At 44.4% G+C, this 57,671-nt stretch carries 51 protein-coding genes (1 of these 51 running past the window's edge); 40 read left to right on the top strand and 11 right to left on the bottom strand.

The genetic code is table 11. From position 1 onward, the window contains the following. From GPK88_RS04860 to GPK88_RS04850, 3 genes are all read left to right on the top strand, one after another. Window positions 1–6,070 carry the 3' portion of a Cna B-type domain-containing protein gene (locus GPK88_RS04860; RefSeq protein WP_215707572.1) on the top strand. Its footprint begins 479 nt before the window's first position, so 6,070 of the gene's 6,549 nt are visible here — the last part of the coding sequence; its start codon lies beyond the left edge, outside the window; the stop codon is at window positions 6,068–6,070. A 64-nt stretch (window positions 6,071–6,134) separates the two neighbouring features. Further along, window positions 6,135–7,817 carry a hypothetical protein gene (locus GPK88_RS04855; protein ID WP_215707571.1) on the top strand — a complete coding sequence of 561 codons (1,683 nt, stop codon included), beginning with the start codon at window positions 6,135–6,137 and terminating at the stop codon, window positions 7,815–7,817. A 100-nt stretch (window positions 7,818–7,917) separates the two neighbouring features. After that, window positions 7,918–8,901 carry an AraC family transcriptional regulator gene (locus GPK88_RS04850; RefSeq protein WP_173761843.1) on the top strand — a complete coding sequence of 328 codons (984 nt, stop codon included), beginning with the start codon at window positions 7,918–7,920 and terminating at the stop codon, window positions 8,899–8,901. A gap of 17 nt (window positions 8,902–8,918) precedes the next feature. On the opposite strand, the gene GPK88_RS04845 is transcribed toward GPK88_RS04850, so the two are convergent. After that, window positions 8,919–9,596 (bottom strand): GTP pyrophosphokinase, encoded by a 678-nt coding sequence (locus GPK88_RS04845; RefSeq protein WP_215707570.1) that lies wholly within the window; start codon window positions 9,594–9,596, stop codon window positions 8,919–8,921. Between the two features lie 562 nt (window positions 9,597–10,158). Between GPK88_RS04845 and trpE the strand changes: the two genes are divergently transcribed. From trpE to GPK88_RS04805, 8 genes are all read left to right on the top strand, one after another. Next, complete coding sequence (trpE, locus tag GPK88_RS04840; RefSeq protein WP_215707569.1) at window positions 10,159–11,646, top strand: anthranilate synthase component I; 1,488 nt, start codon at window positions 10,159–10,161, stop codon at window positions 11,644–11,646. After that, on the top strand, window positions 11,643–12,221 hold the full coding sequence (locus tag GPK88_RS04835; protein WP_173761846.1) for an anthranilate synthase component II: 579 nt from the start codon (window positions 11,643–11,645) through the stop codon (window positions 12,219–12,221). Before trpE ends, GPK88_RS04835 begins: the two co-directional genes overlap by 4 nt. Before the next feature lie 13 nt (window positions 12,222–12,234). After that, window positions 12,235–13,248, top strand: coding sequence for an anthranilate phosphoribosyltransferase (gene trpD, locus GPK88_RS04830; RefSeq protein ID WP_173761847.1), 1,014 nt, complete (start codon window positions 12,235–12,237; stop codon window positions 13,246–13,248). Beyond that, a complete protein-coding gene (gene trpC, locus GPK88_RS04825; protein ID WP_173761848.1) occupies window positions 13,245–14,039 on the top strand; it encodes an indole-3-glycerol phosphate synthase TrpC in 795 nt (264 codons plus the stop codon). The genes trpD and trpC overlap by 4 nt, the downstream gene beginning before the upstream one ends. Continuing rightward, window positions 14,036–14,674, top strand: coding sequence for a phosphoribosylanthranilate isomerase (locus GPK88_RS04820; protein WP_173761849.1), 639 nt, complete (start codon window positions 14,036–14,038; stop codon window positions 14,672–14,674). The genes trpC and GPK88_RS04820 overlap by 4 nt, the downstream gene beginning before the upstream one ends. A gap of 1 nt (window position 14,675) precedes the next feature. Continuing rightward, window positions 14,676–15,860 (top strand): tryptophan synthase subunit beta, encoded by a 1,185-nt coding sequence (gene trpB / locus GPK88_RS04815; protein ID WP_148444925.1) that lies wholly within the window; start codon window positions 14,676–14,678, stop codon window positions 15,858–15,860. Beyond that, window positions 15,853–16,623 (top strand): tryptophan synthase subunit alpha, encoded by a 771-nt coding sequence (trpA, locus tag GPK88_RS04810; RefSeq protein ID WP_173761850.1) that lies wholly within the window; start codon window positions 15,853–15,855, stop codon window positions 16,621–16,623. The genes trpB and trpA overlap by 8 nt, the downstream gene beginning before the upstream one ends. 199 nt (window positions 16,624–16,822) lie before the next feature. Beyond that, window positions 16,823–18,910 (top strand): hypothetical protein, encoded by a 2,088-nt coding sequence (locus GPK88_RS04805; protein WP_173761851.1) that lies wholly within the window; start codon window positions 16,823–16,825, stop codon window positions 18,908–18,910. Window positions 18,911–19,000: 90 nt separating this feature from the next. Here the strand turns inward: GPK88_RS04805 and GPK88_RS04800 are convergent, their stop codons facing one another. After that, window positions 19,001–20,461 carry a helix-turn-helix domain-containing protein gene (locus GPK88_RS04800; protein ID WP_173761852.1) on the bottom strand — a complete coding sequence of 487 codons (1,461 nt, stop codon included), beginning with the start codon at window positions 20,459–20,461 and terminating at the stop codon, window positions 19,001–19,003. A gap of 214 nt (window positions 20,462–20,675) precedes the next feature. Here GPK88_RS04800 and GPK88_RS04795 point away from each other — a divergent pair, with 214 nt between their 5' ends. From GPK88_RS04795 to GPK88_RS04770, 6 genes are all read left to right on the top strand, one after another. Then, window positions 20,676–21,416, top strand: coding sequence for an acyltransferase family protein (locus GPK88_RS04795; protein ID WP_148444921.1), 741 nt, complete (start codon window positions 20,676–20,678; stop codon window positions 21,414–21,416). A 73-nt stretch (window positions 21,417–21,489) separates the two neighbouring features. Beyond that, window positions 21,490–21,894 carry a hypothetical protein gene (locus GPK88_RS04790; RefSeq protein WP_215707568.1) on the top strand — a complete coding sequence of 135 codons (405 nt, stop codon included), beginning with the start codon at window positions 21,490–21,492 and terminating at the stop codon, window positions 21,892–21,894. A 127-nt stretch (window positions 21,895–22,021) separates the two neighbouring features. Next, the gene (locus GPK88_RS04785) at window positions 22,022–23,035 is read left to right on the top strand and encodes an SH3 domain-containing protein (protein WP_215707567.1); all 1,014 of its coding nucleotides are present in this window, start codon (window positions 22,022–22,024) and stop codon (window positions 23,033–23,035) included. Window positions 23,036–23,121: 86 nt separating this feature from the next. After that, on the top strand, window positions 23,122–23,742 hold the full coding sequence (locus tag GPK88_RS04780; RefSeq protein ID WP_173761855.1) for a hypothetical protein: 621 nt from the start codon (window positions 23,122–23,124) through the stop codon (window positions 23,740–23,742). Between the two features lie 63 nt (window positions 23,743–23,805). Further along, entirely contained in the window at window positions 23,806–24,882 is a 1,077-nt protein-coding gene (locus GPK88_RS04775) for a M14 family zinc carboxypeptidase (protein ID WP_148444917.1), read from the top strand. 200 nt (window positions 24,883–25,082) lie between these two features. Beyond that, window positions 25,083–25,823 carry a hypothetical protein gene (locus tag GPK88_RS04770; protein WP_148444916.1) on the top strand — a complete coding sequence of 247 codons (741 nt, stop codon included), beginning with the start codon at window positions 25,083–25,085 and terminating at the stop codon, window positions 25,821–25,823. Between the two features lie 117 nt (window positions 25,824–25,940). Here GPK88_RS04770 and GPK88_RS04765 read toward each other — a convergent pair whose 3' ends face one another. Together GPK88_RS04765 and GPK88_RS04760 are read right to left on the bottom strand one after the other, a co-directional pair. Continuing rightward, entirely contained in the window at window positions 25,941–27,320 is a 1,380-nt protein-coding gene (locus GPK88_RS04765; protein ID WP_215707566.1) for an aldehyde dehydrogenase, read from the bottom strand. A gap of 34 nt (window positions 27,321–27,354) precedes the next feature. Continuing rightward, a complete protein-coding gene (locus GPK88_RS04760; RefSeq protein ID WP_148444914.1) occupies window positions 27,355–28,569 on the bottom strand; it encodes an iron-containing alcohol dehydrogenase in 1,215 nt (404 codons plus the stop codon). Window positions 28,570–28,774: 205 nt separating this feature from the next. Here GPK88_RS04760 and GPK88_RS04755 point away from each other — a divergent pair, with 205 nt between their 5' ends. After that, entirely contained in the window at window positions 28,775–29,695 is a 921-nt protein-coding gene (locus GPK88_RS04755; protein WP_148444913.1) for an AraC family transcriptional regulator, read from the top strand. A gap of 138 nt (window positions 29,696–29,833) precedes the next feature. Continuing rightward, window positions 29,834–32,101, top strand: coding sequence for a glycogen/starch/alpha-glucan family phosphorylase (glgP, locus tag GPK88_RS04750; RefSeq protein ID WP_215707565.1), 2,268 nt, complete (start codon window positions 29,834–29,836; stop codon window positions 32,099–32,101). Window positions 32,102–32,221: 120 nt separating this feature from the next. Here glgP and nudC read toward each other — a convergent pair whose 3' ends face one another. After that, window positions 32,222–33,058, bottom strand: a complete 837-nt coding sequence (gene nudC, locus GPK88_RS04745; protein ID WP_173761860.1) for an NAD(+) diphosphatase — start codon at window positions 33,056–33,058, stop codon at window positions 32,222–32,224. A 237-nt stretch (window positions 33,059–33,295) separates the two neighbouring features. On the opposite strand from nudC, the gene GPK88_RS04740 reads away from it, so the two are divergent. The 5 genes from GPK88_RS04740 to GPK88_RS04720 all read left to right on the top strand — a co-directional run bounded on the left by GPK88_RS04740 (window position 33,296) and on the right by GPK88_RS04720 (window position 37,756). Beyond that, a complete protein-coding gene (locus tag GPK88_RS04740; protein WP_244092718.1) occupies window positions 33,296–34,021 on the top strand; it encodes a TraX family protein in 726 nt (241 codons plus the stop codon). A 234-nt stretch (window positions 34,022–34,255) separates the two neighbouring features. After that, window positions 34,256–35,494, top strand: coding sequence for an ammonium transporter (locus GPK88_RS04735; RefSeq protein WP_148444910.1), 1,239 nt, complete (start codon window positions 34,256–34,258; stop codon window positions 35,492–35,494). 54 nt (window positions 35,495–35,548) lie between these two features. After that, the gene (locus GPK88_RS04730; RefSeq protein WP_015527276.1) at window positions 35,549–35,908 is read left to right on the top strand and encodes a P-II family nitrogen regulator; all 360 of its coding nucleotides are present in this window, start codon (window positions 35,549–35,551) and stop codon (window positions 35,906–35,908) included. A 205-nt stretch (window positions 35,909–36,113) separates the two neighbouring features. After that, complete coding sequence (locus tag GPK88_RS04725) at window positions 36,114–36,926, top strand: GTP pyrophosphokinase (RefSeq protein ID WP_244092719.1); 813 nt, start codon at window positions 36,114–36,116, stop codon at window positions 36,924–36,926. 47 nt (window positions 36,927–36,973) lie between these two features. Further along, window positions 36,974–37,756 (top strand): HAD-IIA family hydrolase, encoded by a 783-nt coding sequence (locus GPK88_RS04720; RefSeq protein WP_021976642.1) that lies wholly within the window; start codon window positions 36,974–36,976, stop codon window positions 37,754–37,756. Between the two features lie 131 nt (window positions 37,757–37,887). On the opposite strand, the gene sdaAA is transcribed toward GPK88_RS04720, so the two are convergent. From sdaAA to GPK88_RS04705, 3 genes are read right to left on the bottom strand one after another with little or no spacing between them, the layout of a single operon-like run. Beyond that, window positions 37,888–38,757: an L-serine ammonia-lyase, iron-sulfur-dependent, subunit alpha gene (sdaAA, locus tag GPK88_RS04715; RefSeq protein WP_215707564.1), complete on the bottom strand. Its 870-nt coding sequence runs from the start codon at window positions 38,755–38,757 to the stop codon at window positions 37,888–37,890. 20 nt (window positions 38,758–38,777) lie between these two features. Further along, on the bottom strand, window positions 38,778–39,446 hold the full coding sequence (gene sdaAB / locus GPK88_RS04710; protein ID WP_173761863.1) for an L-serine ammonia-lyase, iron-sulfur-dependent subunit beta: 669 nt from the start codon (window positions 39,444–39,446) through the stop codon (window positions 38,778–38,780). Window positions 39,447–39,451: 5 nt separating this feature from the next. Further along, window positions 39,452–40,672, bottom strand: coding sequence for a dicarboxylate/amino acid:cation symporter (locus GPK88_RS04705; RefSeq protein ID WP_173761864.1), 1,221 nt, complete (start codon window positions 40,670–40,672; stop codon window positions 39,452–39,454). Window positions 40,673–40,859: 187 nt separating this feature from the next. Between GPK88_RS04705 and GPK88_RS04700 the strand changes: the two genes are divergently transcribed. From GPK88_RS04700 to GPK88_RS04685, 4 genes are all read left to right on the top strand, one after another. Then, window positions 40,860–41,732, top strand: a complete 873-nt coding sequence (locus GPK88_RS04700; RefSeq protein WP_173761865.1) for a LysR family transcriptional regulator — start codon at window positions 40,860–40,862, stop codon at window positions 41,730–41,732. Next, complete coding sequence (locus tag GPK88_RS04695; protein ID WP_195565634.1) at window positions 41,729–41,926, top strand: hypothetical protein; 198 nt, start codon at window positions 41,729–41,731, stop codon at window positions 41,924–41,926. Before GPK88_RS04700 ends, GPK88_RS04695 begins: the two co-directional genes overlap by 4 nt. A 49-nt stretch (window positions 41,927–41,975) precedes the next feature. Continuing rightward, on the top strand, window positions 41,976–42,443 hold the full coding sequence (locus tag GPK88_RS04690; protein WP_148444903.1) for a DUF2284 domain-containing protein: 468 nt from the start codon (window positions 41,976–41,978) through the stop codon (window positions 42,441–42,443). 97 nt (window positions 42,444–42,540) lie between these two features. After that, window positions 42,541–43,665: a DUF362 domain-containing protein gene (locus GPK88_RS04685; protein ID WP_173761866.1), complete on the top strand. Its 1,125-nt coding sequence runs from the start codon at window positions 42,541–42,543 to the stop codon at window positions 43,663–43,665. A 73-nt stretch (window positions 43,666–43,738) separates the two neighbouring features. On the opposite strand, the gene pdxT is transcribed toward GPK88_RS04685, so the two are convergent. Then, entirely contained in the window at window positions 43,739–44,314 is a 576-nt protein-coding gene (gene pdxT, locus GPK88_RS04680) for a pyridoxal 5'-phosphate synthase glutaminase subunit PdxT (protein ID WP_173761867.1), read from the bottom strand. Beyond that, window positions 44,314–45,195 carry a pyridoxal 5'-phosphate synthase lyase subunit PdxS gene (gene pdxS, locus GPK88_RS04675; protein WP_173761868.1) on the bottom strand — a complete coding sequence of 294 codons (882 nt, stop codon included), beginning with the start codon at window positions 45,193–45,195 and terminating at the stop codon, window positions 44,314–44,316. The genes pdxT and pdxS overlap by 1 nt, the downstream gene beginning before the upstream one ends. Window positions 45,196–45,672: 477 nt before the next feature. Here pdxS and GPK88_RS04670 point away from each other — a divergent pair, with 477 nt between their 5' ends. The 8 genes from GPK88_RS04670 to GPK88_RS04635 all read left to right on the top strand — a co-directional run bounded on the left by GPK88_RS04670 (window position 45,673) and on the right by GPK88_RS04635 (window position 54,037). Continuing rightward, window positions 45,673–46,947, top strand: coding sequence for an MFS transporter (locus GPK88_RS04670; protein ID WP_173761869.1), 1,275 nt, complete (start codon window positions 45,673–45,675; stop codon window positions 46,945–46,947). Between the two features lie 172 nt (window positions 46,948–47,119). Then, a complete protein-coding gene (locus GPK88_RS04665) occupies window positions 47,120–48,316 on the top strand; it encodes a PucR family transcriptional regulator (protein ID WP_148444900.1) in 1,197 nt (398 codons plus the stop codon). 242 nt (window positions 48,317–48,558) lie between these two features. Beyond that, on the top strand, window positions 48,559–49,431 hold the full coding sequence (locus tag GPK88_RS04660) for a transporter substrate-binding domain-containing protein (protein WP_173761870.1): 873 nt from the start codon (window positions 48,559–48,561) through the stop codon (window positions 49,429–49,431). Between the two features lie 18 nt (window positions 49,432–49,449). Continuing rightward, window positions 49,450–50,214: an amino acid ABC transporter permease gene (locus tag GPK88_RS04655; protein WP_243119184.1), complete on the top strand. Its 765-nt coding sequence runs from the start codon at window positions 49,450–49,452 to the stop codon at window positions 50,212–50,214. A 10-nt stretch (window positions 50,215–50,224) separates the two neighbouring features. After that, the gene (locus tag GPK88_RS04650; protein ID WP_270484394.1) at window positions 50,225–50,968 is read left to right on the top strand and encodes an amino acid ABC transporter ATP-binding protein; all 744 of its coding nucleotides are present in this window, start codon (window positions 50,225–50,227) and stop codon (window positions 50,966–50,968) included. An 11-nt stretch (window positions 50,969–50,979) separates the two neighbouring features. Then, entirely contained in the window at window positions 50,980–51,660 is a 681-nt protein-coding gene (locus tag GPK88_RS04645) for a cytidylate kinase-like family protein (protein WP_173761871.1), read from the top strand. After that, window positions 51,657–52,874 (top strand): aspartate aminotransferase family protein, encoded by a 1,218-nt coding sequence (locus GPK88_RS04640; RefSeq protein WP_173761872.1) that lies wholly within the window; start codon window positions 51,657–51,659, stop codon window positions 52,872–52,874. The genes GPK88_RS04645 and GPK88_RS04640 overlap by 4 nt, the downstream gene beginning before the upstream one ends. 14 nt (window positions 52,875–52,888) lie before the next feature. After that, window positions 52,889–54,037 (top strand): iron-containing alcohol dehydrogenase, encoded by a 1,149-nt coding sequence (locus tag GPK88_RS04635; RefSeq protein ID WP_173761873.1) that lies wholly within the window; start codon window positions 52,889–52,891, stop codon window positions 54,035–54,037. Window positions 54,038–54,087: 50 nt separating this feature from the next. Here GPK88_RS04635 and GPK88_RS04630 read toward each other — a convergent pair whose 3' ends face one another. After that, window positions 54,088–54,930 (bottom strand): MerR family transcriptional regulator, encoded by an 843-nt coding sequence (locus tag GPK88_RS04630; protein ID WP_173761874.1) that lies wholly within the window; start codon window positions 54,928–54,930, stop codon window positions 54,088–54,090. 157 nt (window positions 54,931–55,087) lie between these two features. Between GPK88_RS04630 and GPK88_RS04625 the strand changes: the two genes are divergently transcribed. From GPK88_RS04625 to GPK88_RS04610, 4 genes are all read left to right on the top strand, one after another. After that, the gene (locus GPK88_RS04625; protein WP_173761875.1) at window positions 55,088–56,266 is read left to right on the top strand and encodes a pyridoxal phosphate-dependent aminotransferase; all 1,179 of its coding nucleotides are present in this window, start codon (window positions 55,088–55,090) and stop codon (window positions 56,264–56,266) included. After that, complete coding sequence (locus tag GPK88_RS04620) at window positions 56,263–56,718, top strand: iron-containing alcohol dehydrogenase (RefSeq protein WP_173761876.1); 456 nt, start codon at window positions 56,263–56,265, stop codon at window positions 56,716–56,718. Before GPK88_RS04625 ends, GPK88_RS04620 begins: the two co-directional genes overlap by 4 nt. Beyond that, window positions 56,718–57,092: a hypothetical protein gene (locus tag GPK88_RS04615; protein ID WP_215707563.1), complete on the top strand. Its 375-nt coding sequence runs from the start codon at window positions 56,718–56,720 to the stop codon at window positions 57,090–57,092. Before GPK88_RS04620 ends, GPK88_RS04615 begins: the two co-directional genes overlap by 1 nt. Window positions 57,093–57,314: 222 nt before the next feature. After that, the coding region (locus tag GPK88_RS04610) for a helix-turn-helix domain-containing protein (protein ID WP_215707562.1) at window positions 57,315–57,671 on the top strand (357 nt) is incomplete at its 3' end.

Below are 57,671 nucleotides of genomic sequence, written 5' to 3'. Positions count from 1 at the left end.
GGAGGCGGATTTCGCCAGGGATGAGAATGGAAACGCTAAAGTTACAGGTGCAGGATTCCAGAAAGCTTCTCTGAAGTATGTCAAATGGCGTTCAGAGGGAACTATCCTCCATCGTTATATCATAGACTTCGATGAGATGGCCAATGATCTGACTAATCCAGAAAACAAGAAAAATAAGAAACCGGGTGATTATACTTCTATATTCAGAATTGAGTCAGATACAGAGTCCTTATACCAGCCGATGGTATCTCCGGCAGACGGCATTTATCTCAGAGGTGATGTCGGAGCTGACACGGATGTAGAAATGATCGATGGCAATGTAGTATTTAAGAGGGTTATGCCGAACTCTTCTATTTACGTATATGCTTATGGCGTAAAAGACGGACAGAAGATTAAAGTTAAAGATATTACCTGGGAATCTAGTGATCCATCTGTCGTAAGAGTATATAATACTAATTCAGATATTCAGATTCAGTTAAGAAGTGACAAGGTTGGCGGAGCTGTTATTACAGGTACTTATCAGCCAAAAGATGGAGAGGGAAATCCGGTCGGTGATCCGCTGACTATGAGTTTCCGTGTTTTTGTTAAAGGTTTCTATATTACAGAGCCGGTCGGAAGTGACGGAACAACAAAAACTATTGAATTATCTCTGGATGAAGAAGACAAGAAGCAATCAAAAGCAATTGATTTCAAAGTAATTGATGGTCATGGTGAAACCGGTGAGGCAGTTGATACAGCGGGAGTCTCCTGGAGTACCGACAAGCCAACGGTTGCAGTTGTAGATTCCGATGGCAAGGTAACAGCGAGAGCAGCTGGAGAAGCTACCATAACAGCATCATATGGAAGCTCTGAGGATACAGTCAAGGTCATTGTTAAAGGATCAGGAAGCCTTGCTTTTGATGCTGCAGAATATAACATTAAGAAAAACGGAACTGCTACGATCAAAGCGACTGCAAAATCCAACGATTCTACTGTAAGAAATCCTGAAATCACATGGTCAGTTGACGATGACAAGATTGCAACTGTAAATGGCGGTAAGATTACAGGTGTCAGTGAAGGTACAACAACAGTAAGAGCATCCTGGACAGCTGCCAATGGCAAGACCTATAAACAGAGTGCAACAGTAAACGTTGTATACGATGGTCTGTATTTATCTGACAGACAGAATGAAGTAACTCTGGCACAGGGAAGTACACAGGAAATCGTATGGCAGCTCCTGAATATGGGCGAATATTCTAAGGGATCCACCGGAGAGGGATATAATGAGTCTTCAGATGTAACCTGGAAGTCAGCTGACGAAGCTGTTGCAACAGTAGATTCTGTTGGTGTTATCACTGCGAAGGATCTTCCAGAAGGTCAGACAACAGCGAGCACAACTGTTACAGTAAGCTACAACGGAACAAAAGTAAAAGATATTAAAGTAAATGTAACCGAAAACCAGAAAGTTGTTGTAAAAGGTGAAGCTGTAGAAATTACCGGAACTAAGGGTGAAACCAAAACCAACAATGCCGGTGAAGATATTACAGATACCTGGAAGATCGGTTATTTTGAAAACGGTCATGGAAGTCTGAATGCCCAGTTTTATGGTAACGGTATTTATAATATTGATATTGTAAAGCAGGCAGGAGAAAAAGTAAGCGTTACAGGAAAGACTCCATACAGTGGATATATTTATTTGAGCCATAAATATTATGTACCGATGGAAACTGGACAGCTTTATGGTGTATGGCAGAGTATCGCCATTAAGGTTAATGGTGAAGCAGGACTGTATCTGAACCAAAACTCCTTATCTATGAAGATGGGAGAATCCGGTACAGCAACAATCCTGGGTACCTTTATTAAGGAAGATGGAACAGAACTGGAACGAAAGTTCTGGGCAGATAAGAGTAATCCGAAGCTTTCAAAACTTGAGATGGTTGAAGGCGATACAAATATCGTTACAGCAAAAGCAGATCCGGAAGATGGAAGAATGCTGCATCTTACAGCTGTTTCTCCTGGAAAGACTACGATCACAATCAAATGTTATCCGTTTGATCCTACAGCTACCTGTGAGGTAGAAGTAACATCTGACGCAAGACTGGTTCTTACTCCGGCAGATAAGCTGAGAGTAGTACAGGGCGATACAAATACAATTGAAGCGAAAGCATGGGATGGAACTCAGTATGTTGAGAATCCGGAAATCACATGGGAGAGCTACAATACTGGCATTGCAACTGTAGATAAAGGTGTAGTTACAGGTGTTAAAAAAGGTAACGTCGGTGTAGTTGCAAAATGGAATAATGTTACATCCGACCCGGTACAGGTTACCGTAGTTCCAAGTAGAACACTTAATGTAACAACTACATGGGATGATGACAACAACCGTGATAACAAACGTCCGGAAAAAACAACACTTCAGCTGACAACAACAGATGGAGAAAAAGTTGGTGATCCGGTAGAACTCAACGCAGAGAATGAGTGGAAATATACATGGAAGAATCTGGCATCCGAGGATGAAGACGGACAGCATATTTCCTATCTCGTAACAGCTGTTGAAGATGACACACTGACAGCAAACAACTATACAGCAGAAGTAACAAGAAGCTCTTCTGATGATGAATTTGTTGTTACTTACAAACACGAAATCGAAAAAACAGGTATCACCGCAAACGTAACATGGGATGATGCAGACAACCAGGATGGAATCCGTCCGAAGGAAGTAACCTTACAGCTCAAAGCTGACGGCGAAGCAGTTGGAGATGCCATCACTGTAAAAGCAGACAGCAATGGTAACTGGACAAAGACCTGGTCAAACCTTCCGGTAAATAAAGCTGGTGCAGTTGGTCAGGCAATTGTGTACACTGTAGAAGAATCCGGACTTCCGGACGGATACGCATCTGCAGTAGTAACTGATGAAGAAACAGGAGCTATCACAGTTAAGAACTCCCACACACCGGCAGTAAAAGATCTCACAGTATCCGCAAAATGGGATGACGCAGAGAACCAGGATGGTGTTCGTCCGGCATCTGTTGACGCAGTTCTTTACGCAGGTGACACAGCAACAGACAAGACAGTAACTCTTACAGCAGAAGAGAACTGGACAGCAACCATCAAAGACATGCCTGTATACGCAGCAGGTAAAGTCGGCGAGGCAGTGAACTATTCTCTGAAAGCTGCAAAAGAAGTAGAAGATTATACAAGCGCAACAGACGGACTTACTCTTACATTTACCCATAAGGCAGCCGTTACAGCAGTAACCGCAACCATCACATGGGATGATGCAGAGAACCAGGATGGAATCCGTCCGGATTCTGTAACACTTCAGCTGAAAGCAGACGGTGAGGCAGTTGGATCCAGAATCACAGTTGATGGAACAAACGACAAGTGGACCAAGACATGGGATAACCTTCCGGTTAACAAAGCTGGTAAGAAGGTTACTTACACAGTAGAGCAGACCGGTCTTCGTTCCGAGTACACTCAGGCAACAGCCGGAGACGCAGCAACAGGCTTCACAATCACAAACAGCTACACACCAAAGGGTGTTGATATCGCTGTATCTGCAAACTGGGATGACCAGGACAACCAGGATGGAATCCGTCCGGAGGCTGTAGAGGCTGAACTTTATGCAGACAACGTATCTACAAACAAAAAGGTACGCCTTACAGCAGATACTGACTGGAAGGCAACCTTTGAGAAACTTGCAGTAAACAAAAACGGTAAACCAATCAACTACACACTTCAGGCAACCAAAGTTGAAGGATATGATCTGACAACAGAGGGAAGCGGAGCAGACGGCCTTGTTCTGAAATATACACACAAGGTAAAAGCAGTCGATGTAACAGCAACTGTAAAATGGGCAGATGGTGAGAACCAGGATGGAATCCGTCCGAATACTGTAACCTTACAGCTGAAAGCAGATGGCGAGAATGTTGGCGATGCAATTGTTGTTAATGCAAACAGCAACTGGACCAAGACATGGAGCGGACTTGCTGAGTACAAAGCTGGTAAGAAAGTTGTTTATACCGTTGAGGCACCTGGAATCAGATCTGAGTATACAGTAGAGATTACCGGAGATGCAGCAACCGGATTTACAGTTACAGCAACTCATGTACCTGAAGAAGCAGAAGTAAAAGCATCTGTTGTATGGGATGATGCAGAGAACCAGGATGGAATTCGTCCGGAGGCTGTAGAGGCAGAGATCTATGCAGGAGATGTATCCAACAGTAAGAAAGTAAGACTTACTGCAGATAACAACTGGACAGCTTCCTTCGGTAAAATGGAACTGAAGAAAGACGGCCAGGAAATCAAGTACACTCTGGTAGGAACCAAAGCAGATGGATATACTTACACATGCACCGGAAGCGGAGCAGCAGGACTTGTTCTGACATACACTCACAAACCGGAAGTGGTAAGCGTTTCCGTAAACACAACATGGAATGACAAGAACAATCAGGATAATCAGCGTCCGAAAGCTTACAGTGTCCAGCTGAAAGCAGACGGTGAGGCTGTTGGCGATGAGATTACTCTGAGCAGCAACAACAGCTTTGCAAAAGTATGGAAGGATCTTCCGAAATACAAAGCAGGCAAAGTTGGCGTAACAGTTAAATATGAGGTCGCAGTAACAGATCTTGATTCTGAATATGAGACAAGAACAGAAGCTGATGGCAACACATTTAATGTGATCAATACTTACATCCCGGGAACAGTTCAGATCCCGGTAAGCGTAAAATGGGATGATGCAAACAACCAGGATGGCAAACGTCTTGATTCTGTAGAAGCAGAGCTTTATGCAGAAGGACAGGCAACAGGAAACAAAGTAACCTTAGATGAGAAGAACAGCTGGAAAGCTTCCTTCAAAAAGGTTGATGTCAAGAAAGACGGAAAGAGAATCAACTATACCGTTAAGACAACCGAAAACAAAGATTACACCATTACAACAACAGGTAATGTCCTGGATGATAATGGAGTTGTAGTTACTTACAAACATGTACCGGAGACAGTAAATGTATCCATCAAGAGTGCATGGAATGACGCAAACAACCAGGATGGAATCCGTCCGGCAACCATCAGCGTACAGCTTATGAAAGATGATAAAGAAGAGGGAGATAACATCAACCTGAAGATTGATTCTTTCAAGACATGGAATAATCTTCCGAAGTACGCAAACGGAAAAGAAATCAAATATGCGGTTGCAATTTCCGATGTATCCGGTTATACTAAGAAAGTGACTGGAAGCGTTGCAGACGGCTATGTTGCAGCATTTACACACAGTGTTTACAAGACATCTGTAGTCGTACAGAACACATGGAGTGACCTGGACAATGCCCTTCTCACCCGTCCTTCCAGCTTAACCGTTCAGATCTATGCAAATGGTAAAGCAACCAGCAAGAAAGTAGTACTGAACAGTGCAAACAAGTGGAAAGCAACTGTATCAGGACTTAACAAGAATTCAGCAGGCAAGAAGATTGCCTACTCTGCAAAACTCGTTAAGACACCGACTGGTTACAAGGTAACAATTGGCAGCATCAGTTCCAAGGGCACAATTGCCATCAAGAATACATACACCAAGTTTACCAAGAAACTTACAGTTAAGATTTCCCCGACTAAAGTTACCTACAACGGAAAGACACGGAAACCTGCTGTGAAGTCTGTATACTATGGAAAGACTAAACTCAGCTCCAGCTACTATACAGTAAGCTTCAAGAACAACAAGAATCCGGGAATCGGTTCCGTAATTGTAAAAGGTAAAGGCAAATATGCTAAATATGCAGGTTCTGCAACATTCAGCATTCTGCCAAAAGCTCCGACAGGTTTAACTGCCAAGAGTACAGCCAAGAAACAGGCTACAGTAACTTGGAAGGGAAGCACAGGAGCAACAGGATATCAGATTATGATCAGTCAGAAGAGTGATTTCAGAAAAGGTACAACAAGAACCTTCACAATTAGAGATTCTAAGAGAAGAAGCGGTGTACCGAAACCGATGACCAGTGGAAGGACTTATTATATCCGTATCCGTAGCTACAAAACGACATCTGATGGCAAGACAGTATATTCCGCATGGAGTAAGAGCACTAAAACAAAAATTAAATAAGTAATTATTTATTTTAGCGGATGGAGCGCAAGCGCCATCCGCTAAAGCAAGGAGAGGAGGAGCAATGTTTAAGAAATGGGCTGGCTGGAAGAAAGTTGCTGCCTGCCTGATGGGCGCTGCACTGCTTATGCAGGGCGGAAGCGTTGCCATGGGTGCGACAGAAACAGCTAAATATTCTTCCACAAAAGCAGAAAAGAGCAGTGTAAAGAAAGCCGCTGCGAAAGATGAAAAAGAAGAAGATTCTACAGATGAGGAAGATTCTGCAGAGGATGAGGATTCCACAGAGGATACAGATTCCGCAGATACAGAAGATTCCGCGGACGCAGAAGATTCCACAGAGGATACAGATTCCGCAGATGCAGAAGATTCTACAGAGGATGAAGATTCCACAGATGCAGAGGATTCTACAGAGGATGAAGATTCCACAGATGCAGAGGACTCTACAGAGGATGAAGATTCCACAGATGAGGATCAGAAAGCAGACAGAGTAGAGGATAATGATGCAGATGCACAGGATGCAGAAGGTAAAGAAGCAGATCCGCAGTCTTTAGGTTTAAGCACAACTGGAAGTGTAGATCATATCGATATCGGAGCACTTACATCTGCAACACTGAAAGTTGGTGATAAGACTATCACACAGCCGGTAATTTTGACATTTGAGGATATTGCAAATGCATCCATTTCCGGTGATGCAGGCTTTTCAGCAGACCAGTCTTCCCTCAGCGGAAGTGTTGGTGTCAGCGGAATGGCACAGATCCGTGTTCCTGGAAATTATCCGGTTGGAACTAAGGAAGCACCAGCTGTTTATAGTGTAAGTGTAACTAAGGATGTTACATTTGTTGACCCGGATACAGGCGCAACTTATGTAAGAACTATTACATTCTCTACATCCTTTACATACTGGGATTGGACAAATGACTGTCCGAACCTTGGATTCAGAGTTAACTGGGCAGCAGGATATGTAATTCCTTGCTCAGGTATGGATATTGTACTGGGATGTGGATATGATGAGATTCCGGCTCCGGAGCCAAGTGTGAGCCCAGAGCCAAGCGTAAGTCCTGAGCCAAGTGTGAGTCCAGATCCAAGCGTAAGCCCAGACCCGAGTGTAAGCCCGGATCCAAGCGTAAGCCCAGACCCGAGTGTAAGCCCGGATCCAAGCGTAAGCCCAGACCCAAGTGTGAGCCCGGATCCAAGTGTAAGCCCAGACCCAAGTGTAAGCCCGGATCCAAGCGTAAGCCCAGACCCGAGTGTGAGCCCGGATCCAAGTGTAAGCCCAGACCCAAGTGTAAGCCCGGATCCAAGCGTAAGCCCAGACCCGAGTGTGAGCCCGGATCCAAGTGTGAGCCCAGACCCGAGTGTGAGCCCGGACCCAAGTGTGAGCCCGGACCCGAGTGTAAGTCCGGACCCATCTGTAGAGCCGACAGACACACCAGAGCCAACAGATACACCGGTACCAATGAACCCAACAGGAACAGCAACACCAACTCCAACAGGAACAGCAACACCGGTACCTGGAACAACCAATAACGGATCCAATGGCGGTAATGGAACTACCACAAATGGAACAACCAATAACGGAACAACTACAAACACAACTTCCAATAACACAACATCCACATCATCTTCAGATGCGGTAAAGACAGCAGATAATTCTCATATCGCTGGTTATGGAATGCTGGTTGTATTTGCACTGTTAGATGCTGCATTAGCATTCTTTGCACTGCGTTTAAGACGTCGTGACGACTAATTCACAGGCAGGAAGCATATAAGAACTGAATTACAGACAGGAGATTGCATTTTGTGATCTCCTGTTTTGCTATAGAGAAAAGCAGCGATGGAGGTGCGTTATGCAGCAGGCATTACTGGATCAGCTGAGAAAAATAACCGAAGAAGAGCGAAAAATCCTGGATGGGGAAGCGGAGGTAGATAAAGATCTCTATACATCCGGAAGAGATTTTACCGTAGACAGTGGGAAGATGCTGAAAGAAGGCAGACTGATTGCGGTGCGTACCCATACCCGTTTTGTGCATTTCCCGGCGCACAGGCATAATTTTGTGGAAGTGCTGTATGTGTGCGAGGGATCGCTGACCAATATCATCGATGGAAAAAAAGTTGTGGTGAATAAAGGGGAGCTGCTTTTTCTCAACCAGTTTACGAAACATGAGATCCTGAAAGCGGGACAGAATGATATTGCCATCAATTTTATGGTGTTGCCGGAGTTTTTTGATGTGGCCTATTCCATGACAGGGAATGACAACATGCTGGCAGATTTTCTGGTGAATGTATTGCGCCAGGATGAAGAGCGGGGTGAATATCTCCACTTTAAGGTCGCGGAAGTCATGCAGATCCAGAACCTTCTGGAAAATATCATCTATTCTCTTGTAAATGGCGAAGAAAACCGGGAACGGATCAACCAGACCACCATGGGCCTGATCTTTATGTATCTGGTGGAATCCGTACAGTATGTGGAGATGCGCCTTCCCAATCAGTACGAAAATATGATCTCCATGACAACACTGGACTATATTGAGCAGAAGTACCGGACAGCTACCCTTACGGAGCTGTGCACCAGGCTTCATCTGCCTATGCATGTGCTCAGCAAGATGATCAAAAAGACCACAGGATTTAATTTCAAGGAACTTCTTCAGAGAAAACGCCTGAATAAGGCAGTAGAGCTGATGTGTGAGACGGACCTTCCCATCAGTGATATTATTGCAGCTGTAGGGTATGAGAATAACAGTTATTTTCACAGAGTGTTTAAAGAACATTATCATATGACACCGCGGGCGTTCCGGGTAAAGAACAGTGAAAAAGAGCAGGTAAGATTATAATCTTACCTGCTTTAACTTTAGATATCATGGAACCGTCCGATTTTATCTTTGATTCGCTGCATTTCATTATCCATATCAATGACAGCGCGGGCACAGTTCAGAAGCTCGCTGCTGACTTCCTCGTAACCATCCATTTCTTCAATATCCTGTTTATATCGGAGCTGATGTTCCAGTGTAGCCCAGAAATCCATTCCATTGGTACGGATCTGGATCTCCGCGCGCATGGGCGTTTTTCCTTTTGAGAAGAATACCGGGATCTCTACGATCATGTGATAGCTACGGTAACCGTTTGGTTTGGGATTTTTGATGTAGTCTTTTACTTTGATGACGGTGATATCGTCCTGCTTGGCAATAAGGTCTGCAATGGTGTAGATATCATCAATAAAAGCACAGACAACACGGATACCGGCTACGTCATTGAGCTGATCCTGGATATTCTCGGCAGTAAAATCATATCCCAGTTTCTTCAGCTTCTTGTAGATGCTTTCCGGTTTTTTGATCCTGGTCTTGATAAAAGAAATCGGGTTACGCTTATATTCTACGGAGAACTCATCATTGAGAACTTCCAGTTTGGTACGGACCTCACGGACAGTACAGCGGTACATCATCATCAGATCATTAAATTTTGCAGAATTTTTGATAAAAACCTGTGGATCTGGGGTATCCAGCCAGGCGTTTGCATTTTTTTCAGTCATGGTATTTCTTGTAAAACTCCCTTCTTAGGTAGGTTTTGTGATAATCACACTGTCATAATTATAGAATAAAATGACATTTTTTTCAACTTTTGTATTGACATATTAAAAATCCTGTGCTATTTTATATAAAAAATTTAATCGAGTAAACCACTAAACCGTTGAAGCGGAGATAAAGGTATTCATGCGCGCACAGAGAGTCCGGGAGGGTGAGAGCCGGGCCGAGAAGCAGTTTACCAAATGGACCGCAGAGGTCACAGGGAAAGGTGTTATGGATACCGAGTATTCTGTGACGTGAGGGCATACGTCAGTTGCCGGGAATATGCAGGTATTCCGCTAAGTGCACGGATCGAACCGTGAATCAGGGTGGCACCGCGGGTGATTTTGAATTTGACGCTCGTCCCTGGCAGAACCAGATTCTGCCGGAGACGGGCGTTTTTTGAATTCCAATTTTTTCAAAACTGGAATGCATGAACAAGTAGTGAATGTGGATCGCGAATTTTCCGTATCGTACCGTTCCAACGTCTCCGGCACAGGAATGAAAAAAACTCAGGAGGGCCTGTATATGTATCCAACATTAGAAAAACTCAAAAGTATCGCACAGTCAGGCGAATACCGGCGCATCCCCGTCTGCCACGAGCTGTATTCCGACCGCTATACACCCGTAGAAGTCATGAGAACCTTACGCACAGCCAGCAGACATTGCTATCTTCTGGAAAGTGCCAGTCAGACAGAGGTTTGGGGACGTTATTCCTTCCTGGGATATGAACCATCCATGGAGATCACCTGTACGGACGGAAAGCTCCAGATAAGAAGAATCCATGAAGACGGAACCGAGGAAAAAACCGTGCAGCAGGTAAAACATCCGGGAGATGCTATCCGGGAGATCCTGAAAGAGTACAAAAGCCCGGTACTGGAAAACATGCCAACATTCACCGGCGGTCTGGTAGGATATTTTTCCTATGATTACATCAAGTACAGTGAGCCGAAGCTGAAGCTTGCCGATGAGACCGTACAGGATTTCCGGGATATGGACCTGATGCTTTTTGACCAGGTAATCGCTTTTGATCATTACAGACAGAAGGTACTTCTGATCACCGGTGTGATGACGGATGACCTGGAAAATTCCTACCGGAAAGCCGAAGAGAAGTTAAAAGAGATGGCAGATCTGATCCGAAACGGAAAACAGGATGAGTTTCCGTCCCTGAAACTGAAATCTTCCATTGAGCCACAGTTCCCAAAAGAAAAATACTGTGAGATGGTAGAAACCGCAAGACATTACATCCGCGAGGGAGATATTTTCCAGGTGGTTCTTTCCAACCCCATGCGGGCAAAAGTTGAAGGAAGCCTGTTTGATACTTATCGCGTTCTCAGAGCTACAAATCCTTCTCCGTATATGTTTTATTTTTCCAGCGATGATATTGAGATCGCAGGAGCATCCCCGGAAACACTGGCCAAGCTTACCGGAACGGAATTGAGCACCTTCCCGTTAGCCGGAACCAGACCAAGAGGCAAGACAAAAGAAGAAGACCTGACATTGGAAAAAGGCCTTCTCTCTGATGAAAAAGAACGTGCCGAGCACAACATGCTTGTGGATCTTGGAAGAAATGATATCGGAAAGATCAGCAAGATCGGAACCGTAAACGTAGAAAAATATATGTGCATCGAGCGTTTTTCCCATGTTATGCATATCGGTTCCACAGTTACCGGACAGATCCGGGATGACAAAGATGCGGTGGATGCAGTAGATGCCATCCTTCCGGCAGGAACCCTTTCCGGAGCACCGAAGTTCCGTGCCTGCCAGATCATCCAGGAACTGGAACAGAGCAAACGAGGTATTTACGGCGGCGCCATCGGATATCTGGATTTCGCCGGAAACCTGGACACCTGCATTGCCATCCGCCTGGTTTATAAAAAGAACGGCGAGATCTGCATCCGGTCCGGAGCCGGAATCGTGGCAGAAAGTGTTCCGGAAAACGAATTCCAGGAATGCTGCAACAAGGCAAGAGCCGTTGTACAGGCAATCGAAACTGCACAGGAGGGACTGGAATGATAGTACTGATCGATAATTATGATAGCTTTTCCTATAATGTTTACCAGCTGATCGGTTCTGTGGAACCGGATATCAAGGTCGTAAGAAATGATGAAGTGACCATCGAAGAGCTGGAGGCCATGAAGCCGGAAGCCCTGATCCTTTCCCCGGGCCCGGGACGTCCGGAAGATGCAGGGATCTGCATTGAATCCATAAAATATTTCAAAGACAAACTGCCGATCCTGGGCATCTGCCTTGGACATCAGTCCATCTGTGAAGCATTTGGAGGAACCGTCTCCTATGCAAAAGAGTTGATGCACGGCAAGCAGAAGGAAATCCATAAAGTTGGTGAGAGTCAGATGTTTGAGGGCCTGCCGGAAACTTTCCTGGCAGCAAGATATCACTCACTGGCAGCAATCCGGGATACATTACCGGAAGAACTGGTTGTCACCGCAGAGTCTGAGGACGGCGAGGTGATGGCACTGGAACATAAAAAATATCCGATTTTCGGATTACAGTTTCATCCGGAATCGGTTATGACACCAGATGGAAAAACGATGATCGAGAATTTTATAAAAGTTGTCAGAGAGAAATAAGGAGGAAACCACAATGATCAAAGAAGCAATCATTAAACTTTCAAAAAAACAGGACCTTACATATGATGAAGCAGAAGCTGTAATGAATGAGATCATGGACGGAGCGGCAACACCGGTACAGATGGCATCCTACCTTACCGCACTTTCCATGAAAGGCGAAACCATTGATGAGATCACAGCATCCGCAGCAGGTATGCGTGCACACTGCATCAAACTTCTCCACGACATGGATGTTCTGGAAATCGTGGGAACCGGCGGTGACGGAGCAAACTCCTTCAATATTTCCACAACTTCTTCCCTTGTGATCGCGGCAGGCGGCGTTTCGGTTGCAAAACACGGAAACCGTGCAGCATCCTCCAAGAGCGGAGCCGCAGATGTTCTGGAAGCCCTTGGCGTAAAGATCACCATCCTACCGGAAAAAAGCGCTGAGATCCTGAAAAAGATCAACATCTGTTTCCTGTTCGCACAGAATTATCACATTGCAATGAAATATGTGGCACCGATCCGAAAAGAGCTGGGAATCCGTACAGTATTCAATATCCTTGGACCATTAAGCAACCCGGCAGGCGCAAACATGGAGCTGATGGGAGTCTTCGATCAGTCTCTGGTAGAGCCGCTGGCGCAGGTTATGATGAAACTTGGTGTGAACCGTGGAATGGTTGTTTTTGGACAGGACAGTCTGGATGAGATTTCCATGAGTGCACCGACTTCCGTATGCGAGATCAAAGACGGATGGTTCCAGTCCTACGAGATCACACCGGAGCAGTTCGGTTACACACGCTGCAGCAAAGAGGAACTTGCAGGTGGCACACCGGAAGAAAACGCAGAGATTACAAAAGCCATTGTAAACGGAACCGAAAAAGGACCGAAGCGTCAGGCTGTATGCATGAACGCAGGTGCCGCACTTTATATTGCAGGAAAAGCAGAGAGCCTGGAAGCCGGCGTGAAGATGGCAGAAAATCTGATTGATAGCGGAGCTGCAGCAGCCAAACTTCGGGAATTTGTGGAGGAGACAAACAAAGAATGAGTGAAAAAAACATTCTGGAAGAAATCGCAGAAAAAACAAGAGAACGTATCCAGAAGGAAAAACTTCAGCTTCCTCTGGAACAGCTAAAAACTCTGGCAGAAAAAGCACCGCAGCAGCCCTCTTTTCTGGAAGCTCTGAAAAAACCGGGCATGTCCTACATCTGCGAAGTAAAAAAAGCTTCCCCTTCCAAGGGACTGATCGCAGCAGATTTTCCATATCTGGAAATTGCGAAAGAATACGAGGCAGCAGGCGCATCCGCAATCTCCTGTCTTACAGAACCTTTTTATTTCATGGGAAGGGATACTTATCTTCGTGAGATCACGGAAATGGTGGATATCCCGGTTCTCCGGAAAGACTTTACGGTGGATAAGTATATGATCTATCAGGCAAAAGCATTCGGCGCATCGGCAGTGCTTCTGATCTGTGCCATCTTGGATGATCAGGAACTCCGGGAATACCGGGAGCTGGCAGAAGAGCTGGGAATGGATGCACTGGTGGAAGCTCACGACGAGGAAGAAGTGGCAAGGGCACTGAAAGCAGGAGCAAAGATCGTCGGTGTAAATAACCGGGATCTGAAAACCTTTAAAGTTGATATGAATAACAGCATCCGTCTTCGAAACCTGGCACCGGACAATGTGGTATTTGTTTCGGAAAGTGGAATCAAAAACGCCGGAGACATCGCTATTCTGGAAAGAAACCGGGTAGGCGCGGTCCTGATCGGCGAGACACTGATGCGAAGCCTGGATAAAAAAGCAGCGCTGGAAGAGTTAAATGGTGGAGTACTGAGATGAAAGAAGCATTGAAGAAAAGAACCAGGATCAAGATCTGCGGCTTGACCCGCCCGGAAGATATCCAGGCAGTTAACGAAGCGAAACCGGACTTTGCAGGATTCATTGTAGAATTCCCGAAAAGCCGGAGAAACGTCACAGTAGATCAGCTGCGGCAGCTCAGAGAAAAACTGGATGAAAGCATTTTGCCGGTAGGCGTATTCGTCAATGCACCGGTGGAGCTTCCCGCACAGCTTTTAAATGAAGGAACCATTGCCCTGGCACAGCTTCACGGACAGGAAGACGAGGCGTATATCAGACAGCTTAAGACTATGACGGACCAGCTTCTGATAAAAGCTTTTTCCATAAAAACAGAAGAAGATGTAAAGAGTGCGATCCGTTCGGAAGCAGATTACATTCTTCTGGATCAGGGATCCGGGGGCACCGGAGAGACCTTTGACTGGAATCTGGTACCGGCTATAAAGCGTCCCTGGTTTCTGGCCGGAGGCCTGGGATGTGACAATCTGGAAACAGCCATAAAAATGCTGCATCCCTGGGCAGCAGACTTAAGCAGCAGTGTAGAAACCGACGGTCACAAAGACCCGGATAAAATAGCAAAAGCGGTACAGACCGTGAGGAACATAAAGGAGGATTTTTAACATGTCAAAAGGAAGATTCGGCATCCATGGCGGACAGTACATCCCGGAAACACTGATGAACGCCGTTCTGGAGCTTGAGGAAGCATACAATCATTACAAAAACGACCCGGAATTCAACCGCGAGCTCACAGAGCTTCTCAATGAATACGCAGGAAGACCTTCCCGTCTTTACTATGCGGCACACATGACCGAAGATCTGGGCGGAGCCAAAATCTATTTGAAACGTGAGGATCTGAACCACACAGGTGCACACAAGATCAACAACGTATTAGGTCAGGTGCTTCTGGCAAAAAAAATGGGCAAGACCCGTGTCATTGCAGAGACCGGCGCAGGTCAGCATGGCGTGGCAACTGCAACCGCAGCAGCACTGATGGGCATGGAGTGTGAGGTTTTCATGGGAAAAGAGGATACAGAGCGCCAGGCACTGAATGTATACAAAATGCGTCTTCTCGGTGCAAAAGTCCATGCAGTTACAAGCGGAACTGCAACTTTAAAAGACGCCGTTTCCGAGACCATGCGTGAGTGGACAAACCGTATTGCAGATACCCACTATGTACTGGGATCTGTTATGGGACCACACCCGTTCCCAACTATCGTCCGTGATTTTCAGGCAGTCATTTCCAAGGAGATCAAAGAGCAGATGCTGGAAAAAGAAGGCAGGCTTCCGGATGTTGTTCTGGCCTGTGTAGGCGGCGGCTCCAATGCCATCGGAACTTTTTATAATTTTATTGAGGACAAAGATGTCCGGCTTATCGGCTGCGAGGCAGCAGGCCGCGGTGTGAATACCGCAGAGACAGCAGCAACCATCGCAACCGGCCGTCTTGGAATTTTCCATGGCATGAAATCCTATTTCTGCCAGGATGAATACGGACAGATCGCACCGGTATACTCCATCTCCGCAGGTCTGGATTACCCGGGGGTAGGACCGGAGCATGCACACCTTTACGATATCGGAAGAGCGGAATATGTGCCGGTAACTGACGACGAGGCAGTAGACGCATTTGAGTATCTTTCCAGAACAGAAGGAATTATTCCTGCAATTGAAAGTGCCCATGCAGTAGCTTACGCAAAAAAGATCGCACCAACACTTGGAAAAGACAAGATCATGGTAGTTACCATTTCAGGACGTGGAGATAAAGACTGTGCGGCAATCGCCCGCTACAGAGGGGAGGATATTCATGAGTAGAATCACAGAAGCATTTGCAAACGGAAAGGCATTTATTCCTTTTTTAACCTGCGGAGATCCGTCACTGGAGATTACCGAGCAGCTGGTATATGCAATGGAAGAAGCAGGCGCAGACCTGATCGAACTTGGAATTCCGTTCTCAGACCCTACCGCAGAGGGACCGGTGATCCAGGAGGCAAATGTCCGGGCACTGTCCGGAGGCGTTACCACAGATAAAATTTTTGCAATGGTAGAAAAAATACGTAAAAAAACAACAATTCCAATGGTATTTATGACCTATGCCAACGTAGTATTTTCCTACGGAACTGAGCGCTTTATCAAAAAAGCAGCAGAAGTTGGAATGGACGGACTGATTCTTCCGGACGTTCCCTTCGAGGAAAAAGAAGAGTTCGACGTTGTCTGCAAACAGTACGGCCTGGATCTGATTTCCCTGATTGCACCGACTTCCCATGAGCGGATCGCCATGATCGCAAAAGAGGCAGAAGGGTTTGTATACTGCGTATCATCCATGGGTGTTACCGGAATGCGTACCAACATCACAACGGATATCGGAGCCATGGTAAAACTGGTAAAATCCCAGAAAGATATTCCATGTGCGGTAGGATTCGGAATTTCTACCCCGGAGCAGGCAAAAAAAATGGCCGATCAGTCTGACGGAGCCATTGTTGGTTCGGCCATAGTAAAACTCTGCGGAACATACGGCAAAGATTGTGTGCCGAAGGTAAAGGCGTATGTGAAAGAGATGAAGGATGCATTAAGATAAGTTATCTGTTACGGACACATATATAGTTGAAGAAAAAATCTGTTTTACTGAGAGATCATGTAGAACAGATTTTTTTGTATTCAGGATTGTAGAGGAAAATTATAAGATATCTTGCTGAGTGCACAAAGAATCTTGTGAATATTTGACAATGATGGTATAATTTGCACAAGACATATCTGAAAAAAGGAGGATTTTGCGAATGAAGAAGAAAAGATTAAAACAGTTTGCTTCTGTAGTGCTGACACTTACGCTTGCTGTTCAGCCTGTTATTGCCGGCGCGCAGGAGCTGGATGTTCCGGCAGAAAATTTCGACAGTGCGGAAGTTTTTGCAGATGCGAAAGAGGAAGAAACAGAACCGGCTGCTACAGAAACGGAAAACGACAGCGAAGAGGAAAATCTGGAAATTGTGGGAGAACAGCCAGATCTGGAAAATCCGGAGAGTGAAGTGGAAGAGATAGACATTACCGATGATTTTTCAGATTCGGAAACGGATGAGATGCAGCTGGAATCTTCACAGCAGATTGAACTGGAAGAGCCGGAATTTACAACGGATGCGGCAGGAACCAGTATATCCGGGAATAACACGACAGCAGATACAGCATCGGTTATCAGTGTGAATGCAACCTATACAGATTATATAAAAAGTTATGATGATGTTAGCTGGTATAAATTCCGGATATCGAATCCAGGATATATTTCATTTAAATTTACCCATGATTATGTGGATTCCTCAGGAAATTACTGGGAGGCATATCTTTATGACATGGATAAATCCTGTTTAAACAGTTATGATTACCGTGGCACAGAGACATCGGTCACAGGAGGAAACATCGGCGTTCCGGCAGGTACTTATTATATAAAAGTAAAAAAAGGCGGAAGTGGATATAAAGACGTTAATTATAACATAAAAGTAAATTATACTTCATCCAGTATCTGGGAAAAAGAGTTCAACGATACCTATTCTTCACCAAATGTTATGACTCTGGATACCAATAAAACATATTACGGAAGCATAATGAAATATTCGGATGTAGACTGGTATAAATTTAAAATATCAAGTCCGGGATATATTTCACTGAAATTTGGCCATGATTATGTGGAAGAATCGGGAAATTACTGGGAAGCATACTTGTATAACCCGGAAATGAACTGTCTGAATTACTATTATTATCAGGGAAATAACACTTCAGCTACCGGGGAAAATATTGGTGTTCCGGCAGGTACTTATTATATAAAAGTGCAAAAAGGTGGAAGTGGGTATAAAGAAGTAAACTATAATGTAAAAATAAACTATACTGCATCAAGTGTCTGGGAAAAAGAGTTTAATGATGACTACAATTCCGCAAATACAATCAGTATCAATAAAACATATTATGGAAGCATAATGAAATACTCGGATGTGGACTGGTATAAATTTAAAGTATCAAAAATAGATTCTGTTTCATTAAAATTTACTCATAAATATATGGAATCAAATGGATACTACTGGTGTGTCGATCTGTACAATTCAAGTTTTTCGAAGCTGAAGACTTATGATTTGAGAGGAACTGATTCCTCGAAAACCATGCCAAAGATCCGTCTTTCAGCAGGAACCTATTATCTGAAGGTAGCGAAAGACGGAAGTGGCTATTCTAGTGTAGATTACACAATTAAAATAAATCCGTCTCATACGCATGCTTATAAAAATGTTATTACAAAAGCAACTCCGAAAGCCAACGGAAAGATCGTAAAGACTTGTTCCTGCGGCGCCACTAACGGAACGACAGTTCTTTATGCGGCGAACAAAATTTCACTGTCTCCGTCAAGTTGTACATACAATGGAAAAGTGCGAAAACCATCTGTAGTTGTAAAGGGAAGCAATGGTGCGGCAATCAATTCCTCTTATTACACGGTAAGTTACCCATCCGGCAGAAAAAATGTCGGAAGTTATGGGATAAAAGTAACTTTTAAAGGCAGCTACTATCAGGGATCTGTTACCAAGCAGTTTGTAATTAAACCGGCTGCAACATCCATTGCAGCAATTGCATCTGTATCAAAAGGATTTCGGGTAAGATGGAAAGAACAGTCTGTACAAACAACAGGATATCAGATTCAGTATTCAAGAAATTCCAATTTTTCCAATGGAACAACTGTATCTGTCAAAAATAACAAGAAGACAGTAGAAACTTGTAAGCGGCTGACTGGCAGCAAAAAGTATTACGTCCGGGTCAGAACATATAAGGAACTTAATGGAAAAACATACTATTCTGCATGGTCTGCGGCTAAGACTGTTACGACTAAGAAGTAGAAGGGAATATTATTTATAAATAAAAAGAATGCTGTTCTGTCATCAAATGAATGAAATGATGTAACGGCATTCTTTTTGATTTCTCATATATTATTTTGCCTCCAGTTGCCGGATCATACGGTCAATGATCGCAACAGCCTCATCCGGCGTGTAATAGACATCCGAATCCATGTCTGTCAGGAAATCCTGAAAAATCTGAAGGATAAAAGGTTCTGTAATGGCAAAGCACATATGCTCACCTGCATTTGTCTGATAGGTAAGAGAACACGTATTTCCACAAAGAGCCATTCGAAGATTTTCAGAAAGATGATTCAAAGGTTTTTTCAGGATCCGATAAGTACCATTCTGACAACACTGAGTTATTTCATGAAGGATACGGATACGTTGTTTCACAGTCAGAGGATGGTAAAACGTGGATGGGATTTCTTCGAATAATCCATCCTGCAGAAAGCGTGTCATACCATATTCTGTAAAGTATATGATAAATTTTTCATCTTTGATCCGTTGCATATTATCGATAAATAAAGTATCCGCCATAGAGATAACAGCATCTGCTCCGGGAATATTGTAATTAAAAATCTCTTCCAGCAGATCTCTTCGCAGAAATGGTAAAATACATGCTTCAGGTTGAATGAAAATTGATACATCGGCAGAAGCCCTTGTGTTTGCAACAAACTGGAAAAGGGACGGAAGATCATCTGCAACGATGGGAAAGGTCTGGAATACAGGCTGGCAGAGATCCTGATGGGAGCGGAAAAGATTCCACAATGCCTGTAAAATTTCCGAATCCTGATATAAAATTCCCATCTGATAATCGGAAGAACATGTAATGGCATATTCCGAAGTCAGAATCATATAAGGCAGTGCAGAGAGATTTTTAAAATGCGAAATCTCGTTTGTATAAAAGCAATGGATACGGTAATCCAGTTTGTTCATATAGATAGGAAAAAGATTTCTTAAATAATAAAGCTCATAAAGTTCATGGGCTTCTGTAAATTGTGCCGTACGGTTCAGACTGAAAATATGATCGATTTGCAGGGTGCCGGCAGGTTGAATGGTAGATAATAAATGGAGCAAGAAAGGATAGTCGGGCTGCAGAAAAAGAGAAATCCGGCCGTCCTTTTTTGATGCTTCGGAAAGTAAGATACGGCGAACAGAAGAATCCACTGCCTGCCTGGAATTCAGCAGAAGACAGTTTGGGGTGGTTGAAGGAGTTCCTGACATATTTTCCTGGAGAGGAGCACTATATGAAGCCGGAGTGGATTTATTGGGAAAATCGGATAAAAAACGTTCCATACTCTTTCGGATATAATAAGTATTTTCACCCATGCGTGCCATTTTCCAGGCTTCCTTAAATTTATATGTCTCAGGAGGGGTAAGCTGTATAAAACGGGCAATCTGCTCTACCAGCTCCATGGACATTGGTTCACGTTTTCCGTTAATGAATTTATAAACGGTAGAACGTTCCAGATTGCAGTAATGAGCAAGAGACATGACTTTAATATTTTTCTCATGGATATAATATTTAAATAAATCAGAAAATATAGACATATGTAAAAACCATTTCGTAGATACTGTAGATATTTAGAGTATAACATACATGTGGAAACAAAATTAGTCTATTTTTTTGAAAAATCATCAAAATCAGACAGAAAAACTGTCCACAAACTGCGCCCCATGTTGTGATTATCATAAAAGCTTCTTAAAATTGTATAAAGAAAGAGGAAATTTTTTGAAAAAATAAAAAAGACATTAAAGAAACAGGATGGAAGGAAAATGGAAATTTTTAAGAGCACTTTTTTATGCATCAGGAAGTAATATGCCGAAAGGAATTGATAAGCATTCTGTGCCAATGATTGGAATGACATGGTTTCTGGTGGCGTTATTTATCTGTCAGATTTGCTATTTATGCGTGAAGAAAGTATCTGAGGAATATAATATTTCAATGTGGATATTGGTAATTGCGCTGGCAATTCTGGCTGCACAGCTGAAAGAAAAGGTATGGCTTCCATTTGGAATTCAGACAGGCATGTATGGAATGCTTTTTTACCATATCGGATACATAATGAAAAAGAAACAGATATTTGAAAAGAATATAAAAGAAATATCTCCGGAAAGCATTATACTGGGGCTGTTCGTATGGGGAATATGTGCGAAGTGGGGCGGTGTTGCAATGCATAAAGCTGCTTATACCGGAGTTATTTCTGTGGCAGGCCCGGTATGCGGAACTTATTTTGTAGCAAAGTTTTCTCAGTTTATTAATGAAAAAAATAAAACAGCCAGTAAGTTTCTTTCCTGGTGTGGAAAGTTTTCATTATATATTTATGCGATGCATGCATTGGATCGTATAGTGCTTCCAACAATGAAAAACTTTGTTTCAGGCGTATTTACATGTCCATCAAAAAAAGCGGCACTGTTGCTTTGTACAGTCCGTGTTACGGTGGTACTTGTCAGTGCGATAGTTTTTGTAACCATAAAAACGGCATTTAATCGTAAAAAAAAGTAAAACCCGGCTGGTTCCTCTCATCTGGTAACCTATAGTCACTTCAAAAAATACCAACAGGTGGGAGGAAAAAAATATGAAGAAAACACAGATTTTTGCAGGGATTTTATGTTTGGGTATTACAGCGACACTGATGACAGGATGTGGAAAAAGCGGGACTGTTGTTTCTGATAAGGAAGATGATTGCATAGTTGTTGAACTTCCGGATGATTACGGAGTCAGAGATATTTTTAACATCGTGTCCAGCACGGAGATTTCTGTGAGCGCGATCAGTGATCCGACGGTGGCACAGTTTTATATGATCGGAAAACTGGAAGATGGGGGGAGTGTAGTATGGAGGTCTAAGGAAGAACAGACTTTCGTGTACACGGAAAAAGAAGTGAAAGGTGTGGAAGTCAGCCATTATGGAAATGAGCTGAGAGATAAAACTCCGATATCTCTTGAGGAATTTGATGAGATATGTGAGAGTAAAAAAGGATGAAGATCCGTAATTATTTCGCTTAAAAAACAGAGGTGTTTTACAACAGTAACTTGTATGAAGCTGATTACAATGATATACTTTGTATAAGATACAGTTGAAAAACTGAGAAGACAAGGAGAGTGTGGATATGAGAAGAAAAAATGCTTTTTTAAGTTGCTGTTTAACATTATGTCTGGCTGTTGGAATGACTGTTTCGGTTCCTGTTTCAGCAGCTGCGAAGACAGCAACTGAAACACAGAAGAGTTATCCGAAGTATGAGACATATTATGTAGTGAATTGTAAAGAGAGCATTACATTACGTCCTCAGCCGAATGTATCATCGGGTGAGCTTTGTCAGATTCCTTATGGTTCAGCAGTAAGTTATATTGAATCAGCTCAGAACGGCTTTTATAAAATTGTTTACAATGGAGCAACAGGATATGGACTTGCAGCATATTTATCAACAGATAAACCGGCAGATTCTTATTACAGCTCTTCATCACAGCCTTCTACGATCATGTATCCGACATACTATGTTGTAAATTGTAAGCAGAGCATTACATTACGGACAAGTCCAAGTACTTCTGCCAGTGAAATCTGCCAGATTCCACTGGGCTCAGCAGTAAGTTATATCGAGACAGCTCAGAATGGTTTTTATAAAATTATTTATAATGGAAGTACAGGATATGGACTGGCGTCTTATTTATCTATATATAAATCATCTGGTAATGTGACTTCCAGTTATTCATCAGCTTATCCGACATATTATGTTGTAAACTGTAAGCAGAGCATTACGCTGAGAACAAATCCAAGTACTTCTGCCAGTGAAATCTGTCAGATTCCACTGGGATCGGCAGTGTCTTATATCAGTACAGCTTCCAATGGATTTTATTATATTTCATATAATGGAAATAATGGATACGCATTGGCAAATTATCTGTCATCTGCGGGAAACAGTTCAGCTTATGATACCTGTCGTGTAGTAAACTGTAAAGAAAGTATTACACTTCGTCCGGCTCCGGATGTAGATTCAGGCGAAATCTGCCAGATTCCACTTGGTTCGACAGTCAGCTTTGTAGCAAGTGCCGGAAATGGTTTTTATGAAATTTATTATATGGGAAATCATGGATATGCGCTTGCGGATTATTTGGATTTTCAGTAAGAAGATAGTTCGATGATATGTAAGAATATAATAAATATGTTCGGGAAGGAATATTCACCGGGGAGTATAGTGAGGTAGGGATAATAATGAAAAAGAAATTTAAATATTTTTTAGCGATAATGTTATCAGTGATTATGTTGTTTTCATTTCCACTTTCTGCTTCAGCATTTGCCAGGAAGGATGTTACGAAAGCATATCAAAAATCAGTTGCAAAAATGATGCGAAATTTTGATTATTATATGGGCTTGGGATGCCTTAGGAATTATCAGTTTAAATTTGATGATTATGCCAAAACAACAATGGTAGCTATCCCTGACTACAAATTAAACGGTCAAAGTTTCTCTTATGTTAAGAAAAAAATACAGCCTCAAATGAAGCTGTATTTTAACACGACAAAAGTAACATTTAAAAAGATGAATACATATCGTTATTCCAAAAATCCAGCTTATCTGATCTACAATAAAAACAATAAGATCATCTATAAAATGGGAGATTGGGGAGAAGCGAGACCTAAAGGATCTGTCCGTAAAATAGTAAAAACAGGTTTGCAGACATATGAAGTTACATACAATGTGTATCTTTATAATTCCTGGGATAAAGTAAATTATGGATTGATGGGAACATATAAAATAAATCTCAAAAAATCAAATAATAAGAATGGATTTATTATTACAAATATGAAACAGACTGTAAACAAAAAACTGTAAACCTCAATAGTATCTGTGAGAATTATTTTCATAGAAAAGAGATCAAAAGTATGAAATAAAAGCATGAAAATAAAAGCATATATATTGGCTTTAAGCGCTATGGCTTTGGTATCAGAAATTTCGCTGAAACCATGTATGGCAGAAGATGAAATGCAAGGGGATTTTTACGCAGATCAGTATCTCGAGCAATATACTTATGAAAATATGCAAGATGATATTGAAAAGCTCCAGGAAAAATACGGGGCATATATTCAGATCAGTTCTCTTGGACAGAGTGCAGATGGCCGGGAATTATATGATCTGGTTATAGGAGATACAAATGCGGAAAAGAAGATTTTTATTAATGCCGGTATTCACGCAAGAGAATATATAACATGTCAGCTTGTAATGAAACAGGCAGAAGCTTTCCTGGAGCATATTGCAAATAACGATGATTATGAACAATTATCTGACTTACAAAATGTAGATGAGAAATCCTGTAATGAAGTTCCATACAAAGAAATGTGGGAAAACTGCCAGATCCATGTTATGCCTATGGTAAATCCGGATGGTGTTGCTATAAGTCAGAAGGGACTTTCAGGACTTCAGACAGAAGAGATGAGAACAAAAGTGACGGGTATTGCAGCACTTGATGGACAGGAAGCGCAGGGAGATTATCTGATAAACTGGAAATCAAATGGATGCGGAATTGATCTTAACCGTAATTTTGATGCACTGTGGGATTCTTATGCAGATCCTGTCGGACATCCCTCTTCGTCACATTATAAGGGACCATATCCTGGAAGTGAGAAAGAGACAGATGCAATGATCACACTTACTGAAGAACAGAATTTTGCCAGAACAGTAAGTTATCATGCACAGGGAAATGTAATTTACTGGTATTTCGGACAGGAAGGACAGCTTTATGAAGATACGAAGGCATTCGGAGAGCGGATTTCAGCATTAACCGGATATGTCATGGATGCAGATTATCAGTCTCTTGACCCTGCCGGTTATAAAGACTGGGCAATCAGCCAGAAAGGAATTCCCAGTCTTACTATAGAGGTAGGTAGAGATACAGTTCCGGTTCCGGAAGAACAATTTGATGAGATCTGGAATGCAAATAAAAATGTGTGGGAAGAATGTGTTTGTGCTGACTGATAAATAAAGGGAGAATGACTTCAGCAGGTATTCTCCCTTTTGCTATATGTTATATAAATTCCTGCTGTATAATTCAGATTGCAGCTCCAAAAGTTCTCAAAATTTATAAAAAAAAGTAAAACCCGACTATGACTATCCATCTGCTAATCTATAGACATATCAAAAAACACTAACGTGATTAGGAAAGGGAGGAAACACAAATGTTTATTATAGTGGATTTGGGAGCACTTATAATATTTCTGGCAATATTGGGAATTGGATTGGGGTATACGATCATCAGTAATATAGGACCTATATTATTTATGATTACGGCCATAATCGCATTTTTTGGTGGAGGCTACATATTTTTTTCCGGATTTACGAAGAAAACAATATCACACAAAATAGCAACCTGTGTAAAAGGTTTAATGATCATGACCATTTTTATGTATGTATTACTTATGATTGATTCTGCGGCCTGGGGAGATAATCTCTCAAAAGGAAGTTATATAGTAATAGGACATTTTGATTTTCTGATGAAAAATATATTTTTTACATCATTAATTGTTGGTCTTGTTTTGATTGAGGTTGCGTTAATACCTGGACAGATAAAAGTACTAGCAGATATTACAAGCAAAAAGGGAGAAGCAATTTTGAATATCATTTCAATTTTTCTGGTAATTGCAATCTATGTTGCTACATTTCAGATTACCGTAAAAGACAATTTTAATAACAACATAGGATTTTTTGCGGAGTTAAATAATCCAAAATACGAAGTAATGCAGAATGTTGATATAAGAAATGATGATCTTCTCTTTGTAAAAACAGGAAGTTTTAAAGCCGGCACAAAATTATATAGTCATGGTAGCAGCATGGAGTACAAAGATACTGAATATGTAGAAGTTACAGATGGAAAACAATTGGGTTATGTACGGGCCGAGGCTTTGAAAACGTTATATTAAAAAAGTAAAAGCCGGTTCATTTCTCTCAGCGGGTAATCTGTAGTTACTTCGGAAAAATACTAAAAGGCGGGAGGAAAAAAAGAGGACGATGCAGATATCATCGTCCTCTGTCTGTATCTACCGCATAAACACCCGCACCATCTTCTCATAAACCTTCCGATACTTCTGATACCGCATAGGAAGATCAATCCAGGTTTTCTTATCCACGATGCTCTTATAGTGCGAAAATGTCCGGAAGCCGTCGATGCCGTGGTAGGAGCCCATGCCGCTTTCGCCGAAGCCGCCGAAGCCCATATTGCTGGTGGCCAGATGGATGAGGACATCGTTGATGCAGCCTCCGCCGAAACCGCACCGGGAAGTTACTTCCCGGGCGGTTTTTTCGTCGCTGGTGAAGAGGTAGAGGGCCAGTGGATGAGCCATGGAGTTGATCTTTGCTACGGCACTTCCGAGAGAGTCGTAGGTGAGGATCGGAAGTACCGGGCCGAAGATCTCCTGCTGCATAACCGGATCGTCGAAGGTTACGTTATCAAGAACCGTGGGTTCGATCTGAAGTGTTTCACGGCTGGAACCGCCGCCACAGACGGTTTTGGCAGGATCGATCAGGCTGTTGATACGGTCGAAATGTTTTTCGTTGATGATTTTTCCGTAATCCCGGTTTTTCAGAGGTTCTTTGCCATACTGGCGGCTGATCTGGCGGCGGAGTTCTGCTACCAGGGCGTCTTTGATCTCAGGGTCGCAGTAAATATAGTCCGGAGCCACGCAGGTCTGTCCGCAGTTTAAGAATTTACCGAATACGATACGTTTGGCTGCAAGACGGAGATTGGCGGTTTTATCCACGATGCAGGGGCTTTTTCCTCCAAGCTCCAGTGTGACCGGGGTGAGGTATTCCGATGCTTTCCGCATGACTTCCTTTCCTACAGCCTGGCTTCCGGTGAAAAAGATGTAATCGAAGTGCAGACTGAGAAGGTGGGTATTTTCCGCGCGTCCGCCTGTAACAACGGATACATATTTAGGGTCAAAACATTCATGGATCAGAAGGCGGATCACTTCACTGGTTGCCGGAGAGTAGGCGCTTGGTTTCAGGATGGCGGTGTTTCCGGCTGCAATGGCATCCACCAGTGGTTCTATGGTGAGAAGGAACGGATAGTTCCATGGACTCATGATGAGAACCACTCCGTATGGAGATGGCTTGCGGAAACTGCGGGAGTGGAATTGTGCTAGCGGAGTTGGTACGGTTTCTTCCTTTGCGTAAGAGCGGATATTTTTTAACATATGTGTGATCTCGGAGAGCACCAGTCCGGTTTCACACATATAGCTCTCGAAATTGCTTTTTCCCAGATCTTTTTTCAGTGCTGCGTGGATCTGCTGCTCGTGTTTCTGGATGGAGGCACGGAGGCGTTTCAGGGCGCTGATACGAAAATCGAGATTTAAAGTTGCGCCGGAGTAGAAGTATTGGCGCTGTTTTTCCAGAAGCTGGGTGATCTGTTCTTTTTCCATGGAATGATAGTCCTTTCTTATAAAATAGGCATGATCAGCGGTTACCAGCCGGCGGCATCAGTCTGTAATACAAAGTTTCCAGTTCGCTGGCATCCATCAGCACAGGAACAGGGTACAGAGGATTGGCCTCTTTGTCTGCATAATGGGAAAGCTCCGGGATATCGGTTTCCTGGATTTCCGGAATATAATCTCCAATGCCGAAACGCTTTTTCATGTCTTTTACCGCGTCAATGAACATCCGGGCAGCAGTTTTATCATCCTCCTGTTTGTCGCAGAGCCCTGCGGCCAGAGAAAGGTTACGGAGTTTATGGGTGATGCTGTCACCGTAGGTTTCCAGAACCATAGGCAGGATCACGGCATTGGCAAGTCCGTGAGGAACGTTATATTTTCCACCGAGGGAATGAGCAACTGCGTGAACATATCCCACATAGGATTTTGTGAAAGCGCAGCCTGCAAAATAGGAAGCGCGGAGCATATTTCGTCTTGCCTCAATATTATTGCCGTCTGTATAGGCGGTATCCAGATTTTCAAAGATCAGCTGGACTGCATCCAGGGCGTTTTTCCGTGTGCCTGGTGTGGTGGAATTTCCAATGTAGGCTTCCACTGCATGGGTTAAGGCGTCCATTCCGGTAGTGGCGGTGATAAACGGCGGAAGGCTTAAGGTAACCTTCGGATCAAGAACTGCATACCGTGGGATCAGTGGAAAATCGTTGATGGCGTATTTATGGCGGGTTTTTGCATCGGTGATCACGGCTGCAAGTGTGGTTTCACTTCCGGTTCCGGCAGTTGTGGGGATGGCGATGAGAAGAGGCAGTTTTTTGTGGACTTTCAGGATTCCTTTCATCTGTGCCAGAGACTGGTGCGGTTTGGCAATGCGGGCTGCGGTAGCTTTTGCACAGTCCATACTGGAACCGCCGCCGAAACCGATAATTGCCTGGCAGTCATTGTCCAGATACATATGAAGGGCTTCGTCTACATTGACGGTTGTGGGATTGGCTACGGTTTTGTCGTAGATCTGGTAGGAAATGCAGTTTCGTCTCAGAGTCTGCTCCAGGCGTTCGGTAAGGCCAAGACTTCGGATGCCTGCGTCTGTGATAATAAGCACGTTGTTATAACCTCTTTTTTCCAGAACTTCCGGTATACCTTTGACGCTTCCGATGATCTTTGGATTGCGGTAAGGCAGCAGAGGAAGGGCGAATTTAAAGACATTCTGGAAAATACGGCAGTAAGCTTTTTTTAATGGATTCATGGTGGTTATCGTTCCTTTTATAATCAAATTATTTTATTCTAAATATTATATATAGCAGTTGGGAGGGGAAAAGTCAAGATTGAGGTTGATAGCTGCCGTTTTTGTCAGTCATAAAAAGGAAAAGGAGAAAATATAATATTGTCATGGCTGGAAATATCCGTTAGACTAAGAGCAGTCGAACAAAACTTGACTCACGGAGGAAACCATGCCAGGAACAGATATATCCGAAAAAAATCCTCTTCACGTATCCGAAGTGGATGATAATTTAAAAGAATTAAGCCCCCACGGCTCCTTTGAGCTGCCGGTGGAGACGTACACGGGGGACTGTGAGATCTTCCATGCGCTGTATGACCACTGGCACAGTGAGATGGAGATCATGTATATTGAGAAAGGCAGCGGTTTTGCCAGACTGAACCGGGAGAGTATCCGGTTGAAAAAGGGAGATATCCTGATCGTAAACTGCGGGGTTCTTCACAGTATGCGGACAGATTTAAACAATCCTCTCTATTATAAAAGTGTGGTGTTTGGCCTGGGATTTTTGGCCGGGCAGCCGGGAGATATCTGCCAGGAATGTGTGGTCTCCCCTCTGATGGAAAACAGGGCAGAATTCTGTCATCATATAGAAGAAGGCGATTCCGGGTATGAGAAGCTTAAAGAGATTTTTATGGAGATCCATACCTGCCATACAAAGAAGAAACCGTACTTTTATGTGAAGCTCAAAATGCTGTTCTTTGATTTCTTTTACGAGATGCTGACGAAACATTATATCATTCCGGTAAGCACAGAGCAGAATAAAAGCCTTGCGGCAGTGAAGGAGGTTCTGGATCATATCAGTCTTCATTATCAAGAAAACCTTACGGTTTCGGAACTTTCCGGGCTGTCCAATTACAGCGAGTATTATTTTATGAAGCTTTTCCGCCAGTATACGGGAAAAACTCTGGTGGAATATATCAATGATTTCCGTATGGAGAAGGCGAAATATCTTCTTACCCATTCGGACGCACCGGTGACGGAGATTGCCATGAACGTGGGATTTAACAGTACAAGCTATTTTATCAAGAAATTTCAGCAGGCCAATGAGGTTTCTCCACATAGGTACAGAAAGAGCATGCGGCAGTCAGTCTGACAAATATTTTGTATATCATGACAGGATTGTTATATTTTTGCATTGCATCACATGATATCCTAATATCATCAAAAACAAAGCAAACAACCTTGTAAAAACACATTTCATCCCATAAAGATCCATGAAAGGAGATCAAAAATGGAAACATTAAGCAAAGTATTTGAAGACAAATATAACAAAAATGTGAAAGACTGTACAAACGAGGAAATCTATCACGGACTTCTCTCCTGGACAAAGGAGCAGCTGAAAGGCCGCGGATATCAGGAAGGAAAAAAGAAGATTTATTATATTTCCGCAGAATTTCTCATCGGTAAACTTCTCTCCAACAACTTGATCAATCTCGGTGTTTATGACGAAGTTGCCAAATATCTCAAAGAAAACGGCAAAGAGCTTTCCATGATCGAGGAGATCGAGCCGGAGCCATCTCTTGGAAATGGCGGACTTGGCCGTCTGGCAGCCTGCTTCCTGGATTCCATCGCAACTCTGGGACTTCCGGGAGAAGGAATCGGACTTAATTATCACCTTGGACTTTTCAAACAGGAGTTCAAAGATCATCTTCAGTTTGAGACACCGAACCCTTGGATCCAGCCGGAGAGCTGGCTTACAGATGCAGGCGTTTCCTATTACGTGCCGTTTAAGGGCTTTATGCTGAAATCCACACTGTATGATATTGATGTTGCAGGCTATGAGAACAAAGCGATCAAGCTTCGCCTTTTTGATATTGATATTGCAGATGAGAGCATTGTAGGCGAGGGAATCTCTTTTAATAAGAAGGATCTGCTCCACAACCTGACACTGTTCCTTTATCCGGATGACAGCGATGATGCAGGAAGAAAGCTTCGTATCTATCAGCAGTACTTCATGGTAAGCAATGCGGCACAGCTGATCCTGGATGAGGCAACAGCAAAAGGCTGCAATCTTCATGACCTTGCCGATTACGCAGTGATCCAGATCAACGATACACATCCGAGTATGGTAATTCCGGAGCTTATCCGTCTCCTCACAGAGCGTGGAATCGAGTTCGAGGAGGCATGCGAGATCGTATCTCATGTATGTGCTTATACCAACCATACCATTCTTGCAGAGGCACTTGAGAAATGGCCAATCTCCTATCTTGAGGAGGTTGTTCCGCATCTGATGCCGATCATCCGCAAGCTGGACGAGCGTATCAAAGCAAAATATCCGCAGGAAAATCTTGCCATCATCGACAAGAACGACCTGGTACACATGGCACATATGGACATCCACTACGGATTTTCCATCAACGGTGTTGCATCCCTTCATACCGATATCCTGAAGGAGACAGAGCTTCATCAGTTCTATGAGATCTATCCGGAGAAATTCAATAACAAGACAAACGGAATTACCTTCCGCAGATGGCTCCTTCATTGCAACCATCCGCTGACAGAGTACATCACATCCATGATCGGTGACGGCTTCCGCAAGGATTCCTTTGAGCTTGACAAGATGCTTGGCTTCAAGGGAAATCAGGACGTTCTTGCAAATATCCTTAAGATCAAGCAGGATGCAAAGAAGAGATGTGCGGAGTTTATCAAAGCTAATACAGGTGAGGAGATCAACACACACAGTGTTTATGATATCCAGATCAAACGTCTTCATGAGTACAAACGTCAGCAGCTGAACGCACTTTATATCATCGACCGTTACCTGAAGATCAAGGCAGGTGAGAAGCCGCAGCGCCCGGTAACCTTTATCTTTGGTGCAAAGGCAGCTCCTGCATACGTTATCGCAAAGGATATTATCCACCTGCTCCTCTGCTTACAGGAGCTTATCAACAATGATCCGGAGGTTTCCCCGTACATGAAGGTTGTTATGGTGGAAAACTACAACGTAAGTGCAGCAGAGAAGCTGATCCCTGCCTGCGATATCTCCGAGCAGATATCTCTTGCTTCCAAAGAGGCCAGCGGAACAGGAAATATGAAGTTCATGCTCAATGGTGCTGTAACACTGGGAACCATGGATGGTGCAAATGTGGAGATCAGCCAGCTGGTAGGTAAGGATAACATCTATATCTTTGGTGAGTCCAGTGAGCAGGTTATCGAACACTATGAAAAGGCTGACTACTGCTCCAGAGATTTCTATGAGAAAGACGAGCGCATTCGTCGTGCAGTAGACTTTATCGTAGGAAACGAGCTTCTTTCCATTGGAAGTGAGGAGCATTTAAGAAGACTGCATCATGAGATCGTAAGCAAAGACTGGTTCATGACTCTTCTTGACTTCGAGGATTATGCGAAGGTGAAAGATCAGGCATTGTCCGATTATGAGGACAGAACCGCATGGGCAGAAAAAATGCTTGTAAACATCGGAAAAGCAGGATACTTCTCTTCAGACAGAACGATTGAGGAGTACAACAGAGATATCTGGCATCTGACAGCTGAGAAATAAAACGGTCTCAGCCAGGGTGTTCCGGCGTGTATGTGAAATAGAAAAATAGAGAAACACCGGCATTCAGCGTAAGTTGCTGAATGACCGGTGTTTCTCTATGAAATTAGATAAGTGGATGCTTCAGGCTTTTCCATGCTTAAACGCCATCATCATTTCCTTGGTAAGGCTGATATTGTCGCCCTCATCAGGAATATCTTCCCGGTTAAACCAGGAGGCCATGGAAAGTTCGTTGTGGTCTACAGTGAGAGTATCGTCACCGTCCAGATCGCAGTAGAAGCCGAACAGAAGAGTTCCGGAGAAGGACCATGGCTGGCTCTTGTAGTAGCGGAGATTTTTGACTTTTACGCCGATTTCTTCCATAACTTCACGGTGAACGGTCTCCTCGATGGTCTCACCAATCTCTGCAAAGCCTGCGATCATGGCGTAGCGGGTGTGGTTGCGGCCTTCATATTTGGAAAGGATTAGCTTGTCACCATTGGTAACACCCACGATTACAGCCGGGGAAAGTACCGGATATTCTCCGTTTCCGCAGGCTGGGCAGATCATCTTACGCTCTGCCTTATCATGTACCATCGGTTTGCCGCAACAGCCGCAGAAACGGCGTTTGCTGTACCACTGGAAAAGCTGGTATCCGGTGATTCCCGCAAATGCCAGATACTGTGGTTCAGCTGTACGGAGTACGCGGGTGATCTCAAACTGATAATCCGGCAGAAGACTGGTATCCAGATCCGGGATCAGGTAAAAATGTTCCTCGTCAACAGAGAAGAGATAGATATAATTTTCATACAGATTCCCGACTTTTCCCTCCAGCTCACCAAAGCTTGGAAGAGTCATGGTCTCGCCGTCTTTTTTCATAAGGATCTTACCCTCTTCATAGGCGAGGATGTGGCTTGATTTATCCGGAGCCACAGGTTTGTATTCGTTGTGATAGGTATGCGGTGCGATATCCTGGATCATGATCGATAATTCCTTTCCGAAGTTATTGTTTTTCAGTGTTTTCTGATAAGTTTTGCCGTATAAAATACAGCACGCTTTCTACAGTATAAGCTTACCGATGAAAAAAGGCAACCTTCCTTTTCTTAAGAGAAAAATCTGATAAAGTTTATGAAAATTGTGTAAATCCCATTGCCTGAGATCAAGAGAGAAGTGTAAGATAAGAGTATTACATAACGCACAGAAGGAGAACCTAACATTATGCCAACAACAGAAAAGCCGGGCCTGACCCGGGATGCCATTAAGTATCTGGCGATTTTTACCATGCTTTTGAACCATATTGCCAATGTACTTCTGCCGGAAAACACAATTCTCTGGGAAGTACTGGTGGATATTGGTTATTTTACAGCCATCACCATGTGTTATTTCCTTGTGGAAGGTTTCTATTATACCCATTCCAGAAGAAAATATGGCGAAAGACTTCTGATCTTTGCCGGAATCTCTCAGGTTCCCTATATGATGGCTTTCGGATTTTCCCAGCTGAATATGATTTTTACATTGTTTATCTGTTTTATGATCCTGGTGATTCAGGAAAAAATGATGGCAAGTCCATGGAGAGTTCCGTTATTGATCCTGCTTCTTTTACTGTCCGTTTTTTCGGACTGGGCGATTCTGGCGCCGGTTTTTACCATCTGGTTTTACGCAGGCTGGGGGAACCGGAAAAAGATGATAACCGCTTATGGAGTCGGTGCGATTCTTTTTGTGCTGTTTAATTACGGCTCCTATGCAGAAAAAATGGCGTCTGGCCCGGCGATGGTCCATGCATTGCTGTCTGCAGTTGGAATTGTAGTGTCGGGAATTATTATCCTGAACTTCTACAATGGAAAAAAATCCGAGAAAGCACCGAAGTTTTCCAAGTGGTTTTTCTATATTTTTTATCCGGCCCATCTGCTGATCTTAAGTATAGTCCGAATTATGGTACAGTAAGAAATAAGATAAAATTTTCTCAACATTTATAACCGGATAGATTGCCGAAAATAAACTCCATATCCACATAAAACATAGTAATTCTGTAAGAAAACAGAAAAATAACGGAAAAACTCTTGAAAACCGAAAAATTATCTGCTATGCTAACTGACATGACAAAGGCGTCTGGAAATTAAGTTTCCAGGCGCTTTTTGCGTTGCAGAAATAAGTGAGGGAATCGAGGAGGAAAGGATTATGAATGCAGGAGATACTGGCTTTATGCTGATCTGTACAGCCTTTGTGTTCTTTATGACACCTGGGCTTGCGTTTTTCTACGGAGGACTGGTCCGCAGAAAAAATGTGGTAAATACCATGATGGCCTGTGGGGCGATCATGGGACTGTCTGTTGTTATGTGGACATTGTTTGGATATTCGCTGGCATTTGGTGGAAACCATGGCGGGATCATCGGAGATCTGAGATGGTTTGCGCTGAACGGTGTAGGCTGGGAGCCGGGACCTTATGCGGATACGATCCCACATCTGGTATTTGTGGCGTTCCAGATGATGTTTGCCATGATCACACCGGCGCTGATCACCGGTGCCGTAGTTGGAAGAATGCGTTTTAAGGCACTGTTTTTCTTTGTTGCGATCTGGTCTTTGATTGTGTATTATCCGATGGCACATATGGTCTGGGGAGACGGCGGATTTTTGGCAGCCATCGGTTCTGTGGATTTTGCAGGTGGAAACGTGGTACATATCAGTTCTGGTGTCAGTGCGCTGGTTCTTGCCATTTATCTGGGACAGAGACGTGGCTATGCAAAAGCAACCTATCGTACACACAACATTCCATTTGTATTTCTCGGAGCAGCCATGTTGTGGTTTGGCTGGTTTGGATTTAATGCAGGAAGTGCCCTGAAAGCAGACGGTCTTGCAGCGCATGCTTTTATGACCAGCAGTATTTCTTCTGCCTGTGCACTTCTGACCTGGATGCTGATCGAGGTGATCCGTGAGGGAAAACCGACGCTGGTGGGTGCCTCCACAGGTCTTGTAATTGGTCTGGTAGCGATCACACCGGGGGCTGGTTTTGTACCGGTGTGGGCATCCTTTATCATTGGAATCCTGGTAAGCCCGATCTGTTACTTTACGGTGATCCTTCTGAAACAGAAACTGAAGATTGACGATGCGCTGGATGCTTTTGGCTGCCATGGTATCGGTGGTATCTGGGGCGGAATCGCCACAGGACTTTTCGGAAAATCTTCTGTTAATTCCGTTGCAAAATGGGATGGCCTGGTGTTTGGCGATTACCGGCTGTTTCTGGCACAGGTCTTAAGTATTGTGATTACCATTGCGGTTGCTATTGTGGGAACTCTGATCTGTATCGGAATCGTGCGGATCTTTACACCCCTTCGTGTAGATCCGAAGGAAGAACTGGTTGGTCTGGATGCAACCCAGCATGGCGAGAATGCATATCCGTCATTCAATGGATTTGACTGATCATAAGAAAAGAATTTTTTATGGCAATGATCGTGCGAAAATGGAGGAAATCGTATGCTTATAAAAATAGAAGCAATTGTAAGAGAAGAAAAAATGGAAGATGTCAAAGCCGCATTAAATGAGATCCAGGTAAACGGTTTTACCGTGACCCAGATCATGGGATGTGGAACCCAGCGTGGTTACACAGAATATGTCCGTGGTTCCAAGATCGATGTATTTCTGAAACCGAAGATCAAATTTGAGATCGTGGTATCTTCAGAGGACTGGGAGATCAAAGTCATTGATGCCGTGCAGAAAGCCGCCTTTACCGGCGATCCCGGCGATGGAAAGATATTCAGCTATGAGATCCGAAACGCCGTCCGCATCCGTACCGGCGAGACCGGATACGATGCGCTGCAGTCGGAATTCCTGTAAATTGTTTCATTAATATGTAAATGATGTGTGAAAGAGTCCTTCGGGAAGTCACAGGGATATCAGGAGATATGACCTTGAGACTTTTCGGAGGACTTTTTTACCACAGATTTAACAATAGCCTTACGCTGATTTGATGAAAAATATCATGTGGCCGGTATAATATATAAGATGTACACGAAAACTGAAAATAACAGATAAGGCAAAAATGACAAAAAAGAAATCAAAGAAAAAAATAAGTAAAAAACAGAAATCCATGAAAGAAGGATTCACACAGGCCAAAGAGGCGCAGAAGAAGGAAAATCCCAAAAAGGATGATCCGGCTCAGAAATCAGAGCAGAGCAAAGTTATGGATTCAACGGAACTGGAAAATCAGAAGCTGGCAGCAGAAAAAACAGCAGCTATCGCAAGCTACATCAAAGATCCGGACTACCGTCTCCGCTGCAAGGCAGCTATTGATATCCTTATGGCAAAATTGAAGATGATCAATGCGGAACTTTCCGGGCAGAAAAAACGTACCGTGATCAGTCAGATTACCAGTCGGATCAAAAGTGCGGAGAGCATCTACGCAAAACTTCTGAAAAAAGGACTGGAACCGGATTTCGAGACAGCCAGGAAAAATCTGAAAGATCTCATCGGCATCCGCGTGGTCTGTCCTTTTGAGGATGAACTTTACCAGGTGGCAGAATTCCTGGAAATGCAGAAAGATATCGAGATTGTCCGGATCAAGGATTATATCAGAAATCCAAAGAAAAACGGCTACAAAAGCCTGCATCTCATCATAAAAGTTCCCATCTATTCTGCAGAAGGCGAGCAGAAAGAACTGGTGGAAATACAGCTTCGGACCATTGCAATGGATTACTGGTCTGTGTTAGAATATGAATTGTATTATAAAAAAAGAGACAATGCGGAAATTGAAGCAGAATTAAAAAAATATGCAGAAGAAATTGCAAATCTGGATTACAGAATGCTGAAATTACGAAATAAGATCGAGAAGATCGTATACAAAGAAACGAATTAATCAGCGGATTCAGATTGCGAATATCCGCATCAGACAGGGAGGAATTTATGGAAACATTAAGATCCAAAAAAGGATTTATCTGCGATATGGATGGTGTGATCTACCACGGAAACAAACTTCTTGACGGAGTAAAGGAATTTGTGGAATGGCTTCAGAGAGAAGATAAGAGCTTTCTGTTCCTTACCAACGCAAGCAGTCGTTCCCCGAGAGAACTTCACGAGAAGCTTCTCCGTATGGGACTGGATGTTGGGGAAGAACATTTTTATACCAGTGCACTTGCAACTGCCAAGTTCCTGCAGAGCCAGGCTCCGGGATGCAGCGCTTATGTAATCGGAGATCATGGCCTTTACAATGCTCTGTATGATGCAGGGATCACCATCGATGATGTTTCCCCGGACTATGTAGTTGTAGGTGAGACGACCACATACGGATATGAGCATATCTTACGTGCCATGAACCTGGTAAACAAAGGTGCCAAGCTCATTGCAACCAACACAGACATTACAGGTCCTATCGAAGGCGGAATCGCACCGGCCTGCCGTGCATTTGTGGCACCTATCGAGGCAACCACAGGCAAACAGGCATACTATGTCGGCAAGCCAAACCCTCTGATGATGCGTACCGGACTTCGTATTTTGGGCGTACATTCCAATGAAGCCGTAATGATCGGTGACCGTATGGATACCGATGTGATTGCCGGTATTGAGACAGGCCTTGACACAGTTCTTGTACTTTCCGGTGTATCCACAAGAGAAACCGTAGACAAATTCCCGTACAGACCGCGCCTGATCCTCAACGGTGTGGGAGACATTCCGGTGCTGGAGAAATAAAAGATGTTTACGCATGAGATTATAAGCTAAACTTTATAAGAATAGAAAACGGAGAATTCCCGAAAGAAAAGTTCAGGAATTCTCCGTTTTTATTCATAGTTATAATGATGGGCCGCTTATGAAAAACAGCATCAACTGCAAAGATGACATCTCTCACATGCAGAAGGTGTGGCCGCACAGCCACCAAGAGCAGTTTCACGAAGCTCGGCAGGAAGCTTTTTGCCCACCGTATACATGGTATCGATCATCTCATCCAGCGGGATAAACTGTGTGATACCTGCCAAAGACATTTCTGCCGCAATGAGGGCATTGGAAACACCGGCTGCGTTACGGTTCTGACACGGATATTCCACCAGGCCGCCGACCGGATCACATACCAGGCCCAGCATATTCATGAGAACCGTGGAAGCAGCATACGTACACTGCAACGGCGTACCGCCAAGAAGTTCCACAGCAGCAGAAGCAGCCATTGCGGAAGCGATTCCAACCTCAGCCTGGCATCCGCCTACGGCACCGGCGACAGTTGCGTTACGCATGGCAAGATAGCCGATGGCACCTGCATTAAAAAGTGCCTGGCGGATCTTTTCATCAGAAAATTCGTAAACTTCCTGAAGGGCAAGCATCAGTCCGGGAACGATCCCCGCACTGCCGGCAGTAGGAGAAGCAACGATAAGGCCCATGGAAGCGTTGGTTTCCAGAGTAGCCATAGCGTAGGTAATACTTCTTGAGAGGACATTGCCGCAGAGACTTTTTCCCTGGAACTGAAATTCGTAGAGCTTCCGGGATTCACCGCCGATAAGGCCGCCCATAGACTTTACCGGATTTTTGATCGGGGAAAAAGCAGCGTCCTTCATGATCTCCAGAACCCGGTCCATGCGCTGATCCACGATTTTGGCAGTGGTCTCGCCGAGGAGGATCTCACGCTGGCGCATGACCTCGGAAATTGGAAGATTTTTTTCCTGGCAGAGAGCAAGGATTTCTTTTGCATTTTTAAAATCCATGAAATGTTTCCTCCTTTTCCCTACATCTGGACAACCATGACATCATGGATGTTGGTGTTCTGGTGAATGCTTTCTACAATATCTTCCGGAAGATGGCCGTCGGATTCCACAATAGTGTAGGCGGTGGTTCCCTTGGATTCACGGAAAAGGCGCATGAAAGCAATGTTAATGTTACGTTCACTTAAGCATCTGGTGATGTAAGCCACAACACCAGGGGTATCCTGATGGATCACGATGATGGCGCTGTATTCGCCGGTGAAATCCACTTTTACGTGGTTGATCTCCACAATGCGGACTTTGCCTCCGCCAAGAGATTCGCCCCGGACCGTCATTTCCTGTCCCTGGTCATTGACCATATGGATATCTACTGTGTTGGGATGCACATCCGTTTCCACTTCATTGGGGGTAAAGGAAAAGTCAATTCCCTTATCCGTGGCAATGTCAAAAGAATTCCGGATACGCATATCATCGGTGGAAAAGCCCATGATCCCGCCAAGGAGGGCACGGTCTGTACCGTGTCCTTTGTATGTTCTGGCAAAGGAACCGTAAAGGGTGAACTCCACTTTTTTCAGGGGCGGCGTGATCATCTTCTGGGCAAGGAAAGCGATCCGCGCCGCACCTGCGGTATGAGAACTGGAAGGACCGATCATATTCGGGCCCATAACGTCAAATACGCTGATAAAAGACATTTTTCTTAATTCTCCTGTGGTGTTTTTACAATAAATTTCTTATAAATGGTATCAACGATTACGCCGATGGCATTGTCGCCGGATACGTTACAGGCAGTTCCGAAGGAATCCTGTGTAATGTAAAGGGCAACCATAATAGCGCAGATAGCGCCGTCCGGATCACCGGCTTCGGCTCCGAATACCATGTAAAGAAACGGAAGGGCAGTCATGATGGAACCACCTGGAGCACCCGGGGATGCGACCATGGCAACACCAAGAGTCATGATAAACGGAACAACAGTTCCGAGGCTGATAGGCAGCTGGTTCATAAGACAGACTGCTGTTGCACAGGCTGTGATGGTGATCATGGAACCGGCCATGTGGATGTTTGCACAGAGCGGAACTACGAAGTTACGGATCTGCTCGCATACACCGTCATTTTTTGCACATTCCAGGTTGACCGGAATGGTAGCTGCGGAAGACTGGGTTCCAAGAGCTGTGGTATATCCCGGGATCTGGTTTTTGATCAGGGTAAAAGGATTCTTCTTGCTTACAGTACCTGCGATCAAGAACTGGATCGTAATGCAGATCAGATGCATGATGATTACAACAAGGAACACTTTCCAGAGGATGCTTAAGATAGCAAATGTTTTTCCGGAAATAGTCATATCTGTGAAAGTTCCGCAGATGTAAAGCGGAAGCAGCGGGATGATAATGGTATGAAGGACTTTGTCAATGATCTTGGAAAAGTCGCTCATTCCATTATAAAGGCTGTTTCCCATCTCTTTTCCACGCATGGAAGAGAGACAGAGGCCCATCACAAAGGCAAGGGCAACTGCGGAAAGGGTATCCATGACAGGGCTCAGGGTAATACTGAAATACGGTGTCAGGGATGCATCAGCAGTAGCCGCGATCTGGTCCAGTGCACCTTCACTCATAAAGTGAGGGAACAGGTTGGATGACACCAGATAGGATGCGGAACCTGCGATCAGAGTGGAGCCATATGCCAGAGCCACTGTGATCAGAAGAAGCTTGCCTGCACCCTGTGAAAGATCTGCAATACCCATGGTCACATAGGCAAGGATCATCAGCGGGATGACAAATTTTAAAAAGGTACTGAAAAATCCGGAAAGGGTTACAACAAAGCGACAGAAGCCTTCCGGAAGGAACTGGCCGAACAGGATACCTACAATGATGGCAATGATCAGCTTCGGAACCAGTCCGATCTTGATTTTTTTCTTTTCCATTTGGATTCTTTCCTCCTAAGTATGAAAATATGTGGTTGCCTGGCAAATTCCAAAAGCTTTGGTGAATTTGCACAAAAATACGATTGACGTCTTCGTGATTGTATTGTAACATTGATATAATAATAAGGCAAATTCACAGATTTCATCATCACGATGAAAAATTTTCATAGAAAAAGGGAGAAAAATCATGGAAATCCGTCAGTTGGAGACGTTTGTACATGTGGCACAACTTCAGAGCTTTTCAAGGGCAGCAGAAGTTCTGGGATACTCCCAGTCAGCCATCACAGTCCAGATCCGTCTCCTGGAAAATGAACTGGAAACCCGGCTTTTTGACAGAACCGGAAAGCGCGTGCTGCTTACTCCGTCCGGAAAAGAATTTCTGGAACATGCAAGCCGGATCTTATATGATGTAAATAAAGCAAAAAAATCAATGAATGATGATGCGGAACTGAAAAATCCACTGCATATCGGAACGATAGAATCCCTCTGTACAGCCAAGCTTCCTTCAGTCTTAGGTAAGTTCCGCGAGTTTCACCCAAAAGTCAGTCTGCAGGTGACCATCGACACACCGGAGCAGCTGATCCGGATGATGGAGCATAACGGTCTGGACTTAATCTACATACTGGATACCCCGAGGTGGGATCAGAACTGGGTGAAAGTTATGGAGAAGGCGGAGCCGGTAGTGTTTGTGGCATCCGCGGATTCAGAGTTTGCGGGAAAGACGTTAAAGATGGAAGATATCCTAGAAGAGCCTTTTTTCCTTACAGAAAAGAACGCCAATTATCGCCAGGCCCTGGATCAGCAGCTGGCTCTTAAGAAGCAGGCGCTGTCCCCGGTGCTGGAGATCAGTGACACCGCTTTTATCATCCGCATGCTGGAAAAAAATCACGGACTTTCTTTCTTGCCATACCTGGCTGTGGAGCGGGATATCCGGAAAGGACGGATCGCCCTTTTACATGTGGAAGACGTGGAGATATCCATGTACCGGCAGATCTTTTACCATAAGAATAAATTTAAGACAAGAGAGATGGAAGAATTTATCCGTCTGGCGGCAGAGTGATCTGCCTTTTTTCTCTTGCGGGCGGAAGCAGTAAACTGGCAGCAGGAACAAAACAGCTGAAATCCGGAAGCAGCACACTGGTAAGCGGAATGGAAAATCTGAAATCCGGAAGTGCCGCACTGTCAGAGGAAACCGGCAGTCTGAAGTCAGGAGCTGCACAGCTGGAAAGCGGAGCGGGCTGTCTGCTCTTGTAATCCGTTTCAAAATGTGGCACTATAAAAGAAAAACACAGGAGAGAGAAAAATGGACTTTATTGAAGAAGCAAAAAAACTGGGATTTTCCGATGCTGCAGTGATGGACACGGATAAACTGGTATTTGTGCCGGAATACCGTGTTTTCTGTGAGGAGAATGCCTGCGGCAATTATGACAAAAATCCTGCCTGTCCACCGGAAAGCGGAACTGTGGAAGAAATGAAAGAGCGTGCCCTGAATTACGAAAAAACCCTGGTGCTTCAGACAACCCAGGACAGTCTTATGGACTACAAAAAGGCAAAACTCGCTCATAACAGACTGACCGAACAGCTGGCGGAGAAGATGAAAGAGTCCGGAAAAACAGATCTTCTGATTATGAGCGCCGGACCATACAAGCATAATTCCTGTATGTCTGCCTATTGTGTGGATGCGCAGAAGATGGCAGATGCTGTGGGAATGCAGTGCTGGACCAATGATGGAAAGTTCCGGTATTTTTCGCAGATTCTTTTTCGAGAGTAGAGTAGCGCATTTTTATACATTTTTGTATAAAAACTGGACATATTGTCAGGAAAAGGGTAAATTTATTTTGAAATGATCAAACAGGAGGAAAACCAGAATGGAGAAATCAACAGTTTATTTCACTGATTTTCGTTGTCCGGTAGGAACCAGCCAGCTGGACAAACTGAAAAAACTCTGTGTTGCCGCAGGAATCAAAGATATCGATATGGATGGAAAATTCGTAGCCATCAAGATGCATTTCGGAGAGCTTGGAAATATGGCATTCCTTCGTCCGAACTATGCAAAGGTAGTCGCAGATCTTTGTAAGGAGCAGGGCGGAATGCCGTTCCTGACAGATTGTAATACTCTTTATCCGGGAAGCAGAAAGAATGCACTGGAGCATCTGGACTGTGCAAATCTTAACGGATTTAACACGATCACAACCGGATGCCAGATCATCATCGGTGACGGAGTTCGAGGAACCGATGAAGTAGAAGTTCCGGTAGTAAACGGAGAATACTGCAAAACTGCCCTGATCGGACATGCTATCATGGACGCAGATATTTTTATCAGTCTCAGCCATTTCAAGGGACATGAGACAACCGGCTTTGGCGGTGCTCTGAAGAATATCGGTATGGGATGCGGAAGCCGTGCCGGAAAAATGCAGCAGCATGCCAGCGGAAAGCCGGCCATCCATGAAGATGTCTGTCGTGGCTGCCGCCGTTGTGCGAAAGAGTGCGGAAGTGATGCGATTACATATATAAACAAGAAAGCAGTTATCGATTACGATAAATGCAAAGGCTGTGGCCGCTGTATCGGGGCCTGCAGCTATGATGCCGTATACAATCCGAATAGCAGTGCAAACGAGCTTCTTGACCGCAAGATGGCAGAGTATGCACAGGCTGTCTGTCACGGACGTCCCCATTTCCATATTGCACTGGTACAGGATATCAGCCCTAACTGTGACTGCCATGGTGAAAATGATGCGCCGATCCTTCCGGATATCGGAATGTTCGCAAGCTTTGACCCGGTTGCACTGGATCAGGCCTGTGCAGATGCCTGCCTGAAGGCAACACCGATCGCCAACAGCCAGCTTGGAGAGCATCTGGCAGAGCCGGGATGGCACTGCCATCATGACCACTTTAAGGATTCCAATCCGAATATTGAGTGGAAGGCAACTCTGGATCAGGCAGAAAAGATTGGCCTTGGAACCAGAGAGTATGAGCTGAAGACAATTAAATAAGTGGGAAAATAAATCTCAGAAAATATCAGAAGATCCGGGAACACAGAGTAGTATGGACTGTGTTCCCGGATTTTCAGTTACAGGAATTCCGGACGATCTCCAGAAATTTTTTATGGATCCGGGTGTCTTCATCCAGTTCCGGATGAAAGGCAAAAGCCAGCTGATTTTTGTACTGTACGCCAACGATCCGGTCTTCGACAGATGCCAGTATCTTTGTATCCTCATAAACGTCAGATACATAAGGCGCACGGATAAAAGTCATGGGGACTTTGCCCACAGATTCAACCGTTTCTTCTGTATGGAAGCTTCCCAGCTGTCGTCCATAGGCATTTCTGCGGACGCACATGGGAATGGTGCCGAAATGACAGCTGTCCTGTCCTTCGATTTCCGACGCCAGAAGGATCAGTCCGGCGCAGGTAGCCAGGACGGGCATTCCGTTTTCTATTCTTTTTTTCAGGGGTTCAAACATCTCAAGTTCTTTTAAAAGTTTACTCTGAACGGTGCTTTCTCCGCCCGGGAGGATCAGTGCATCAAAAGGCTGGTCAAGATCGCTGGCCTGGCGAAGCTCGATATGAGAAACGCCAAGGCGGTCAAGAACCTTTTCATGTTCTGCAAAAGCACCTTGTAAAGCCAGTACCGCAATTGTCATTATTTGCCTCTTTCTGCCATCAGTAAGGCGATTTCCTGTTCATTGATTCCCACCATGGCCTCGCCGAGATCTCTGGAAAGTTCTGCGATCAGCTTTGCATCGGTGTAGTTGGTAACTGCTTTTACAATGGAAGCGGCTCTTTTGGCCGGATTTCCGGATTTGAAGATACCGGAACCAACGAATACACCTTCCGCGCCAAGCTGCATCATAAGAGCGGCATCTGCAGGAGTGGCAACACCGCCGGCCGCGAAGTTTACAACCGGAAGTCTGCCGTTGTCATGAACATAGGATACCAGCTCATAAGGAACCTGGAGTGTTTTTGCGGCTTCGAAGAGTTCGTCCTCACGCATGCTGGTAAGTTTTGCGATCTCGCTGTTCATTTTTCGCATATGGCGGACTGCCTGAACGATATCACCGGTTCCTGGTTCACCTTTTGTACGGATCATGGAAGCACCTTCATTGATACGGCGGAGTGCTTCGCCAAGATCTTTGGCACCGCATACAAAAGGAACCTTAAAGTCTCTTTTGTTGATATGATAGATATCATCCGCAGGAGAAAGCACTTCACTTTCATCAATATAGTCGATCTCAATGGCTTCCAGCACCTGGGCCTCCACAAAATGTCCGATCCTGCATTTGGCCATAACAGGAATGGAAACCGCATTCTGGATTCCCTCAATCATCTTTGGGTCACTCATTCGGGAAACACCACCTGCCGCACGGATGTCTGCAGGGATACGCTCCAGCGCCATAACCGCACAGGCACCGGCAGCCTCTGCGATCTTAGCCTGCTCCGGGGTGGTGACATCCATGATCACACCGCCCTTTAACATCTGTGCCAGTTCTTTGTTCAGTTTATATCTTTCGTTTGTTGTAGACATGATCTTTATCCTCCCTGATCTTTGGTTTCGTGTTTGATTTCTGATGGTTACAGATTATAAACCGGGATTGTGCATTTAAAAATATCCAAAAATAATAATTTTTAAAGGGACAGTTTTGAAGCTGTGAACAGATAAAGCGGAAAAGAAATAAGAAGAACGGAAAAGCACGCCTGTTTGAAATGCGTGCTTTTTTGTACCCAAAAAGAAACATAACGTGTACAGTTTAGAAAAAATAAGGATTACAGAGAAAAATAATTGCGTGCACATGCGTGCTAAAAGTGGTGCCATTGTGAATAATATACAAAGAAATAAAGGGATGATTTAGACAAAAATGAGAAAAACAGAAAAGATATAAATTTATATTGCATAATCAAATAGCGTGTGATAACATACATACAACAAAATAAACACGCATTTAGCACGCAAAATAAAAAACGGCACGCAAACAGGCCGGAAAGTTTTTCAGGGGAGGAAATTATGACAGGAGCATTGCAGCTGAATTTAACAGGAACACAGAAAAAACAGCGTCTGCTGACTATGATATTCGGAGCTTTCGCGATCTTTTTTACCGGATATCCGCATGTATGGTCCATTTACCAGCCTTATGTGATGGAGCAGGCAGGGTGGAGTCAGGGACAGGCATCCATGTGCTTTTACCTGGCACTGAGCACCTTTGTATTTGGAAACATCGTAGGCGGAAGGATGCAGAACCACTTTAAGGAAAAAACGATCGTATGGATCGGCGGAGGAATCTTTGCGGCAGGAATTCTGGCATCTGCTTTCCTGATCGTGCCCACACCGGTTCCTATGTATCTTACCTATGGCGTGATGCAGGGATTTGGTCAGGGAATGATCTATACGGTGATCCTGGCAACAGTACAGAGATGGTTTCCGGACCGCACCGGATTTGCTTCCGGTGTTGTGGTAACTGCCAACGGACTTTGCGGATTTTTCCTGGCGCCGCTGAGCCGAAAACTGCTGGAAGCGGAAGGCGTGCAGAAAACCCTTCTGATCGTTGGCGTGGCCATCACGGTTTCCTGGATCCTGTGCGGCATCTTTTTTCAGGCACCGGAAAAGAGCCTGATAAACGCAGGCGGCTCTGGGGTAAAGGCAGGGACACCGGAGGTGAAACAATACACATCCGGAGAGATGATGCGTACAAAGAATTTTTATCTTCTCCTTGCGACCATGTTCTTTGGACTGACCTCTTATTTTATGGTTTCACCAGTATCCCAGACCTATCAGATTGATCTCGGGATTCCGTCCGCAGTGGCAGTCAGCGCCGTTATGCTGGGTTCCATTGTCAATGCAGGAGCAAGACTGGTACTTCCCACACTGGCAGATAAAGTGGGAAGGATCGTCTGCATCAAAGGAGTACTGATTGTGGCAGTGATCGCTATGGGAGGTCTTTTTTCATCCAGATCTCTGGCAGTAACCGTTGCCGTTGTTCTGATGTACGGCTGCTACGGCGGTATCATGGGAAGTTTCCCGTCTCTGACAAGTTCCATTTTCGGAATGAAGCACACAGGGGAAAATTATGGATTTGTCATGTTTGGTATCGTATTCGCAACCTTTGGCGCACCGGCAATTTCCGGCCTGGTAAGAGGCAATGGTTATGGAATGAACGTGGTATTTGGAATCGGAGCTGTTTTTGCGGTGATCGCATTTGTATGCCTGACTTTGCTTGGACGAAACCTTGTAAAAGAGCGTGCTGAAAAATCTGTCAGCACAAAGATTGGTACAGCGTTATAAGTTGCCGGAATCTGATATTTCTGCTAGGATAATTGTCAGGATGAGAAAATTGGAACGGATAGATCACGATGTGACTGCGTTCATGAGCATATAGAAGCGGGGAATAAGGTTTACTTTCCGGTATTTATGAAGGAGAGCGTGTGAAATATTGCAAAGATAAAGGAGAATGCATATGATCACCTGTCAGGATATACTGGAACTGCAGCTGGACGGAGTGGAACTGATCGCCGGGGAAAAGGGTCTTACAAGACCTGTCACATGGACCTATATGGTGCAGACCCGGCCGTTTGCGGAGCATATGAACCAGGGAAATTTTGCCCTGTGCGTGGTAGATTATGTCCGGTTTGATCTTGCGGAAGCGCAGAAAGCCATGGAAGAACTGTATGGACTTGGAATTTCCGGATTTGGGATTTCCATCACCGATGACCGGGAACCTGTTCCAAAAGAAATGATCGACAAAGCCAATGAGCTGAAACTTCCGCTGTTTTACATCCGGTGGGAAGGGGCCTCATTTGTGGATATTGCCCAGAGTGTGGGAAAGATCATTCTGGAATATGAAATGCAGAATAAGCGGATGGGAGATTATCTGTATAATCTTCTGTTTGGCTATGATATCAATGACCGTTATATCGAGAAGATCTCCCAGCAGTTCGGGATCAATTTCACCACACCCTGCAGAGTTGGGATTATTGTGGCTGACCGGAAGTATGGCATCAATCTGGAACAGGATGAACATATCTATGAATATTATGCCAATTATCTGAACCAGGAAGTTATGGAAATGGAAGGAAAGCCCATGTTCCTCAGGTTTCTTAACAAGTTTGTTCTTCTTTTTGAGGCAAAAAAGGACAAAAGTATCGAGCATGAGCTGGAGAAAGTCCTGCAGAAGATCGATGCCAGCCCCCAGTTTCACGGAACCATCCGGAGCACCTGTATCCTGGGCGGGATCTACACCAATCCGGCAGATTTCGGTACCAGCTATCAGGAGGCAAAACGGCTGATCCCCAAAAAAGACATGCTTCCAAATCCCAAACACAAGAAAGTTTTAAGTGCCACAGCCATGGGGATTTACCAGTATCTGTTCAATAACGATAACCATGATGAGATCCTGAATTACTGTAATGAAAGGCTTGGAAAACTGGAAGAATACGACCACGCCAACGGAACGTTTCTCCTGGATACCCTGCTTGCCTATTATATGAACGGATTCAGCGTGGGAAAAACAGCCCAGGAACTTTTTATCCACAGAAATTCCCTGCAGTACCGGCTGAACAAGATCCAGGAACTGGTGGATTTTGAGCTGGATGACTACATGGAATATCTGGATGTGGTGAACTGCATCCTGATCAAACGGCTGATGTTTTCCTGATGGTCAGGTTCATGCGAATACAGTATCAGGCATCTGCACTATGCAAAATGAACAGTTAATTTGTGCAAAATGAAAGTTGACGAAAAAATTCTCCTGAGTATAATGGAGTTCATCAAAACAACAAAGGCGTTGAAGGAAATGAAAAAATTCTTTCAGCGCCCTTTTTGTTTTCAGGCGAAAACGTTCAGGTCGACCAGGTAAATATGTTTTGTGCCAGCTATGTAGAAGAGGAGGAAACGAATATGAAAAAAAATCTTTTAGGCAAAATGATGATCACAGGTATTATTTCCGTAGCAATGTTAGCATCTACAGCGGCTTCCACATGGGCAGCAGATAAATCTGATGAGGATGTGTTACGAGTAGGTATGGAATGTGCATATGCACCGTTTAACTGGACCCAGGATACCGACACAACCCCGGACGGAAGCAAGGCAGAACCTATTTACGGCAGTGATTATTACGCATATGGCTACGATGTGGCAGTAGCCCAGAAGCTTGCAGATCAGCTTGGAATGAAGCTGGAGATCCACAAGGTGGAGTGGTCTTCCATCGGAATCTCCATGGATGCCGGCGATTATGACTGTATTATCGCAGGTATGGGAAAAACGGCAGAAAGAGAAAAATCATATGCATTTACAGAACCATATTATTACAGAGATAACTGTATCGTGGTAAAGGCAGGCGGCAAATATGATGATGTCAAAGGCCTTTCCGATCTTGCAGGAACAGGCTGCAAGGTTACCACACAGCTTGGAACCGGATGGGTACCGCTTCTGGATCAGATCGACGGTGCAGAGCAGTCCGGAAACTATGAGACAACATCCGAGTGCTTTATGGCAATCTCCAACGGAGTTGCAGATGTCTGCGTTGTAGATGTTCCTACAGCAGAATCAGCAGCATTGACAAACAAGGATCTGAAGATCATCAACCTGGATGAGAAGGATACCTTTAAAGATGATGATGAAATGGTCAATGTCTGCATTGCAACAAGAAAAGATGACACAGAGCTGAGAGATAAGCTGCAGGGTGCTATGGATGACATCGGCTGGAACGATAAAGAGAAAATGGATGAGCTGATGGATACTGTTCTGACACAGCAGCCGGCAGCGAACTAGTCCAAGTGAGGTGGAGATATGTTAGGCTTTTCAATTACAGATCCTTCCAATTCCCTGGAATGGATGATCTTTCTGGCAAAAAAATATTCCGGTATGTTTCTGGAAGGGACCTGGCTGACTCTCTATATAGCTGTAGCAGGAACCATTCTTGGTTTCCTGCTTGGCTATATCATCGGTATCATCCAGGATATCCGTATCAATGAAGGCGACAGCATTCTGAAAAAAGGAATTTTTAAAATCTTAAAGGCAATCTGCAGGATCTATGTGGAGGTTTTCCGAGATACGCCAATGATCGTTCAGGCAATGGTCCTGTATTATGGTATCCGTCAGGCAAATGTGAATATTACACCATTGTTTGCAGGTGTTATGGTAACGGTACTGAACACCGGAGCTTATATGGCAGAAACTGTCAGAGCCGGCATCGGTTCCATTGATATGGGACAGAGGGAAGGCGCCTGGGCCATGGGAATGTCACCTATGAAGACCATGATCTATGTAGTACTTCCGCAGGCCTTCAAAAATATCATCCCTGAGATGGCAAATACATTTCTTACAAATCTGAAAATGACTTCCGTTCTGAATGTTATCGCAGTTCAGGAGCTGTTTATGGCAGCGAAAACTGTAGGCGGAAATTATTATAAATATTTTGAATCCTATCTTGTGATCGCAGTGATCTATTTTGTACTCTGTTTTGTATTCAACCGTCTGTTTACTTTCCTTGAGAAGAAAATGAAAAAAACAGAGAACTATGCACTTGCAGTGGAATATATGGACAATCCGTAAGGAGGGAGAAATTATGGGTGATGCAATCATATCCGTTGAAGAATTAAGTAAATCTTTTGGACAGCATGAGGTACTGCGAAAAATTGATTTCAACGTGGAGCCAGGAGAGATCATCTGTATCGTAGGTTCTTCCGGTTCCGGAAAATCCACGCTGCTCCGCTGCATCAACAAACTGGAAACACAGACCAGCGGAAAGATCCGATACCACGGAAAAGAGATCGGGGCAGTACAGAAGGAGATCAATGATTACCGGTCAAAGGTGGGCATGGTTTTTCAGTCTTTTAATCTTTTTAACAACATGACGGTTCTTCAGAACTGTATGCTCTGTACAAGAAAAGTACTCCATCTGTCAAAAGAGGAAGCTTTTGACCGGGCGATCACACATCTCAAACAGGTGGGAATGGCACCGTTTATCAATGCGAACCCCACACAACTTTCCGGTGGACAGAAGCAGAGGGTTGCCATTGCAAGATCTCTCTGCATGAACCCGGAGGTCCTGCTTTTTGACGAACCGACCTCAGCCCTTGATCCGGAGATGGTAGGAGAAGTCTTAAATGTTATGAAAGAACTGGCAACCACAGGACTTACCATGATCATTGTAACCCATGAGATGGCGTTTGCCAGAGATGTTTCTACCAGAACGATTTTTATGGATCAGGGTTACATTGTGGAAGACGCACCTCCGGCAGAGCTGTTTAAAAATCCGAAAAACGCCCGTACCAGAGAGTTTTTAAGCAGGTATCTGGCAGGATAGGAGGCAGGAAAATGGAAAATTTTATTGTAACTTTTGCAAGAGGTTTCGGAACAGGCGGAAAAGAGATCGCTTCCATGCTGGCAAAAGATCTTGGGATCCACTGTTATGAAAACCGTATCCTGACACTGGCAAGCCAGATGAGCGGACTGGATGAAAAGCTCTTCCTGGATATCAATGAGCGTATCCGGAATAACGGAGGCTTTACAGGATTCCTTAAAGGGCTGCCCAGATCCAGACAGTACATTGCAAGAAATGAAAAATTTGTTTCCGACGACCGGTTGTTTGAGTATCAGTCACAGATTATCCGGAACCTGGCAGATCAGGAATCCTGTGTGATCGTTGGAAAATGTGCGGACTATGTTCTGAAGGGCAGAAAAAATGTGGTCAGCATCTATATCGAAGCTCCACGTGCCTTCTGTCTGGCCCGTACCATGCAGCGGATGAAAGTATCTGCGGATGTGGCAGCAGCCACCATCGAGAATACAGATAAGTACAGAGCGGACTATTATAAATATTATACAAAAGGAAATTACTGGACCAATCCCGTCAATTACGATATGACGCTGAACAGCGAAAAAGTCGGAATTGCAGGATGCGTAAAGATGATCGAAGAATATCTGGTAATGAAAGACCTGATCACACGGGATCAGATCTTATCAGAAAAAATGGTAAAAGGGGAGGAAACGAAATGAAGCTGGAAGAAACAGGACTGACATTTGAGGATATCAAGGAAAAAGTAAACAAATACATGATCGAGACTTATGAGAGAATGGATTTTCTGGCAGAAAGTGCAAAAGATCAGTATATCTACAATGAAAAAGGAGAAAAATATCTGGATTTTTATGCAGGTATCGCAGTAAACTCCGCAGGAAGCTGCAATGAAAAAGTTGTAAAAGCAGTTGTAGATCAGGCACAGACACTGATGCATACCTTCAACTATCCCTATACCATTCCACAGGCCCTTCTTGCGGAAAAAGTCTGCACAACCATCGGAATGGACAAGATCTTTTTCCAGAACTCCGGTACAGAGGCAAATGAAGCTATGATCAAGATGGCCAGAAAATATGGAATCGAAAAGTACGGTCCAAACCGTTATCATATCGTAACTGCAAAAATGGGATTCCATGGAAGAACTTTTGGTGCCATGTCAGCCACAGGCCAGCCGGGAAACGGATGCCAGGTTGGATTTGGTCCCATGACTTACGGATTTTCCTACGCACCGTACAATGATCTCAAAGCTTTCAAAGATGCCTGCACAGAAAATACCATTGCCATCATGGTAGAACCCGTACAGGGCGAGGGCGGTGTCCATCCGGCTACAATGGAATTTATGAAAGGCCTCCGGGAATTCTGTGATGAGAACGATATGCTTCTTCTGATTGATGAAGTTCAGACAGGCTGGTGCAGAACCGGTAAAGTGATGAGCTATATGCATTACGGGATCAAACCGGATATCGTGTCCATGGCCAAAGCCCTCGGTGGTGGCATGCCGATCGGTGCGATCTGTGCCACAGAGGAAGTGGCAAAAGCGTTCACGCCTGGTTCTCATGGAACAACTTTTGGCGGGCATCCGGTTTCCTGTGCTGCAGCTCTTGCAGAGGTTGGAGAACTTCTTGACAGAGATCTGGCCGGCAATGCGGCAAAAATGGGCGCCTATTTTATGGAAAAACTTGCAAAGATCCCTCATGTAAAGGAAATTCGTGGACAGGGACTTCTGGTAGGTGTGGAATTTGATGATACCATTTCCGGTGTGGATGTAAAACACGGATGCCTGGACAGACACCTTCTGATCACAGCAATTGGGGCACACACCATCCGTATGGTACCGCCGCTTATCATTACGGAGGAAGACTGCGATCAGGCGGCAGCGATCATCGAAGAAACGGTAAAAGCACTTTCGAAATAAGCGGAGGAGACAGCATGAAAAGATTTACATTTTCCGTACCGCAGAATATTCTTTTTGGTGAAGGTGTATTAAAAGAGCTTCCCGGGGCAGCCGGGAAGCTTGGAGGAAAACATGGTTTTATCATTTCCGGTCCCACACTGAACAGACTTGGTGTAGTCGGGCAGTGTGAGGAAATCCTGACACAGGCAGGCATCGCAGTCAGTACTTTCTGCGACACGGAAGGAAATCCATCTGTAGAGACTGTGGAACGGGCAGCGGAAGCATTTAAGGTAAGCGGGGCAGATTTTATTGTTGCACTTGGAGGCGGTTCTCCCATGGACGTGGCAAAAGCCGTAGGTGTTGTGGCAAAATATGGCGGAAGTATCACAGAATATGAAGGTGCGGACAAAGTTCCGGGCGAGATCATCCCACTGATCGCAATTCCCACAACTGCAGGAACCGGTTCAGAAGTTACGGCTTTTTCTGTGATCACGGATCATAAGAGAAATTATAAGCTTACAGTATTTTCCTATAAACTGATTCCGGCTTATGCACTTCTGGATCCGCTGCTTCTTACATCCGCACCGGCTTCGGTAGCAGCTGCCTGTGGGATCGATGCACTGATCCATGCGGAAGAATCTTACGTTTCTCTGGATGCATCCCCGTTTTCCGAGGCCATGAGTGAAAAAGCGATGGAATTGATCGGCAGGAGTATCCGTGCTTATGTGGCAGAGCGCAGCAACCTGGAGGCAGCTTCTGATATGCTAGCAGGTTCCCTGTTTGCGGGAATCGCTTTTTCCTGGGCAAGGCTTGGAAATATCCATGCAATGAGCCATCCGGTCAGCGCTTTTTACAATGTGCCCCATGGGGTTGCAAATGGAATCCTTTTTCCATATATCGTGAAATATAACGAAGAGGCAGCATTTCAAAAATATCAAAAGATCTATCATTACATTTCCCCGGAAAAGAAAAATGCATCTGAGTTTTCGAAGGGAATGCTGGAGCAGGCAGTACGTGAGCTGAACACACAGGTTGGGATTCCGGCAAAATTATCTGACGCAGGGGTTACGGATGAGCATTTTTCCCAGATGACAGACGATGCCATGAAAAGCGGAAACATTGCGGTGAATCCGTGGAAAACCGGGTGGGAGGATATTCTGGCGCTGTATAAAGAGGCGTTGTAAGTGTAAATATTTGAGGTGTCTAAGTATCTGACCTGTCACATGGCAGATACTCAGAAAATCTGTACCGAAATCTTGGTAAGATATTCCTCCGAGGAATCAGCGGCCAGCTCATCGATGATCGCTTCTTTATAGGAATACTGCCCGGTACGAAAGCCATTTTCATCGATCCACTGAAACAGCTTCCTGTAAGTTTCCTCCGAATCATAGTAATCCCCCTTCAGATAAGCCACCGCATAAGTGCCGGCAGGCTTGATATGGAAGGGGAAATCTTCCGGGCGGTCAATGACTTTGGTGAAAAAATATGCATAGGTATCCAGATGCCCCTGGCGCAGTTCCGAGACATCCAGCATGGCGCCATAAGGATGGCCGGCATTCAGGTTGTTTTTGTTGCAGTAGCCGATGTGGCTGCAGAGGGTGTGGATGATGGCCTCGTGGTCATTGGTGTTTAATGGATCACTTAGGATCATATATTCTTCCGGTGTATATTCCTGGAAAATATGTTCCGTGCTGCTCCCGGCCTGGTTGCTTTCCAGCTTTTCCTGGAGAGAAACAAGAGCAAGCTTCGTTTCGATAACCTGACGTGTTTTTCGGATTCGTTCTTCTTCTTTTAAAACTTCTTCCCGTTGTTCGAGAAGGAGTTTTTTTAATGCCTGGGGATTGCGGTGGTTTAAGAATGCACCGATCTCTTTCAGAGGCATGCCAAGCTTACTCAGACAGTTGATGGTAAAAAATACATCAAACTGGCTTTCGCTGTAATAACGGTAGCCACGGTCATCGGTATAGGCAGGTTTAAACAGCCCGATCTCATCGTAATGGATCAGTGTGCGCTTGTTTGTGCCGCAGAGACGTGCAAAATCTCCGGTTTTTATGCATGGATCATTGAATTTTTGCATAAATATACAATTCCTCCTTGACTATAACGTAACGGTATACTTTATTATATAGCTGTTTTGAGAGGAACGCAACGGACAGAGTGGACGGACTTAAATGGAACCAGTCTGTCCTGAAAAATAAGAGATACCTGCACAAGAATAAAAAGGAGAGAAAACCATGCCCAAATTAAGTGACCGCGTTAATACATTTACAGATTCCGTGATCCGCCGTATGACCAGGATCAGCGATGAGTACGGAGCTATCAATCTGTCTCAGGGATTCCCGGATTTTGATCCGCCGAAAGCAATCCTGGATGCACTTGCAAAAACAGCCTACGAGGGACCGCACCAGTACTCCATAACCTTCGGAGCAGAAAACTTCCGTGAAGCCCTTGCCAGAAAGCAGGGAAAAGCCATCGGAAGAGAGATCAATCCGGAGACTGAGATCGTAGTAACCTGCGGCGGAACCGAGGCTATGATGAGTGCCATGATGACCATCTGCAATCCAGGAGATAAAGTTATGGTATTTTCCCCGTTCTATGAGAACTACGGAGCTGATGCCATCCTTTCCGGAGCAGAGCCTATCTACATTCCGCTGGTACCGCCGACTTATGAATTTGATATCAATCTGGTGGAGGAAGGATTCAAAGCCGGAGCAAAAGCCATCATCGTCTGCAATCCGTCTAACCCATGCGGAAAAGTTTTCACAAGAGAAGAGCTGACAGCCATCGGTGAGCTTGCTGTGAAATACGACGGCTTTGTTGTGACAGATGAGGTATATGAGCATATGGTCTATGCTCCAAATGAACATGTATGCATGGCATCCCTTCCGGGAATGTACGAGCACACCATCACCTGTAACTCCCTCTCCAAAACCTACTCCATCACCGGCTGGCGTCTTGGATATCTTATCGGACCGGAGGAAGTGATCGAGGGAGCAAAAAAAGTTCATGATTTCCTGACCGTAGGAGCAGCAGCACCACTTCAGGAGGCAGCAGTTGTGGGACTGAATTTCCCGGAATCCTACTATGAAGACCTTCTTGCTTTATATACAAAGAAAAGAGAACATTTCCTTAATGGCCTGGATGAGATCGGCCTGAAGCACAATGTTCCACAGGGAACTTATTTCGTCATGATCGACATTCAGGAATTCCTGGATCTTCCTCAGTTTGCCGGTTATACAGACCTAGAATTCTGCGAGTGGATGATCAAAAACATCGGGGTTGCGGCAGTGCCGGGATCAAGCTTTTTCCGTGAGGATGTCAACAATCTGATCCGTCTCCATTTTGCACGTGAGGAGAAAACCATCGACGAGGCACTTTCCCGCCTGAAGAAAATGAAGGAGCTGTTAAAATGACATACTCAGTGAATTTCGCAAATTATACCATCGGTGAGGATGCGTATCAGAATGTCAGAGAAGTGTGCCGCCATTATGGGAAAAAAGCTCTGCTGATCGGTGGAGAAATGGCGTTGAAAGCAGGAAAAGAGAAGCTTATTCAGGCGCTGGCCTCTGAGATCCAGATCGTAGACACGGTTCTTTTCGGCACAGACTGCACGTACGCAAGAATGGAAGAGCTGGCAGAGCACGCAAAAAAATGTGGTGCAGACATGATCTTCGGCATGGGCGGCGGAAAAGCTCTGGATACAGCCAAGGGAACTGCTGAGAAAGCCGGTCTTCCGGTATTTACCTTCCCGACTATCGCGGCCACCTGCGCGGCAACTACCGCGCTTTCCGTTGTGTATAAAGAAGACGGAAACTTTGACAGCTTTTACTTCTACGACAAATTGGTTCCGCATTCGGTATTCTGATGTTTCTGGTGCCAATCCCTCAGGGAGAATCCTTTACTACATTGTTGAATTTCCTGAAAAGCTGGATCAAAGGTCTGTTCGGAGGAAGCTTAAGCTACATTATCGTAGTTATCCTGATCGTATCTGCAATCATGAGTACCTATGATTACTTTGCAAAACCGGAGTGGATCCGTAAGAATCATTATCTGACACGAGCGTTTACCACCACACCGCTGTATCTGGTATCCAAGATCATCGGAGCTGTTTTTGCAGTGATGGTTGTATTTAATATCGGACCGGAAGTGATCATTTCCGCTGATACCGGAGCAACCATCGTAGATCTCTGTGGTACACTGTTCTGTATCGTAGTTGCATTCAGTTTTATCCTCTTCTAGCAAGAAGACTCCAACCTCTAAGGTGGGAGATGAATTGCGTCTGTTACCTACTTGATAGAGTATCCTAATCATAGTATAGTATATTTAGTCGAATAATAAAAATAAAAATTAAAATACAATAAATTTAGATAATAACGCACATTTAGCATTCTTACTATACTATCATCTTGTGATTGTGGTCGAGTATCGTAGATGATTTTTCTAGGAAAAGGAAGTGGCATGGTGGCAAACAGAGCATATAAATTCAGAATATATCCCAATGATGAGCAGAAGATTTTGTTTGCTAAGACTTTTGGATGTGTGAGAATGGTATATAATCATTGGCTTGATAGAAAAATCAGGCAGTATGAGGAGAACAAGACCAATGTAACATATACTATTTGTGCAAAAGAAATGGCTGCAATGAAGAAAACGGAAGAATACGGATTTTTAAAGGAAGTAGATAGTATCGCATTACAACAATCGCTCAGGCACCTTGATATGGCATTTCAGAACTTTTTCAAACAGCTGAAAACAGGTTTTCCAAGGTTCAAATCAAAAAAGCGGAATAAAAACAGCTATTCTACGGTCTGCATCAAT

Source organism: Blautia sp. MCC269, from assembly GCF_018785655.1.
GTDB lineage: Bacteria > Bacillota > Clostridia > Lachnospirales > Lachnospiraceae > Blautia_A.
The sequence above is the reverse complement of the archived record's forward strand: the minus strand, read 5'-3'. Positions and strand labels throughout refer to the sequence as shown.

Excerpts from the sequence above, each read along its gene's own strand:
- GPK88_RS04855 (WP_215707571.1), top strand. The coding sequence starts at position 6,135 with ATGTTTAAGAAATGGGCTGGCTGGAAGAAAGTTGCTGCCTGCCTGATG.
- GPK88_RS04850 (WP_173761843.1), top strand. The coding sequence starts at position 7,918 with ATGCAGCAGGCATTACTGGATCAGCTGAGAAAAATAACCGAAGAAGAG.
- GPK88_RS04845 (WP_215707570.1), bottom strand. The coding sequence starts at position 9,596 with ATGACTGAAAAAAATGCAAACGCCTGGCTGGATACCCCAGATCCACAG.
- trpE (WP_215707569.1), top strand. The coding sequence starts at position 10,159 with ATGTATCCAACATTAGAAAAACTCAAAAGTATCGCACAGTCAGGCGAA.
- GPK88_RS04835 (WP_173761846.1), top strand. The coding sequence starts at position 11,643 with ATGATAGTACTGATCGATAATTATGATAGCTTTTCCTATAATGTTTAC.
- trpD (WP_173761847.1), top strand. The coding sequence starts at position 12,235 with ATGATCAAAGAAGCAATCATTAAACTTTCAAAAAAACAGGACCTTACA.
- trpC (WP_173761848.1), top strand. The coding sequence starts at position 13,245 with ATGAGTGAAAAAAACATTCTGGAAGAAATCGCAGAAAAAACAAGAGAA.
- GPK88_RS04820 (WP_173761849.1), top strand. The coding sequence starts at position 14,036 with ATGAAAGAAGCATTGAAGAAAAGAACCAGGATCAAGATCTGCGGCTTG.
- trpB (WP_148444925.1), top strand. The coding sequence starts at position 14,676 with ATGTCAAAAGGAAGATTCGGCATCCATGGCGGACAGTACATCCCGGAA.
- trpA (WP_173761850.1), top strand. The coding sequence starts at position 15,853 with ATGAGTAGAATCACAGAAGCATTTGCAAACGGAAAGGCATTTATTCCT.
- GPK88_RS04805 (WP_173761851.1), top strand. The coding sequence starts at position 16,823 with ATGAAGAAGAAAAGATTAAAACAGTTTGCTTCTGTAGTGCTGACACTT.
- GPK88_RS04800 (WP_173761852.1), bottom strand. The coding sequence starts at position 20,461 with ATGTCTATATTTTCTGATTTATTTAAATATTATATCCATGAGAAAAAT.
- GPK88_RS04795 (WP_148444921.1), top strand. The coding sequence starts at position 20,676 with ATGGAAGGAAAATGGAAATTTTTAAGAGCACTTTTTTATGCATCAGGA.
- GPK88_RS04790 (WP_215707568.1), top strand. The coding sequence starts at position 21,490 with ATGAAGAAAACACAGATTTTTGCAGGGATTTTATGTTTGGGTATTACA.
- GPK88_RS04785 (WP_215707567.1), top strand. The coding sequence starts at position 22,022 with ATGAGAAGAAAAAATGCTTTTTTAAGTTGCTGTTTAACATTATGTCTG.
- GPK88_RS04780 (WP_173761855.1), top strand. The coding sequence starts at position 23,122 with ATGAAAAAGAAATTTAAATATTTTTTAGCGATAATGTTATCAGTGATT.
- GPK88_RS04775 (WP_148444917.1), top strand. The coding sequence starts at position 23,806 with ATGAAAATAAAAGCATATATATTGGCTTTAAGCGCTATGGCTTTGGTA.
- GPK88_RS04770 (WP_148444916.1), top strand. The coding sequence starts at position 25,083 with ATGTTTATTATAGTGGATTTGGGAGCACTTATAATATTTCTGGCAATA.
- GPK88_RS04765 (WP_215707566.1), bottom strand. The coding sequence starts at position 27,320 with ATGGAAAAAGAACAGATCACCCAGCTTCTGGAAAAACAGCGCCAATAC.
- GPK88_RS04760 (WP_148444914.1), bottom strand. The coding sequence starts at position 28,569 with ATGAATCCATTAAAAAAAGCTTACTGCCGTATTTTCCAGAATGTCTTT.
- GPK88_RS04755 (WP_148444913.1), top strand. The coding sequence starts at position 28,775 with ATGCCAGGAACAGATATATCCGAAAAAAATCCTCTTCACGTATCCGAA.
- glgP (WP_215707565.1), top strand. The coding sequence starts at position 29,834 with ATGGAAACATTAAGCAAAGTATTTGAAGACAAATATAACAAAAATGTG.
- nudC (WP_173761860.1), bottom strand. The coding sequence starts at position 33,058 with ATGATCCAGGATATCGCACCGCATACCTATCACAACGAATACAAACCT.
- GPK88_RS04740 (WP_244092718.1), top strand. The coding sequence starts at position 33,296 with ATGCCAACAACAGAAAAGCCGGGCCTGACCCGGGATGCCATTAAGTAT.
- GPK88_RS04735 (WP_148444910.1), top strand. The coding sequence starts at position 34,256 with ATGAATGCAGGAGATACTGGCTTTATGCTGATCTGTACAGCCTTTGTG.
- GPK88_RS04730 (WP_015527276.1), top strand. The coding sequence starts at position 35,549 with ATGCTTATAAAAATAGAAGCAATTGTAAGAGAAGAAAAAATGGAAGAT.
- GPK88_RS04725 (WP_244092719.1), top strand. The coding sequence starts at position 36,114 with ATGACAAAAAAGAAATCAAAGAAAAAAATAAGTAAAAAACAGAAATCC.
- GPK88_RS04720 (WP_021976642.1), top strand. The coding sequence starts at position 36,974 with ATGGAAACATTAAGATCCAAAAAAGGATTTATCTGCGATATGGATGGT.
- sdaAA (WP_215707564.1), bottom strand. The coding sequence starts at position 38,757 with ATGGATTTTAAAAATGCAAAAGAAATCCTTGCTCTCTGCCAGGAAAAA.
- sdaAB (WP_173761863.1), bottom strand. The coding sequence starts at position 39,446 with ATGTCTTTTATCAGCGTATTTGACGTTATGGGCCCGAATATGATCGGT.
- GPK88_RS04705 (WP_173761864.1), bottom strand. The coding sequence starts at position 40,672 with ATGGAAAAGAAAAAAATCAAGATCGGACTGGTTCCGAAGCTGATCATT.
- GPK88_RS04700 (WP_173761865.1), top strand. The coding sequence starts at position 40,860 with ATGGAAATCCGTCAGTTGGAGACGTTTGTACATGTGGCACAACTTCAG.
- GPK88_RS04690 (WP_148444903.1), top strand. The coding sequence starts at position 41,976 with ATGGACTTTATTGAAGAAGCAAAAAAACTGGGATTTTCCGATGCTGCA.
- GPK88_RS04685 (WP_173761866.1), top strand. The coding sequence starts at position 42,541 with ATGGAGAAATCAACAGTTTATTTCACTGATTTTCGTTGTCCGGTAGGA.
- pdxT (WP_173761867.1), bottom strand. The coding sequence starts at position 44,314 with ATGACAATTGCGGTACTGGCTTTACAAGGTGCTTTTGCAGAACATGAA.
- pdxS (WP_173761868.1), bottom strand. The coding sequence starts at position 45,195 with ATGTCTACAACAAACGAAAGATATAAACTGAACAAAGAACTGGCACAG.
- GPK88_RS04670 (WP_173761869.1), top strand. The coding sequence starts at position 45,673 with ATGACAGGAGCATTGCAGCTGAATTTAACAGGAACACAGAAAAAACAG.
- GPK88_RS04665 (WP_148444900.1), top strand. The coding sequence starts at position 47,120 with ATGATCACCTGTCAGGATATACTGGAACTGCAGCTGGACGGAGTGGAA.
- GPK88_RS04660 (WP_173761870.1), top strand. The coding sequence starts at position 48,559 with ATGAAAAAAAATCTTTTAGGCAAAATGATGATCACAGGTATTATTTCC.
- GPK88_RS04655 (WP_243119184.1), top strand. The coding sequence starts at position 49,450 with ATGTTAGGCTTTTCAATTACAGATCCTTCCAATTCCCTGGAATGGATG.
- GPK88_RS04645 (WP_173761871.1), top strand. The coding sequence starts at position 50,980 with ATGGAAAATTTTATTGTAACTTTTGCAAGAGGTTTCGGAACAGGCGGA.
- GPK88_RS04640 (WP_173761872.1), top strand. The coding sequence starts at position 51,657 with ATGAAGCTGGAAGAAACAGGACTGACATTTGAGGATATCAAGGAAAAA.
- GPK88_RS04635 (WP_173761873.1), top strand. The coding sequence starts at position 52,889 with ATGAAAAGATTTACATTTTCCGTACCGCAGAATATTCTTTTTGGTGAA.
- GPK88_RS04630 (WP_173761874.1), bottom strand. The coding sequence starts at position 54,930 with ATGCAAAAATTCAATGATCCATGCATAAAAACCGGAGATTTTGCACGT.
- GPK88_RS04625 (WP_173761875.1), top strand. The coding sequence starts at position 55,088 with ATGCCCAAATTAAGTGACCGCGTTAATACATTTACAGATTCCGTGATC.
- GPK88_RS04620 (WP_173761876.1), top strand. The coding sequence starts at position 56,263 with ATGACATACTCAGTGAATTTCGCAAATTATACCATCGGTGAGGATGCG.
- GPK88_RS04615 (WP_215707563.1), top strand. The coding sequence starts at position 56,718 with ATGTTTCTGGTGCCAATCCCTCAGGGAGAATCCTTTACTACATTGTTG.